The organism is Limimaricola cinnabarinus (assembly GCF_047631075.1).
Classification (GTDB): domain Bacteria; phylum Pseudomonadota; class Alphaproteobacteria; order Rhodobacterales; family Rhodobacteraceae; genus Limimaricola; species Limimaricola cinnabarinus.
This window is the reverse complement of record NZ_JBLHYX010000004.1, coordinates 56428-112602: the sequence shown is the minus strand read 5'-3', so window position 1 is coordinate 112602 and position 56175 is coordinate 56428. Positions and strand designations below refer to the sequence as shown.

51 protein-coding genes (2 of these 51 cut by a window edge) are annotated in these 56175 nt (G+C 67.8%); 28 read left to right on the top strand and 23 right to left on the bottom strand.

Annotated features, from left to right (window positions below; genetic code table 11):
- Nucleotides 1-1039 carry the 3' portion of a pyridoxal phosphate-dependent aminotransferase gene (locus ACJASC_RS05040; RefSeq protein ID WP_415144070.1) on the top strand. The gene continues 122 nt to the left of window position 1, outside the view, so only the last 1039 of its 1161 coding nucleotides appear in the window; the start codon falls outside the window, past its left edge; its stop codon occupies nt 1037-1039.
- Nucleotides 1036-2271 carry an N-acetylmuramoyl-L-alanine amidase gene (locus ACJASC_RS05035; protein ID WP_415144068.1) on the top strand — a complete coding sequence of 412 codons (1236 nt, stop codon included), beginning with the start codon at nt 1036-1038 and terminating at the stop codon, nt 2269-2271. Before ACJASC_RS05040 ends, ACJASC_RS05035 begins: the two co-directional genes overlap by 4 nt.
- 72 nt (nt 2272-2343) lie before the next feature.
- Here the strand turns inward: ACJASC_RS05035 and ACJASC_RS05030 are convergent, their stop codons facing one another.
- Nucleotides 2344-3021: a class I SAM-dependent methyltransferase gene (locus tag ACJASC_RS05030; RefSeq protein ID WP_045320221.1), complete on the bottom strand. Its 678-nt coding sequence runs from the start codon at nt 3019-3021 to the stop codon at nt 2344-2346.
- A 157-nt stretch (nt 3022-3178) separates the two neighbouring features.
- Here ACJASC_RS05030 and ACJASC_RS05025 point away from each other — a divergent pair, with 157 nt between their 5' ends.
- Both ACJASC_RS05025 and prfB read left to right on the top strand, forming a co-directional pair.
- Nucleotides 3179-5701: a penicillin-binding protein 1A gene (locus ACJASC_RS05025; RefSeq protein ID WP_021694968.1), complete on the top strand. Its 2523-nt coding sequence runs from the start codon at nt 3179-3181 to the stop codon at nt 5699-5701.
- An 87-nt stretch (nt 5702-5788) separates the two neighbouring features.
- Nucleotides 5789-6913: a peptide chain release factor 2 gene (prfB, locus tag ACJASC_RS05020; protein ID WP_021694967.1), complete on the top strand. Its 1125-nt coding sequence runs from the start codon at nt 5789-5791 to the stop codon at nt 6911-6913.
- A 302-nt stretch (nt 6914-7215) separates the two neighbouring features.
- Here prfB and ACJASC_RS05015 read toward each other — a convergent pair whose 3' ends face one another.
- The 4 genes from ACJASC_RS05015 to bcp all read right to left on the bottom strand — a co-directional run bounded on the left by ACJASC_RS05015 (nt 7216) and on the right by bcp (nt 10565).
- Complete coding sequence (locus ACJASC_RS05015) at nt 7216-7725, bottom strand: bactofilin family protein (protein WP_415144065.1); 510 nt, start codon at nt 7723-7725, stop codon at nt 7216-7218.
- Entirely contained in the window at nt 7715-9043 is a 1329-nt protein-coding gene (locus tag ACJASC_RS05010; RefSeq protein ID WP_415144063.1) for a DUF5930 domain-containing protein, read from the bottom strand. Before ACJASC_RS05010 ends, ACJASC_RS05015 begins: the two co-directional genes overlap by 11 nt.
- Nucleotides 9044-9255: 212 nt before the next feature.
- A complete protein-coding gene (locus ACJASC_RS05005) occupies nt 9256-10083 on the bottom strand; it encodes a ferritin-like domain-containing protein (RefSeq protein ID WP_415144061.1) in 828 nt (275 codons plus the stop codon).
- Nucleotides 10080-10565, bottom strand: coding sequence for a thioredoxin-dependent thiol peroxidase (gene bcp, locus ACJASC_RS05000; protein WP_021694962.1), 486 nt, complete (start codon nt 10563-10565; stop codon nt 10080-10082). Before bcp ends, ACJASC_RS05005 begins: the two co-directional genes overlap by 4 nt.
- 94 nt (nt 10566-10659) lie before the next feature.
- Between bcp and ACJASC_RS04995 the strand changes: the two genes are divergently transcribed.
- The 7 genes from ACJASC_RS04995 (at nt 10660) to uvrA (ending at nt 22200) form a co-directional block, all read left to right on the top strand.
- The gene (locus tag ACJASC_RS04995) at nt 10660-14004 is read left to right on the top strand and encodes a YhdP family protein (protein WP_415144059.1); all 3345 of its coding nucleotides are present in this window, start codon (nt 10660-10662) and stop codon (nt 14002-14004) included.
- Between the two features lie 14 nt (nt 14005-14018).
- Nucleotides 14019-15077, top strand: coding sequence for a tRNA preQ1(34) S-adenosylmethionine ribosyltransferase-isomerase QueA (queA, locus tag ACJASC_RS04990; protein WP_415144057.1), 1059 nt, complete (start codon nt 14019-14021; stop codon nt 15075-15077).
- Nucleotides 15078-15176: 99 nt separating this feature from the next.
- On the top strand, nt 15177-16454 hold the full coding sequence (locus tag ACJASC_RS04985; protein ID WP_415144055.1) for an MFS transporter: 1278 nt from the start codon (nt 15177-15179) through the stop codon (nt 16452-16454).
- Nucleotides 16455-16562: 108 nt separating this feature from the next.
- A complete protein-coding gene (locus tag ACJASC_RS04980; protein WP_415144053.1) occupies nt 16563-17177 on the top strand; it encodes a DUF924 family protein in 615 nt (204 codons plus the stop codon).
- Nucleotides 17178-17287: 110 nt separating this feature from the next.
- Complete coding sequence (gene lpdA, locus ACJASC_RS04975; RefSeq protein WP_415144051.1) at nt 17288-18682, top strand: dihydrolipoyl dehydrogenase; 1395 nt, start codon at nt 17288-17290, stop codon at nt 18680-18682.
- A gap of 107 nt (nt 18683-18789) precedes the next feature.
- A complete protein-coding gene (locus ACJASC_RS04970; protein ID WP_415144049.1) occupies nt 18790-19143 on the top strand; it encodes a peptidoglycan-binding domain-containing protein in 354 nt (117 codons plus the stop codon).
- Between the two features lie 174 nt (nt 19144-19317).
- Nucleotides 19318-22200 (top strand): excinuclease ABC subunit UvrA, encoded by a 2883-nt coding sequence (uvrA, locus tag ACJASC_RS04965; protein ID WP_415144047.1) that lies wholly within the window; start codon nt 19318-19320, stop codon nt 22198-22200.
- Between the two features lie 67 nt (nt 22201-22267).
- Here the strand turns inward: uvrA and ACJASC_RS04960 are convergent, their stop codons facing one another.
- From ACJASC_RS04960 to ACJASC_RS04945, 4 genes are all read right to left on the bottom strand, one after another.
- Entirely contained in the window at nt 22268-22927 is a 660-nt protein-coding gene (locus ACJASC_RS04960) for a hypothetical protein (protein WP_415144045.1), read from the bottom strand.
- Nucleotides 22928-22997: 70 nt separating this feature from the next.
- Nucleotides 22998-24149, bottom strand: a complete 1152-nt coding sequence (locus ACJASC_RS04955) for a carboxylate-amine ligase (protein ID WP_415144043.1) — start codon at nt 24147-24149, stop codon at nt 22998-23000.
- A gap of 65 nt (nt 24150-24214) precedes the next feature.
- Complete coding sequence (locus tag ACJASC_RS04950) at nt 24215-24628, bottom strand: cupredoxin domain-containing protein (RefSeq protein WP_415144041.1); 414 nt, start codon at nt 24626-24628, stop codon at nt 24215-24217.
- Nucleotides 24629-24712: 84 nt separating this feature from the next.
- Complete coding sequence (locus tag ACJASC_RS04945) at nt 24713-26212, bottom strand: CoA-acylating methylmalonate-semialdehyde dehydrogenase (protein WP_415144039.1); 1500 nt, start codon at nt 26210-26212, stop codon at nt 24713-24715.
- 109 nt (nt 26213-26321) lie between these two features.
- Between ACJASC_RS04945 and ACJASC_RS04940 the strand changes: the two genes are divergently transcribed.
- From ACJASC_RS04940 to ACJASC_RS04920, 5 genes are all read left to right on the top strand, one after another.
- On the top strand, nt 26322-27233 hold the full coding sequence (locus ACJASC_RS04940) for a LysR family transcriptional regulator (RefSeq protein WP_415144037.1): 912 nt from the start codon (nt 26322-26324) through the stop codon (nt 27231-27233).
- 45 nt (nt 27234-27278) lie between these two features.
- The gene (locus ACJASC_RS04935) at nt 27279-27713 is read left to right on the top strand and encodes a CBS domain-containing protein (RefSeq protein WP_415144035.1); all 435 of its coding nucleotides are present in this window, start codon (nt 27279-27281) and stop codon (nt 27711-27713) included.
- A 100-nt stretch (nt 27714-27813) separates the two neighbouring features.
- Nucleotides 27814-28308, top strand: a complete 495-nt coding sequence (coaD, locus tag ACJASC_RS04930) for a pantetheine-phosphate adenylyltransferase (RefSeq protein WP_415144033.1) — start codon at nt 27814-27816, stop codon at nt 28306-28308.
- A gap of 61 nt (nt 28309-28369) precedes the next feature.
- Complete coding sequence (locus tag ACJASC_RS04925) at nt 28370-29755, top strand: L,D-transpeptidase family protein (RefSeq protein ID WP_415144031.1); 1386 nt, start codon at nt 28370-28372, stop codon at nt 29753-29755.
- Nucleotides 29752-30675, top strand: a complete 924-nt coding sequence (locus ACJASC_RS04920) for an extensin-like domain-containing protein (protein WP_415144029.1) — start codon at nt 29752-29754, stop codon at nt 30673-30675. The genes ACJASC_RS04925 and ACJASC_RS04920 overlap by 4 nt, the downstream gene beginning before the upstream one ends.
- A gap of 51 nt (nt 30676-30726) precedes the next feature.
- Here the strand turns inward: ACJASC_RS04920 and gap are convergent, their stop codons facing one another.
- Entirely contained in the window at nt 30727-31731 is a 1005-nt protein-coding gene (gene gap, locus ACJASC_RS04915) for a type I glyceraldehyde-3-phosphate dehydrogenase (RefSeq protein WP_021693484.1), read from the bottom strand.
- A 106-nt stretch (nt 31732-31837) separates the two neighbouring features.
- Nucleotides 31838-31981 (bottom strand): hypothetical protein, encoded by a 144-nt coding sequence (locus tag ACJASC_RS04910; protein ID WP_021693485.1) that lies wholly within the window; start codon nt 31979-31981, stop codon nt 31838-31840.
- Here ACJASC_RS04910 and ACJASC_RS04905 point away from each other — a divergent pair.
- Nucleotides 31980-32408 (top strand): DoxX family protein, encoded by a 429-nt coding sequence (locus ACJASC_RS04905; protein WP_021693486.1) that lies wholly within the window; start codon nt 31980-31982, stop codon nt 32406-32408. The two genes, ACJASC_RS04910 and ACJASC_RS04905, sit on opposite strands and share 2 nt — an antisense overlap.
- A gap of 5 nt (nt 32409-32413) precedes the next feature.
- Here ACJASC_RS04905 and ACJASC_RS04900 read toward each other — a convergent pair whose 3' ends face one another.
- Both ACJASC_RS04900 and tkt read right to left on the bottom strand, forming a co-directional pair.
- Nucleotides 32414-33229: a class I SAM-dependent methyltransferase gene (locus ACJASC_RS04900; RefSeq protein ID WP_415144026.1), complete on the bottom strand. Its 816-nt coding sequence runs from the start codon at nt 33227-33229 to the stop codon at nt 32414-32416.
- A gap of 141 nt (nt 33230-33370) precedes the next feature.
- Entirely contained in the window at nt 33371-35386 is a 2016-nt protein-coding gene (gene tkt, locus ACJASC_RS04895) for a transketolase (RefSeq protein WP_021693488.1), read from the bottom strand.
- Between the two features lie 223 nt (nt 35387-35609).
- On the opposite strand from tkt, the gene ACJASC_RS04890 reads away from it, so the two are divergent.
- Nucleotides 35610-36077: a hypothetical protein gene (locus tag ACJASC_RS04890; RefSeq protein WP_415144023.1), complete on the top strand. Its 468-nt coding sequence runs from the start codon at nt 35610-35612 to the stop codon at nt 36075-36077.
- Complete coding sequence (locus ACJASC_RS04885; RefSeq protein WP_021693490.1) at nt 36077-36484, top strand: cell division protein ZapA; 408 nt, start codon at nt 36077-36079, stop codon at nt 36482-36484. Before ACJASC_RS04890 ends, ACJASC_RS04885 begins: the two co-directional genes overlap by 1 nt.
- Nucleotides 36485-36561: 77 nt before the next feature.
- Here ACJASC_RS04885 and grxD read toward each other — a convergent pair whose 3' ends face one another.
- The 4 genes from grxD to ACJASC_RS04865 form a co-directional block, all read right to left on the bottom strand.
- The gene (gene grxD, locus ACJASC_RS04880) at nt 36562-36942 is read right to left on the bottom strand and encodes a Grx4 family monothiol glutaredoxin (protein WP_021693491.1); all 381 of its coding nucleotides are present in this window, start codon (nt 36940-36942) and stop codon (nt 36562-36564) included.
- Nucleotides 36943-36968: 26 nt separating this feature from the next.
- Nucleotides 36969-37211, bottom strand: coding sequence for a BolA/IbaG family iron-sulfur metabolism protein (locus ACJASC_RS04875; protein WP_021693492.1), 243 nt, complete (start codon nt 37209-37211; stop codon nt 36969-36971).
- A 92-nt stretch (nt 37212-37303) separates the two neighbouring features.
- Nucleotides 37304-39493, bottom strand: a complete 2190-nt coding sequence (gene purL, locus ACJASC_RS04870) for a phosphoribosylformylglycinamidine synthase subunit PurL (RefSeq protein ID WP_415144020.1) — start codon at nt 39491-39493, stop codon at nt 37304-37306.
- Between the two features lie 352 nt (nt 39494-39845).
- The gene (locus tag ACJASC_RS04865; protein WP_021693495.1) at nt 39846-40751 is read right to left on the bottom strand and encodes a LysR family transcriptional regulator; all 906 of its coding nucleotides are present in this window, start codon (nt 40749-40751) and stop codon (nt 39846-39848) included.
- A gap of 284 nt (nt 40752-41035) precedes the next feature.
- Between ACJASC_RS04865 and ACJASC_RS04860 the strand changes: the two genes are divergently transcribed.
- From ACJASC_RS04860 to ACJASC_RS04825, 8 genes are all read left to right on the top strand, one after another.
- A complete protein-coding gene (locus ACJASC_RS04860) occupies nt 41036-41848 on the top strand; it encodes a glutamate racemase (protein ID WP_415144018.1) in 813 nt (270 codons plus the stop codon).
- 42 nt (nt 41849-41890) lie between these two features.
- Nucleotides 41891-42919 (top strand): N-acetyl-gamma-glutamyl-phosphate reductase, encoded by a 1029-nt coding sequence (gene argC / locus ACJASC_RS04855; RefSeq protein ID WP_415144016.1) that lies wholly within the window; start codon nt 41891-41893, stop codon nt 42917-42919.
- Nucleotides 42919-43377, top strand: coding sequence for a cytochrome c maturation protein CcmE (gene ccmE, locus ACJASC_RS04850; protein WP_415144014.1), 459 nt, complete (start codon nt 42919-42921; stop codon nt 43375-43377). The genes argC and ccmE overlap by 1 nt, the downstream gene beginning before the upstream one ends.
- A gap of 44 nt (nt 43378-43421) precedes the next feature.
- Complete coding sequence (locus ACJASC_RS04845) at nt 43422-44033, top strand: holin-associated N-acetylmuramidase (RefSeq protein ID WP_415144012.1); 612 nt, start codon at nt 43422-43424, stop codon at nt 44031-44033.
- The gene (locus ACJASC_RS04840; RefSeq protein ID WP_415144010.1) at nt 44024-44584 is read left to right on the top strand and encodes a holin family protein; all 561 of its coding nucleotides are present in this window, start codon (nt 44024-44026) and stop codon (nt 44582-44584) included. The genes ACJASC_RS04845 and ACJASC_RS04840 overlap by 10 nt, the downstream gene beginning before the upstream one ends.
- Before the next feature lie 79 nt (nt 44585-44663).
- Complete coding sequence (locus ACJASC_RS04835; protein WP_415144008.1) at nt 44664-46637, top strand: heme lyase CcmF/NrfE family subunit; 1974 nt, start codon at nt 44664-44666, stop codon at nt 46635-46637.
- Nucleotides 46634-47077: a cytochrome c-type biogenesis protein gene (locus ACJASC_RS04830; protein WP_415144006.1), complete on the top strand. Its 444-nt coding sequence runs from the start codon at nt 46634-46636 to the stop codon at nt 47075-47077. The genes ACJASC_RS04835 and ACJASC_RS04830 overlap by 4 nt, the downstream gene beginning before the upstream one ends.
- Nucleotides 47078-47146: 69 nt before the next feature.
- Nucleotides 47147-47923, top strand: a complete 777-nt coding sequence (locus ACJASC_RS04825; protein WP_415144004.1) for an enoyl-CoA hydratase-related protein — start codon at nt 47147-47149, stop codon at nt 47921-47923.
- Between the two features lie 4 nt (nt 47924-47927).
- On the opposite strand, the gene ACJASC_RS04820 is transcribed toward ACJASC_RS04825, so the two are convergent.
- From ACJASC_RS04820 to gltX, 3 genes are all read right to left on the bottom strand, one after another.
- Nucleotides 47928-48536 carry a hypothetical protein gene (locus tag ACJASC_RS04820; RefSeq protein ID WP_415144002.1) on the bottom strand — a complete coding sequence of 203 codons (609 nt, stop codon included), beginning with the start codon at nt 48534-48536 and terminating at the stop codon, nt 47928-47930.
- Nucleotides 48537-49000: 464 nt separating this feature from the next.
- On the bottom strand, nt 49001-50296 hold the full coding sequence (locus ACJASC_RS04815) for a citrate synthase (RefSeq protein ID WP_021693506.1): 1296 nt from the start codon (nt 50294-50296) through the stop codon (nt 49001-49003).
- Between the two features lie 103 nt (nt 50297-50399).
- The gene (gltX, locus tag ACJASC_RS04810) at nt 50400-51803 is read right to left on the bottom strand and encodes a glutamate--tRNA ligase (protein WP_415144000.1); all 1404 of its coding nucleotides are present in this window, start codon (nt 51801-51803) and stop codon (nt 50400-50402) included.
- Nucleotides 51804-51854: 51 nt separating this feature from the next.
- Here gltX and ACJASC_RS04805 point away from each other — a divergent pair, with 51 nt between their 5' ends.
- Entirely contained in the window at nt 51855-53945 is a 2091-nt protein-coding gene (locus ACJASC_RS04805) for a ComEC/Rec2 family competence protein (protein ID WP_415143998.1), read from the top strand.
- A 21-nt stretch (nt 53946-53966) separates the two neighbouring features.
- Here the strand turns inward: ACJASC_RS04805 and lexA are convergent, their stop codons facing one another.
- The 3 genes from lexA to moaC form a co-directional block, all read right to left on the bottom strand.
- Nucleotides 53967-54656 (bottom strand): transcriptional repressor LexA, encoded by a 690-nt coding sequence (lexA, locus tag ACJASC_RS04800; RefSeq protein ID WP_415143996.1) that lies wholly within the window; start codon nt 54654-54656, stop codon nt 53967-53969.
- Nucleotides 54657-54726: 70 nt separating this feature from the next.
- Nucleotides 54727-55899: a molybdopterin molybdotransferase MoeA gene (locus ACJASC_RS04795; protein ID WP_415143994.1), complete on the bottom strand. Its 1173-nt coding sequence runs from the start codon at nt 55897-55899 to the stop codon at nt 54727-54729.
- A protein-coding gene (moaC, locus tag ACJASC_RS04790) for a cyclic pyranopterin monophosphate synthase MoaC (protein WP_110546376.1) crosses the window boundary here: on the bottom strand, nt 55896-56175 show its 3' portion. Its footprint extends 194 nt past the window's final position; 280 of the gene's 474 nt are visible here — the last part of the coding sequence; its start codon lies off the right edge, out of view — the gene reads right to left on this strand; its stop codon occupies nt 55896-55898. The genes ACJASC_RS04795 and moaC overlap by 4 nt, the downstream gene beginning before the upstream one ends.

Below are 56175 nucleotides of genomic sequence, written 5' to 3'. Positions count from 1 at the left end.
GGGCGCGCCGCGCGAAGCGGTCGAAAAGGTCGCGGCCGAGATGGCGGCGGGGCCGATGGGCTACACGGTCGCCCTCGGCCTGCCGGAACTGCGCGCGCGCATCGCGCGGCATTACGGCGACTGGTACGGCGTCGATCTCGATCCCGCGCGCGTGGTGGTGACCGCCGGGGCCTCGGGCGCGTTTCTTCTGAGTTTCACCCAGCTGTTCGACACCGGCGCGCGGGTGGGGCTCGGCGCGCCCTGCTACCCGTCGTACCGCCAGATCCTCAAGGCGCTCGACATGGCGCCGATCGACATGCCGACGACGCTGGCCAACCGGATGCAGCCCGTCCCTTCGGACATCGAGGCGCATGCGCTCGACGGGCTGGTGCTGGCCTCGCCCTCGAACCCGGCGGGCACGATGATCGACAGGGTCGGCCTTTCGGCCTTGGCCGAGGCCTGTGCCGCGCGTGACGCCGCGCTGATCTCGGACGAGATCTATCACGGCATCGGCGGGCGCGGCACATCGGCGCTGGAAGTCACCGACGAGACCCATGTGATCGGCTCGTTCTCCAAGTATTTCTCGATGACCGGCTGGCGCGTCGGCTGGCTGATCGTGCCGCCCGAGCATGTGCGCGGCATCGAGCGGATCGCGCAGAACATGTTCATCTGCACCTCCCACGCCTCGCAGCGGCTGGCGCTGCACGCGATGGATTGCGTGCCCGAACTGGAGGCCAACGCCGCCGTCTATGCCGCCAACCGGGCCCTGATGCTCGAGCGGCTGCCGAAGGCGGGCTTCACCCGTTTCGCGCCCCCCGACGGCGCGTTCTACGTCTATGCCGACGTGTCGGCCTTCACCCCCGACAGCCGAGCCTTCGCCGCCAAGATCCTAGACGAGGCGGGCGTCGCGGTGACACCGGGTCTCGATTTCGACCCCGCCGACGGGCATCGCTGGATCCGTTTTTCCTATGCCCGTTCCACCGCCGACATCGAGGAGGGACTGGAGCGGCTCGCGAAGTTCATGGCGGCGCGCGGCCATGCGGAGGCCGGTGCGGCATGAGGCGTGCGCGCGCCGCGCGTGGCGGCGAATGGGTCCGGCGCCTGCTCGGCGGTGCCGGGCTGGCGCTGATGCTCGCCACGTCGCCTGCGGCGCAGGAGTTCTCGGGGCTCGCACGTTTGGATCCGAGCGAAAGCCGCGTGGCCGACACGCGCCGCGGCCTAGAGATCGAGCTTGCGCTGAGCCAGCCGGTGCCGTGGCGCGTCTTCACGCTCGACGATCCGCGCCGCCTCGTGATCGATTTCGCCCAGGTGGACTGGTCTGGGGCCGAAGCGGCGGCGCTTTTGTCGGGGGAGCGGGCCACCGCGCTGCGGCTGGGGCGGGGGCGGCCCGGCTGGTCGCGTCTCGTGCTCGACCTGTCCGAGCCGCTCGGCCTGCTCAGCGCCGAGATGCGCAGCGTGGCCTCGGGTGCGGCCCGGCTGCACGCGGTGCTGGCACCGGTCACGGCCGAAGCCTTCGCCGCCGCCGCAAAACCCGCCGATCCCGCGGGTGAGACGCTCGCCGCGCCTCAGACGTCCATCACCGCCGATGGGCCGCTGGTGGTGGCGATCGATCCCGGACATGGCGGCGTCGATCCCGGCGCCCTGCGCGAGGGGCTGGTCGAGGCCGAGTTGATGCTGCGACTGGCGCGCGAAACCGCCGAGGCGATCAACCGCTCCGGCACCATGCGCGCGGTGCTGACCCGCGATGGCGACGCCTTCGTGCCCTTGTCCGAGCGCATGACCATCGCCCGCGCGGCGGGGGCTGGGCTTTTGCTGTCGCTGCATGCCGATGCGCTGGAGGAGGACAAGGCGTCCGGCGGGTCGGTCTACACGCTATCGGACGAGGCACAGGACGCGGCCTCGGGACGAATGGTTGAGCGGCACCAGAGAGGCGACCTTCTGGCAGGGCTCGACCTTAGCCGGCAGGACGACCGGGTCGCCACGGCGCTGATGGATCTGGTGCGTCTCGACACCGCGCCGCAGAGCGAACGTCTGGCTCAGGCGCTGGTGGCGTCGCTGCGCGAGGCGGGCGCGCACCTGAACTCGCGGCCACGTCGCAGCGCGCCGCTCGCGGTGCTCAACGCCGCCGATTTCCCGTCGGTCCTGGTCGAGGTGGGGTTCCTGTCCAATGTCGGCGACCGCGCCCGCCTCACCGATCCGGTGGGGCGGGGGCGGATCGTCTCCGGTCTGGTGTCTGGAATACAGAACTGGGCTGCCGAAGAGGCAGCGCGCGCCCCCCTCAGACGCCGCTGATCAACGCCCCAGAACGTAGAAGGCCCGCGCCAGTGAGGCGCGGGCCTTGCAATGTCGGACGGTGCGGGCCTGTCAGCCCTTGCGCACCGGTTTGGGGCCATCCTCGCGCGGCAGGCCGTCGAACCGGGCCAGCCAGACCGAATGCATCCCGCAATCGGGGTCCTCGGGAATGAAGGCCAGCGGCATGAAGCCGTGCATCTCCAGAAGACCCTTGTAGGTCTTGGGGCTTAGGCTTTCGTGGAAGATCGGCTTGCCAGCCACGTCGCCGATCGCCGTGCCGGCCGAGGGACCGGAAGTGAACATCAAGGCGCAGCCCGGTGCGGCATGCTCGGCAAAGGTTGGGAACATCGATTGCTGATCCGGACCGGCCAGGTGAAAGAAGCTGTCCCAAGCGAGGATCGCGTCGAATTTCTCGGACAGGCGCAGCCCGCGCATGTCGTGGTGAAAGGCGCGCGCGCGCGGCATGTTGCGCTGAAACAGTTCGAGCATCACCCGAGAAGCATCGACCCCGGTGACCTCGGCGCCGCGATCGGCGATGTACTGCGCGATCGGCTTGCCGGAGCCGCAGCCAAGATCGAGCACGCGGCGGCGTCCGCCATTGCGCGGCGCGGCGGCAAGCATCCGGTCGATCCAGCGCCGCTCCATGAGGCGTCGATCGCGCGCCTTGGCCCATTCGGGGCCAACGGCGTCATAGGTCGCGATCACGTCGTCCGGCGTGGCGCGGCGGGGGGAGGGGGTTTCGGTTGCCATCATGTACGCCCTTTTGGGTGCCAGCTGTCGAGAGCGCAATCCCCTCGCCAAAGAGTGACCCTGCTTTCGGGCGTTTTGCCGCCGATTTCAAGCCCTGCGCTTTTGACCCGGGGCGGGGCCTTGCCTATAAGCCACCAAGTCCTCCCGGAGAAATATCGTGCTGCGCTTCATAATGTCCTTCTTCGGCGGCATCTTTTCGATGCTGACCCTCGGCCTCGCCATGGGGGCGCTGACGCTCGGTGCGATCTTCTACGTCTATGGCCGCGATCTGCCGAGCTACGAGACGCTGGCGCAGTATACGCCGCCGACGATCAGCCGCGTCTATGACGGCGAAGGCAACATCCTCGACGAATTCGCCTCCGAGCGGCGGCTCTTCACCCCGGCCGAAGAGATCCCCGACCTCGTGAAGCATGCCTTCGTCTCGGCCGAGGACCAGAATTTCTATCTGCATTCGGGCTTCGACCTTAAGGGCATCGCCGCCGCCGGCGTCGAGGCGGTGCGGTCGCGCGGCGAGGACATCCGCGGCGCCTCGACCATCACGCAGCAGGTGATGAAGAACTTCCTGCTCGACGGCTCGCGCACGCTCGAGCGCAAGATCAAGGAACTGATCCTCGCCGTGCGCATCGAGGGCGCGATGGACAAGGAACGGATCCTGGAGCTCTATCTCAACGAGATCTTTCTCGGGCAGAACTCCTATGGCGTCACCGCCGCCGCGCAGACCTATTTCAACAAGCCGCTGGCCCGGCTCGAACCGGGCGAGGCCGCCTATCTCGCGGCGCTGGCGCAGCGCCCCGGCAACCTGCATCCGGTGCGCCAGTATTCCGACGCGGTGAACCGCCGCAACTACGTGCTGCGCCGCATGTGGGAAGACGGCTATATCGACGAGGCCGCCTATCAGCGCGACCGCGCCCGCACCCTCGACACGGTGCAGTCTGGCGACATGGAGAGCTTCCGTGCCGCCCTGCCGCCGCGCGACTACTTCACCGACGAGGTGCGCCGCCAGCTCTCGGCCGAGTTCGGCGAGGACGAATTCTTCGGCGGTGGCCTGTCGATTCGCGCCACGCTCGACAAGGAGCTGCAGATCGAGGCGGCGCATGCGCTGCAACGCGCGCTGGAGCAGTACGACCGCGGCCTCGGTCGCTGGCGCGGCACCGGCAAGACCATTCCCGTCGAGACGCTGGACGACGAGGTCGCGTGGCGCACGGCGCTGTCGGAGGTCGACGTGCCGCGCGACGTGACCCTCGAAAGCCCGTGGTACCCGGCGGTGGTCATGGAGGTGGGCGAGGCCGAGATGCGCCTCGGGATCGAGGGGGTGGCCGATGACGGCTCCGAGCCGCACGTCGTGCCACGCGACGACATCTCGTGGATGCGCGGCAGCTTTGCCGACAACTTCGCGCGCGGCGACGTGGTGCTGGTGCGCCGCATGATCACCGATGACGGCGGTGACTTCATCCGCTGGACCCTGCGCCAGACGCCACAGGTACAGGGCGGTTTCATGGCGATGGACGTGAACACCGGCCGCGTGCTGGCGATGCAGGGCGGCTTCTCCTATCAGGATTCGGTGTTCAACCGCGCCACTCAGGCGCAGCGCCAGCCCGGTTCCTCCTTCAAGCCCTTCGTCTATGCCACCGCGCTCGACAGCGGCTACACGCCCGCCACGATCATCGTCGACGCCCCGATCGAGATCAACACGCCGCAGGGCATGTGGCGGCCGCAGAACGCCTCCAACAAGTTCTACGGCCCGACCCCGCTCAGGACCGGTATCGAACAGTCGCGCAACATCATGACCATCCGTCTCGCGCAGGAGGTCGGCATGGACACCATCGCCGACTATGCCGAGAAGTTCGGCGTCTATGACGATCTGGGCCCGTACCTTTCGAACGCGCTCGGCGCGCAGGAGACGACGCTGTTCAAGATGGTCGCGGCCTATGCGATGTTCGCCAATGGCGGCGAACGGGTCGAGCCGACACTGGTCGATCGGGTACAGGACCGCTACGGCAACACCGTCTATCGCCATGATCAACGCAACTGCGTCGATTGCGGCCTCGCGGCGCTGCCCACGGGCGAAGCCCCGACGATCCAGTCGAACCGCGAGCGGATCATGAACGCTGTCACCGCCTATCAGCTCACCTCGATGATGGAGGGCGTGGTCAAGCGCGGCACCGCGCGCGGCGTCAACCTGCCCGTGCCGATCGCCGGCAAGACCGGCACCACCAACGACGCCAAGGACGTGTGGTTCGTGGGCTTTTCGTCGAACATCGTCGCGGGATGCTACATCGGCTACGACAACCCGCGCTCCCTGGGCTCGGGTGCTTCGGGCGGCGGCATCTGCGGCCCGGTGTTCCAGAGCTTCATGACCCGCGCGATCGAGCGTTTCGGCGGCACCGATTTCCCGGTGCCCGACGAATGCCAGTTCATCAAGATCGACCGCTTTTCAGGCGCGCGGCTGCCTGATGGCGCCTCGGGCGACAATGTGATCTCCGAATGCTTCCGCATCGGCGAGGAGCCGCTCTTCGGCGTCACCTTCGACGGCGGCTTCAAGATGTCGGGCGACCTGCCGCTCTATGACGAGGCGGGCGGCAACAAGCCCGCCAAGAAGGTCAGGACCTCGACCGGCAACACCGCGACGGTCGGCCCCAAGGCGAGCTTCGGCACGCTCTCCTCGGGCGGCCTCTACTAGGCCGTTTCGCGCCTCACTTGCCCGGGCAGGTGGGGCGCGGTATCACGCGCTTCAATTTCACGCCCATCGCCTGACAGGGGACCGATCATGCGCGCAGAGACGCAAGCCAACATCGCCGCCATCGAAAAGTCGCTCGGACTGCTGGCCAAGCGCATGGACCGCGAGACCGCCGCGCACCGGCTCGAGGAATTCGACGCCCGTGTCGAAGACCCGACGCTTTGGGACGACCCCGCCGCCGCCCAGAAGCTGATGCGCGAGCGTCAGGATCTGCTCGACAAGATCGGCACCTACGATCAGATCAGCCAGGGCCTGCGCGACAATGTCGAACTGATCGAGATGGGCGAGACGGAGGGCGACGACGAGATCGTCTCCGAGGCCGAGGCCGCGCTCAAGGCGCTGCGCCAGACCGCCGGGGCCAAGGAACTCGAGGCGCTGCTCGACGGCGAGGCCGATGGCAACGACACCTTCCTCGAAATCAACGCCGGCGCCGGCGGCACCGAGGCCTGCGACTGGGCCGCGATGCTGCAGCGCATGTTCGTGCGCTGGGCCGAGAAGAAGGGCTATGAGGTCGAGATGCAGTCCGAGGAGGCCGGGGCTGAGGCGGGCACCAAGTCGGTTGCCTACAAGATCAGCGGCCCCAACGCCTATGGCTGGCTCAAGTCGGAATCGGGCGTGCACCGCCTCGTGCGGATCTCGCCCTTCGGCAAGGGCACGCGCGAGACCTCCTTCGCCTCGGTCTGGGTCTATCCGGTGGTCGACGACAACATCGACATCGAGGTGAACCCCTCGGACATCCGGGTCGACACCTACCGTTCCTCGGGCGCGGGTGGCCAGCACGTGAACACCACCGACTCGGCGGTGCGGATCACCCACATGCCGACCGGCATCGTCGTGACCTCCTCCGAGAAGTCGCAGCACCAGAACCGCGACATCGCCATGAAGGCGCTGAAGTCGCGGCTCTATCAGATGGAGCTCGACCGTCGCAACGCCGCGATCAACGAGGCGCACGAGGCCAAGGGCGATGCAGGCTGGGGCAACCAGATCCGGTCCTACGTGCTGCAGCCCTACCAGATGGTGAAGGATCTGCGCACCGGCTACGAGACCTCCGACACCCAAGGCGTGCTCGACGGCGATCTCGACGGCTTCATGGCCGCGACGCTGGCGGGGCAGGTCTCGGGCAAGAGCCGCGCCGAAGCGACCGCCGAGGACTGATCCGCGCGCCCTGGCTCGCCTCGGCCTTCATGCCGGGGTGGGGCCTCGCGGGCCGGAGGCAGCCACATGGCCCGGATCGGCACCCTGAGGTGCCACAGCCTGCAGACCATCCGCACGTCGCGCAAACCGCCGGCCCCTAGCAGCGGCGCCTCTCGTCGATCCGGCGCGTCGTCGGCAGGCGGTGGGCAATCGCCCGCGCTGCGCTCCGCACCTTTTGCTCGATCGCAGCCCCATCTTCGGAAAACACGAAGGGCGCCCCGGTCTCCCGAAGCGCCCCGATCCGTGCAATCCCGTGGCCGGTCTCAGTCGTGGCCGCCCTCGGCCAGCGACGGCTTGGGCAGGGGCTTGGGCGCGCCGGTGGTGTTCAGCGGGTCTTCCTGACGCTGCACCGAACCCTCGAAATGCGCACCGCTCTCGATCGCGATGGTCTTGTGGATGATGTCGCCTTCGACGCGCGCGGTCGAGGTGAGGCGCACCTTGAGGCCGCGCACCCGGCCGACGATGCGGCCGTTGATGACGACGTCGTCGGCCACCAGCTCACCGCGCACGGTGGCGCCTTCGCCGACGGTCAGAAGATGGGCGCGGATGTCGCCCTCGATCTGACCTTCGACCTGGATGTCGCCGGTGGTCTTGACGTTGCCCTTGATGTGCAGGTCGGCCGACAGCACCGAGGCCGGCGGCTTGGCCTTGGGGGCGGCAGGGCGGTAGTCCTGCGATCCTTGCGGCTGCGCGGGCTTGGTGGTTGCGTCCATGGTGGGCGTCCCTTCGGCTGTCCTGGGTCCGGGCTCGTTGATCTTGCTCTTAGAAAACATCTTGTCCAGCTCGTATGTAGGTCATGGGATTGACGGGAGTCCCACCGACGCGCACCTCGTAGTGGAGATGGGGTCCGGTCGATCGTCCGGAGTTGCCCATATCACCGATCCGTTCGCCGCGCGATACCCTTTGGCCGACCTTGACGCCGATCTTGTTGAGATGTGCGTAACGGGTCTCGATTCCGAACTCGTGCTGGATCTTGATGAGGCGACCATAGCCCGAGGCCCAGCCCGCGCTTACCACCACGCCGTCGGCGGTGGAGTAGACCGGGGTGCCGATCGGGGCGGCGAAATCGGTGCCCGCATGCAGCCGACCCCAGCGCTGGCCGAAGCCCGAGGTGAAGCGGAACTTGTCTTTCACCGGCTGCGCGAAGGGCGCCTTGGCTGCGGCGATACGGTAGAGGTTGATCTCGTCCATCTTGCCCAAGAGCGCATTGGCGCGCTCGGCATTCGCATCGGCTCGGCCGGCATGCGCGCCCATGGTCGAGAACTGGATCGGAGTCAGGGCACCGCCGCCGATGCCGCTATAGCCCTTGCGGACCTTCTTGAGCATTGCGTCGGGATCCATGCCGGCGGCGCGGAACATATCGCCCAGCGGCTCGACCGAGACGGTCATCGCCTCTTCGAGCGAGCGGAAGATCTCGTCGTTGCGTTCGGTCATGAGGCGCAGCTCAAGCTGCATCTCGCTGGCCTGCTCGAAGGCGAGCTCGGCATCCTGGGCGATGCGGTCGCGCTCCTCGGCGGTGTCCGCCAGAGCGCCCGAAAGGATGTCCAGCGTGCCTTCGACCGAAGCGGCGTCGGCGCCGCCGGGCAGAGCGCCGTTTCCGACCATCGCCACGGTCATCTCCTCGGCTGCGTCGCGCGCGGTCTCGCGCTCGATCATGGTGCGGCGCAGCGCGGCCTGCACCACCTCGAGGCCGGTCTCCATCTCGCGGCGGCGATCCTCCGAGGCGAGAAGTTCGCTCTGCATAGTCGAGATCTGCGCAAGCGCAGTCGAGAAGCGTTCCTGCGCGGCGGCGGCCTCGGCGGCGCGCAGGTCACGCTCGGAGGAGAGCGCGTTGAGCCGCTCCTCGTAGATCATCTGATCGCGCTGCGCCTGCGCACGGAAGTTGCCGGAGCCGATCGAATCCATCAGCAGGATCGCGGTGGCGGTGATGGTCCAGCCGACCACCAGCGTCACGCCAGTCCAGGCGATCGCCTGTGTCGAGGGGTGGAGCCGGATGAACCGGGTCTCGGTGTCCGAGCGCAGAAACAGCCGCCGTTCGGGAAACCGGCGCTCGAGCGCCGCGTGAAGCTTCTGTGCCAGTTTGGTCCGCACCCGTCTGTCCCCGTGTTGTCCCGGTCACAGCCTCTCTTTTTCGAGAGCGCCGCGAGAGAGGTGTTACCGAGGCCGTCCTCGCGTCGCAACTGCTTTGGCCGGGAGGAGGCGGTGAGGGGGCAAAAGCGCCCCGAAAGTGGCGAGATACCGCCGAACCCGTCGCCTTTCCGCCGGGTGTTGCTGTGTTGCAACGTAATGTTGCGCTGATACACTCAGCCGCCGCGCCGCGCCGTTTCCTCGGCCAGAGGCCAATAGAAATCGGGGGGAATCCCTGCCTCAGCGCGCTTTTCCTCGTTGAAGGGCGGCTTGAGTCCGCCGTGGAAATGGCGGCGCACGAGATCGCGGAACACCGGCGCGGGGTCGAGGTCGTGCCGCCCGCACAGGAAATGGAACCACTTGGACCCGTAGGAGACGTGGTGCACCTCCTCGGCATAGATGATCTCCAGCGCCGCGACGGTGTCGGCGTCGTCCGCCTTGCGGAAGATCTCGATCATGCCGGGTGTCACGTCGAGGCCGCGCGCCTCAAGCACCATCGGCACCACGGCGAGCCGCGCCAGAAGGTCGCCCGCCGTATCCTCGGCGGCGCGCCACATGCCCTCATGCGCGGGCAGGGCTCCGTAATGGCTGCCCAGCGCCTCGAGTCGGTCGCACAGCAGGTTGAAATGTTTGGATTCCTCGTCGGCGGCCTGCACCCAGTCGTCGAAATATCCCACCGGTAGCGGCACGGAGGCGAACCGCGCCACTGCGTCCCAATGCAGATCCACCGCGTTCAGTTCGATATGCGCCACGGCATGGATCAGCGCGATGCGCCCATGCTCCGATCCGGGGCGGCGCTTCGGCATCTCGCGCGGGGCCAATAGCTCGGGGCGGGCCGGGCGCGCGGGCCGATCCGGCGGCACGGCGCTGCCGATCTCCAGCGGCATCCCGGCGGCGCGGCTGTCGCGCCAGAGCTTCGCGGCGGCGTGGCTCCGGGCGGTCTTCTCGCGCCCGTCGGCGGTGGTGAGCACCTCGACCGCCAGCTCTGTGAGAGAGCGGCTCACAGCGCACGCACCGCGTCGAGGACCTCTCCCGCGTGGCCCGCGACCTTCACCTTGGGCCAGACCTTCGCGATCTTGCCGCCCGCATCGATCAGGAAGGTGGTGCGCTCGATCCCCATGAAGGTCTTGCCGTACATCTTCTTCTCGACCCAGACGCCGTAGCGTTCGCAGACATCGCTTTCGGCATCCGACAGCAGCGCCACCTTGAGCGCGTATTTGTCGCGAAATTTCTCGTGCTTGCCGACCGTGTCCTTGGACACGCCGAGCACCCGCGCGCCCAGAAGCTCGAACTCGGGCCCCAGTTCGGTGAAGCCCTGCGCCTGCCGGGTGCAGCCCGAGGTGTCGTCGCGCGGATAGAAATAGAGCACCACCGGCGCGCCGAGATGGGCCGAAAGTTGCACCTCCTCGCCGCCGTCGCGGGGCAGGGAAAACTCGGGCGCGGGCTGGCCCGGCTGGGGCCGGGGGGCCGACATCGTGTCGCTCATGGCGCATCCTCGCTTGCGTGATCGGGCGGCGGTGGCCCTCGGGGGCTCAGGCATCTACGCTGTGGGGGATGAAATCAAGAGGCCATGGCCTGTCTTGACGCAGCAAGGGATCAGGTCACGACCGGCACCGATCCGCCGCCCGCGCGGGCGGCGGCTGGCGGCGCTGTTGCGGCGCGGGCTGGGGCTCGTGCTGACGCTGGTGACGCTGCCGGTCGCCTTCGCGCTGGCGCTGCCCCTGCTGCTGGTGGGCCAGACCGTCACCGCCCCGAGTTGGATCACCGAACGGGTCGAGGCACAGGCCGACAGCCTCCTTGCCGGGGGATCGGTGGAGTTCGGCAGCATCGCCCTGACGCTCGGCACCGACCTGCATCCGCGGGTGGCGCTGCGTGACACGGTGCTGCGCGACGCGGGCGGCGAGGTGCTGGCCCAAGTGCCCGAGATCGACACGTTGGTCAGCCCGCGCGGCCTCGTGCTGCGCCGGACCGTGCTGGCACAGGAGGTGATGCTGCGCGGGGCGGAGATCGTTCTGGCGCGCGACGAGGCGGGGCGCGTGGCCGTGCGGTTCGAACCTGCGGGCCCGCCGTCACCTCCGGCGACCATGCCCGAGAGCGCGTCGCGCCCTTTGACCTCGACGACGGCCGGCGGCCTCGCGGGGCTGCTCGCACGGATCGACCATCTGCTCGACCGGCCGGCCCTCGATGGGCTGGAGCGGATCGAGGCCGAGGGGCTTCGGATCGAGTATTTCGACGCCCGCGCCGGACGGCGCTGGAGCGCCGATGACGGGCGGATAGGCCTCGATCTGCGGGCGGGCACGAAGCTGTCGGGACGGTTGCGGCTTCGCTCGGAGGCGGGGCAGGAAACCGGTCTCTGGGTCGGTTACGATCGCCCCGACGCCGCGCCGCAGGCCGAGGTCACCCTGCGGGTCGAAAAGGTGGCGAGCCGCGATCTCGCCAGTCAGCACCCGGCGCTGAGCTTCCTGTCGGTGCTCGACGCGCCGCTTTCGGCGAGCTTGCGGGGCCGCATCGGTGCCGATGGTGCGCCCGGGGCATTGGGTGCCGCGCTGCGGATCGGGCCGGGGGCGCTGTCGCCGGGCCGGGACGAAGGGGCCGAGGCGCTGCGATTCGACGGGGCCGAACTGGCGCTGCGCTTCGATCCCGCGCGCGACCGCATCGAGTTCGAACGCATCTCGGCGCGCGGCGATCTGGGCCGGATCGAGGGGTCGGGCACGGCCTGGCTGCGCGAGATCGAGGCGGGGTGGCCCGGCGCGCTGGTGGCGCAGCTGCGCCTCGACGAGGCGGCGCTGGCGGCGGGGGCGGGCTTGTCCGGGCCGGTGGCGCTGCGCGAGGGTCATGTCGATCTGCGACTGCACACCGCGCCTTTCGCTCTCGACATCGGCAGCCTCGGCGCGACCGATGCCCAAAGCGGCGCACGGATCGAAGCGCAGGGCCGGATTGCCCATACCGGCGAGGGGTGGGAAGCCGCGATCGCGGCGAGCAGTGCCCGGCTGCCGCGCGACCGCCTGCTGGCCTATTGGCCCCCTGCCTTCAAGCCGGGGACCCGTGGCTGGATCGACAGCCATGTGCTGGAGGGCGATCTGCGAGATCTCAGCGCCACGCTGCGCCGTGCGCCGGGGCAAAAGCCGCAGGTCGCCCTGACCCACGGCTTCGAGGCGGTCTCGCTGCGCCCGCTCGATGGGCTGCCGCCGATCACCGGGGCGTCGGGCTATGCGAGCCTCGGCGGGGATCGGTTCTCGGTGACGATGACCCGCGGGGCTGCGCAGGCTGCGCAGGGCGGGCGCGTCGATCTGTCGGGGACGAGCTTCACCATCCCGCAGCTCGGGCCCAAGAACCCGCAGGCCGACATCGCCATCGAGGCCGAGGGCCCGGTGACGGCGATGCTGTCGCTGATCGACCAGCCGCCGTTCCGCTTTCTGCAAAAGGCCGGAAAACCGGTGGATCTCATCGAGGGGCGGGGCCGGGTCCACGCGCATGTGGCGCTGCCGCTCGGTGCGCCGGTGACGCCCGATGACGTGGACTGGTCGGTGGCGGGCACGCTGCGCGACGCCACGAGCAGCGCCATCGTACCGGACCGCCAAGTCGCGGCGCAGGAGCTTTCAGTGGCGATCGACGCGCAGGCGCTGGAGGTCGCGGGTCCGGTGCGCATCGATGGCCTGCCCGCTGATGTGCGCTTTCGACAGCCTTTGGGCCCCGGCGCGGCGGAGGCGCGTCTCGACGGCACGGTCGAGCTGTCGCTGCGCTTTCTCGACACGTTCGGCATCGCACTGCCCGATGGCACGCTGAACGGCGAGGGGCGCGGCACGGTCGCGATCACGCTGCCCAAGGGCGCGCCGCCTCGCGTAAGCCTCGGCACCGACCTGTCGGGGCTGGGCCTGTCGATCCCGGCGCTGGGCTGGACCCTCGCGCGCGGCACCACGGGACGGCTCGAGATCGAGGGTGCGCTTGGCCGGACGCCGCGCATCGACCGGATCGCTCTGGATGCGGGCGGGCTGTCGGCGCGCGGCACGCTGGCCCTGCGGCCCGGCGGCGGGCTGGAACGGGCCAGCTTCTCGCGGCTGCGCCTGTCGGACTGGCTCGACGTCAGGGCCGACCTCGTCGGGCGGGGGCCGGGCGAAACCGTGGAGGTCGAGATCGTGGGCGGCGCGCTCGACCTGCGACGCGCCGGTTTCGGCCAGGGCGGAGGCGGCGAAGGCGGGCCGATCAGCCTCGCCCTGGACCGGTTGCGCGTGACCGACGCGGTCTCGCTCACAGGGCTCAGGGGCGAGTTCTCCACCCGGGGCGGATTTTCGGGCCGCTTCGACGCCGCCGTCAATGGCGGCGCGCCGGTCTCGGGGCTGGTCGTGCCCGACCGGGACGGCACGGCGGTGCGGATCACCGGGCCCGATGCGGGGGCGGTGCTGCGCTCGGCTGGGCTTTACGGCACCGCCACGGGGGGCTCGCTCGACCTGACGCTGCTGCCCGAGGCGCGGCCGGGGCATTATGCCGGAAGCCTCGACGTGACGGGCCTCAGGGTGCGCGACGCCCCGGCCGTGGCCCAGCTTGTCGACGCGATCTCTGTGGTGGGGCTGCTCCAGCAGCTCGACGGCAAGGGGCTTGCCTTCGACCGGGTGCTGGCGGAGTTCAACCTTACCCCCGACACGCTCGAGATCACGCAATCGAGCGCCACCGGGCCGGGACTTGGCATTTCGCTCGACGGGCGCTACAGCCTCGCGACCAGACGCATGGCCTTCGCGGGCGTCGTCTCGCCCTTCTATCTCGTCAATTCGCTGGGATCGTTCCTGACCCGTCCCGGCGAGGGGTTGATCGGCTTCAACTATACGCTCGGCGGCACGCCCGAAGACCCCGATGTCTCGGTCAACCCGCTTTCCGCGCTCACCCCCGGCCTGTTCCGCGAGATCTTTCGCAGGCCGCCACCGAACTGACCTGAGGCCCGCCGATGAAGCTCTCGGATTTCGATTTCGACCTGCCCGACGAGCTGATCGCGACCCGCCCCGCGCGGCCGCGCTCCTCGGCCCGGCTCTTGCTGGCGCAAGGCGGGGAGATCGCCGACCGGGTGGTGACCAATCTCGTGGAGATCCTGCGCCCCGGCGACCGGCTGGTGCTCAACGACACCAAGGTGATCCCGGCGCGTCTCACCGGCATCCGCACCCGACCGGGGGCTTCGGGCGAGGGTACGGCGAGGATCGAGGTGACGCTTCTGGGCCCGCGCCCCGACGGCAGCTGGTCGGCGCTGATCAAACCCCTGCGCAAGCTGCGCGAGGGCGAGGTGATCGAGTTTTCGGACCGGCTCTCGGCCGAGCTGGTGTCGCGTGAGGAAGGGCAGGGCGTGCTGCGCTTCGATCTGGAGGGCGACGCCTTCGACCGGGCGCTGCAAATGGTCGGCGCGATGCCGCTGCCACCCTATATCGCCGCCAGGCGCGCCGCTGACGAGAGCGACCGCGAGGATTACCAGACCGTCTGGGCCGCGCGCCCCGGCGCCGTCGCGGCGCCGACCGCGTCGCTGCATTTTGATGAGCCGCTGATGGCGGCGCTGGCCGCGCGCGGCGTCGATGTCACCCATGTGACTCTGCATGTGGGCGCGGGCACCTTCCTGCCGGTCAAGGTCGACGACATCCGCGACCACAAGATGCACGCGGAATGGGGCGAGGTGAGCGCGGGTGCCGCCGCCGAGATCGCCGCCACCCGCGCGGCGGGCGGGCGGGTGATCCCGGTAGGCACCACCGCGCTTCGGCTGATCGAGAGCGCGGCACGCGATGGCGAGATCGCGCCATGGTCGGGCGAGACCGATATCTTCATCACGCCGGGATTCGCGTTCCGCGTGGCCGACGGGCTGATGACCAACTTCCACCTGCCCAAATCGACGCTGATGATGCTGGTGTCGGCGCTGATGGGCGTGGAGGAGATCCGCCGCATCTACGAGCATGCCATTGCGAATCGCTACCGTTTCTTTTCCTACGGCGACGCGTCGCTGCTGCTGCCCCGCGCCGATAGCTGAGGCCGCTTCGCTTTCGTCCGACGTTCCGTCGCATTGTTGAGAGACTCGCGCTGTAGCGTCGGGTTAGCCGGGCCATGAGCCGGCAGAAAGGAACACGCCATGATTCAGGTTCTCGGGAGCTCCTGGGCGCTCTTCATCGGCATGTTCATGCTGATGATCGGCAACGGCCTGCAAGGTACGCTGCTCGGCCTGCGCGGCGAGATCGAAGGATTCTCGACGATCGAGATGTCGGTGATCATGTCGGCCTATTTCGCGGGCTTCCTCTTCGCCTCGCGCTATGCGCCCCGGATGATCCGCCGGGTCGGCCATGTGCGGGTCTTCGCCGCGCTCGGCTCGACCATCTCGGCGGTACTGATTCTCTATCCGACGCTGGCCGAGCCATGGGCCTGGACGCTGGGCCGGGTGGCCATCGGGTTCTGCTTCTGCGGCGTCTACATCACCGCCGAAAGCTGGCTCAACGACGCCGCCTCGAACGAGAACCGCGGCAAGGCGCTATCGCTCTACATGATCGTGCAGATGGCGGGCATCGTCACCGCGCAGTATCTGGTGACGCTGGGCGACGTGTCGGGCTTCATCCTCTTCATCATCCCCTCGGTGCTGGTGTCGATGGCCTTCGCGCCGATCCTGCTCTCGGTAAGTCCGGCGCCGGTGTTCAACACCACCAAGCCGCTGCCGATCCGGCGGCTGATCGATGCCTCGCCTCTGGCCTGTATGGGGATGTTCCTGCTGGGCGGGGTCTTCGCGGCGCAATTCGGCATGTCGGCGGTCTACGGCGCGCGCGCCGGGTTGTCGGTGGCGCAGATCTCGCTGCTGGTCTCGGTGACCTATGTGGGCGCGCTGGTGCTGCAGTTCCCGATCGGCTGGCTGTCGGACCGGATCGACCGGCGCTGGCTGATCCTCGGCCTCTCGGGTCTGGGCGGCGCGGCGGCGCTGACGGCGTTCCTGCTGCCCGGATATATCGGGCTGATCCTCGTGTCCTCGGCGCTGGTGGGGGGCACATCGAACCCGCTCTACGCGCTGCTCATCGCCTATGCCAACGACTATCTCGACCGCGAAGACATGGCCGCGGCTTCGGGCGGATTGCTGTTCATCAACGGCGTCGGCGCCATCGCCGGTCCGATCGTGGTGGGCTGGATGCTCGACAATGTCGGCGCGCATGGCTTTTGGGGCTTCATCGCGGTGCTGATGCTGGGGCTCGCCTCCTATGCGGGCTGGCGGATGCTGCGTCGCCCGGATCGCGGCGTCGAAGTGGGCGATACGGTGAGCTACGTCCCGGTCTCCGCGACCGGCACCGCCGTGGCCGCCGAGGTCGCGCAGGAGGTCTATATCGAGCACGAGATCGAACAGCTCGAGGAGGCGCGCGACGACGCCGCCTGAGGCGGGAAGGGGCCGGGAACGTGCGGTTTCGGGCCGCCGGGCACCTTCGTGCTTGACCCGCACGGGGGTTGGGGCAGGTTTGGGGAACCACCGAGAAGGAGGACCACCATGACCGCCACCCCCGTCACCGCCCAGGCCGAGGCACCGACCGAGGCCGAGAGGGTGCTGACCTTCTGGCTCGAGGAGGTCGAGCCGAAGCAATGGTACACCGCCGACGACGATCTCGATGCCACAACCCGCAGCCGCTTCGCCGGGCTGTGGGACAAGGCGGCCGAGGGCGCTTTGGGCCATTGGCTGACCGAACCCAACGGCGCGCTGGCCTATATCATCGTTACCGACCAGTTCGCGCGCAACCTGTGGCGCGACGATCCGCGCGCCTTCCAGCTCGACGACAGCGCGCGCTCGGTCGCCAAGCTGGCGATCGACAATGGCTGGGACCGCGAGATCGTGCCGCCGGGTCGGCAGTTCTTCTACCTGCCATTGATGCATTCCGAGAACCTCGTCGATCAGGACCGCGCCGTGCGGCTGTTCCACGAGCGGATGCCGGAGGCCGAAAGCAGCCTGCTGCATGCGCGTGCCCATCGCGAAGTCATCCGCGACTTCGGCCGGTTTCCGTTCCGCAACAAGGCGCTGGGCCGCGAAACCAGCGAGGCCGAGGCGGAGTGGCTGGAACAGGGCGGCTATGGCGCCGTGGTCGAGCGGCTCAAATCGGACGCGAAGTGACCTAGAGGCATCCTTCGCAACCCCGTCATGCATGGGGGGCGTCTGGTAGCCCGGCGAAAACTGGTTTAGCGTCAAACCAATTTTGCCGGACCCCCGAGGAGGAACACCGAATGGCCGCCAAGAACTTCGACGTGATCGTGATCGGCTCGGGCCCGGGCGGCTATGTCGCCGCGATCCGCGCCGCCCAGCTGGGCAAGAAGGTCGTGATCGTCGAACGCGAGAATTTGGGCGGGATCTGCCTCAACTGGGGCTGCATCCCCACCAAGGCGATGCTGCGCTCCTCGGAGGTGTTTCACCTGATGCACCGTGCCAAGGAGTTCGGGCTGAAGGCCGAGAGCATCGGCTACGATCTCGACGCGGTGGTCAAGCGCTCGCGCGGGGTGGCCAAACAGCTCAGCTCGGGCATCGGTCACCTGATGAAGAAGAACAAGATCGAGGTGGTGATGGGCGAAGCCACCATCCCCGCCAAGGGCAAGGTCTCGGTCAAGACCGAGAAGGGCACCGAGGAGCTGACCGCCAAGAGCATCGTCCTCGCCACCGGGGCGCGCGCCCGCAACCTGCCGGGTCTCGAGGCCGATGGCGATCTGGTCTGGTCCTACCGTCACGCGCTGGTGCCGCCGCGCATGCCGAAGAAGCTTCTCGTCATCGGCTCGGGCGCGATCGGCATCGAATTCGCCAGCTTCTACAATACGCTGGGCGCCGAAACGACGGTGGTCGAGGTGATGGACCGGATCCTGCCGGTCGAGGACGCCGAGATCTCGGCCTTCGCCAAGAAGCAGTTCGTCAAGCAAGGCATGACGATCATGGAAAAGGCGATCGTCAAGAAGCTCGATCGCGGCCAGGGCAAGGTCACGGCGCATATCGAGACCAAGGGCAAGGTCGAGACGCACGAGTTCGACACGGTGATCTCCGCCGTCGGCATCGTCGGCAACACCGAAGGGCTGGGCCTCGAGGAGTTAGGCGTCAAGATCGACCGCACCCATGTCATCACCGACGAATATTGCCGCACCGGGGTCGAGGGGCTCTATGCCATCGGCGACATCGCGGGCGCGCCGTGGCTGGCGCACAAGGCGTCGCATGAAGGCGTCATGGTGGCCGAGCTGATCGCGGGTGGGCATCCGCACCCGGTCAAGCCCGAGAGCATCGCGGGCTGCACCTACTGCCAGCCGCAGGTGGCGAGCGTCGGCTATTCCGAGGCCAAGGCCAAGGAGATGGGCTTTGACGTGAAGGTCGGGCGTTTTCCGTTCATCGGCAACGGCAAGGCGATCGCGCTGGGCGAGGCCGAGGGCATGGTCAAGACCGTGTTCGACGCCAAGACCGGCGAGCTTCTGGGCGCGCACATGGTCGGGGCCGAAGTGACCGAGCTGATCCAAGGCTACATCGTGGGCCGCACGCTCGAGACCACGGAAAAGGAGCTGATGGAGACGGTGTTCCCGCATCCGACGCTGTCGGAAATGATGCATGAGAGCGTGCTCGACGCCTATGGCCGCGCGATCCACTTCTGATCTCCGTCGCACCGCAGGATCATGGAACGCCTCCGACCTGACCGGTCGGGGGCGTTTTGTGTTAAGATGAAACCCCCGGGGCTGTTTTTCCCGGAAAAGGGGGGTTTATGCGTTTACCATTGTTTTACTTTGCCGCGGGCATGGTGGCTTTCGTCGCGCCTGCGCATTCCATGGAGGCCGACCGCGAGTCGGTCTTTGAAATTCAGGTTCTGCTACAGCATCTCGGCTACGAGCCGGGTCAGATGGACGGCCTCGCAGGTCCACGGCTGGCGCGCGCTATTCGCACCTTCGAGGCGGATCACGGGCTGCCGATCACGGGACAGGCCGACATGGCCCTGAACGAACGGCTGCACGGCCTTGTCGCCGCGCGGCCCGCCCGTGCGCTTCTCGAGACGAACGCGCGGCAGGGCCATGGCTTCTGGCAAAGGCATAGCTGGCCCGCCCGGATGGGCGGTCTCTAAAGGGCGCGCACGCCGCGTACCCGTGCCGCGACCCGGCATCCGCCGCGATCATCATGGGGCGGGTTGCGGCATTTCGCGCAGCCCCGCCATGTGTTACCCTTTCGTTCTCATTTCGCGGTTGGAGATCGGACCGTGAGGCCCTATCTTCCGGGCTGGACACTGGTGGGGACCTGCATGCCGGAACTGAAGCAGATCGAGGTGCGCGGCGCGCGCGAGCACAATCTCAAGAACGTCGACGTGGACATTCCGCGCGACCAACTGGTGGTGATCACCGGGCTTTCGGGCTCGGGCAAATCCTCTCTCGCCTTCGACACGATCTATGCCGAAGGCCAGCGCCGCTATGTCGAGAGCCTCTCGGCCTATGCGCGGCAGTTCCTCGACATGATGGAAAAGCCCGATGTCGATCACATCTCGGGCCTCTCGCCCGCGATCTCGATCGAGCAGAAGACGACCTCGAAGAACCCGCGCTCGACTGTTGGCACCGTGACCGAGATCTACGACTACATGCGCCTGCTCTTCGCGCGGGTCGGCACGCCCTATTCCCCCGCCACCGGCCAGCCGATCGAGGCGCAGCAGGTGCAGGACATGGTCGATCGGGTCATGGCGATGGAGGAGGGCACGCGCGGCTACCTGCTCGCGCCGATCGTGCGCGACCGCAAGGGCGAGTACCGCAAGGAGTTCGTGGAGCTGCGCAAGCAGGGCTTCCAGCGGGTCAAGGTGAATGGAGAGTTCCACGAGCTTGAAAACCCGCCGACGCTCGACAAGAAGTTCCGCCACGACATCGACGTCGTGGTCGACCGGGTGGTGGTGCGCGAAGGGCTCGAGACGCGTCTTGCCGACAGCTTCCGCACCGCGCTCGATTTGGCCGATGGCATCGCGATCCTTGAGACGGCCCCCGCCGAGGGCGAGCCGGAGCGGATCACCTTCTCGGAGAAGTTCGCCTGTCCCGTCTCGGGCTTCACCATCCCCGAGATCGAGCCGCGGCTGTTTTCGTTCAACGCGCCCTTCGGGGCCTGTCCCTCCTGTGACGGTCTTGGCGTCGAGCTGTTCTTCGACGAACGCCTCGTGGTGCCCGACGTCACGCTCAAGGTCGCGGACGGCGCCATTGCACCGTGGCGCAAGGGCAAGACGCCCTATTTCCTGCAGACCATCGAGGCCATCTCCAAGCATTACGGCGTGCCCAAGACGGCGCGCTGGAAGGACCTGCCCGAAAAGGTGCAGCAGGTGTTCCTGCGCGGCTCGGGCAAGGAGGAAATCGATTTCCGCTATGATGACGGCGGCCGCGTCTACAAGGTGTCGCGCCCCTTCGAAGGCGTGATCCCCAACCTCGAGCGCCGCTACCGCGAGACCGACAGCGCTTGGGTCCGCGAAGAGATGGAGCAGTACCAGAACAACCGCGCCTGCGGCACCTGCCATGGCTACCGCCTGCGCGAAGAGGCTCTGGCGGTCAAGATCGGCTCGGCCAAGGACGGCGCGCCGGGCCATCGGCATGTCGGCCAAGTGGTGCAGATGTCGATCCGCGAGGCGCATGAGTGGTGCGAGACCGTGCCCGCCGCGCTCTCCAAGCAGAACAACGAGATCGCCCGCGCCATCCTCAAGGAGATCCGCGAGCGGCTCGGCTTTCTCAACAATGTCGGCCTCGATTACCTGACGCTGTCGCGCAACGCCGGCACGCTCTCGGGCGGCGAAAGCCAGCGGATCCGTCTGGCGAGCCAGATCGGCTCGGGCCTGACCGGCGTGCTCTACGTCCTCGACGAGCCGTCGATCGGCCTGCATCAGCGTGACAACGACCGGCTGCTGACCACGCTCAAGAACCTGCGCGATCAGGGCAACACGGTGATCGTGGTCGAGCATGACGAGGAGGCGATCCGCGAGGCGGATTACGTTTTCGACATGGGGCCGGGCGCGGGCGTGCATGGCGGCGCCATCGTGGCCGAAGGCACGCCGCAGGAGATCATGGCCAACCCGGACTCGGTCACCGGCCAATACCTCGTCGGTACCCGTGAGATCGCGGTGCCGGCCGAACGGCGCGCCGGCAACGGCAAAAAGCTGACGGTGGTCAAGGCCACCGGCAACAACCTGCAGGAGGTCACGGTCGACTACCCTCTGGGCAAGTTCGTTGCCGTCACCGGCGTGTCGGGCGGCGGCAAGTCGACCCTGACCATCGAGACGCTCTACAAGAACGCCGCGATGAAGCTCAATGGCGCGCGGCAAGCACCCGCGCCTTGCGAAACCATCAAGGGCTTCGAGCATCTCGACAAGGTCATCGACATCGACCAGCGCCCGATCGGCCGCACCCCGCGTTCGAACCCCGCGACCTATACCGGCGCCTTCACTCCGATCCGCGACTGGTTCGCGGGCCTGCCGGAGTCCAAGGCGCGCGGTTACAAGCCGGGGCGGTTCTCGTTCAACGTCAAGGGCGGCCGCTGCGAGGCGTGCCAGGGCGACGGCGTCATCAAGATCGAGATGCACTTCCTGCCGGACGTCTATGTCACCTGCGAAACCTGCAAGGGCGCGCGCTACAACCGCGAAACGCTGGAGGTGAAGTTCAAGGGCAAGAGTATCGCCGATGTGCTCGACATGACGGTCGAGGACGCGCAGGAGTTCTTCAAAGCGGTGCCCTCGATCCGCGAGAAGATGGACGCGCTGTGCCGCGTTGGTCTGAACTATATCAAGGTCGGCCAGCAGGCGACGACGCTTTCGGGCGGCGAGGCGCAGCGGGTGAAGCTTTCCAAGGAACTGGCCCGCCGCTCGACGGGCCGCACGCTCTATATCCTCGACGAGCCGACCACCGGCCTGCATTTCGAGGATGTGCGCAAACTTCTTGAGGTGCTGCACGAACTGGTCGAAAGCGGCAACACCGTCGTCGTGATCGAGCACAATCTCGACGTGGTGAAGACCGCCGATTGGATCATCGACATCGGTCCCGAGGGCGGCGATGGCGGTGGTACCGTGGTGGCCACGGGCACGCCCGAAGAGGTGGGCGAGGTCGAGGCGAGCCATACGGGCCGCTATCTCAAGCCGATGCTGAAACCGCGCAAGATCGCGGCCGAATAGGACCGTGCCAAAACAAAAAGGCCGCCCCTCGGGGCGGCCTTTTCTCGATGTGGTCCGGTCAGGGGGCTCAGTACCCGGTCGGGCCACCGAAAAGGGTCGATCCGTTGCTGGCATCGGCTTCGAGCGAGACAGGCTGAACCTCGCTGGACGTCTCGATCCTGTCAGCCTCGGCCAGAACCGGATCGGTGGACACACGGTCAGTCTCGACCTGAACCGTCTTCGGTCCGGTTGTTGTCACCGTCGTATCGGCGATCTCGACCGAGTTGGTGGAGGTGACGCGGCGCGAGGCGAGGGCCGTCGCTGCTTCGGCGGCAAGCGACGAGGTCACGACCCGCGCACCGTCCTGTATCGTGGTCACCGGTGGTGTCGCGGGCGCCTCGTCGAGGCTGGCGTAACCGATGTTCTCGGGGCGCAGGCGCGGGCGCAGGTTCACCTGTTCGGGGGCAAAACGGACCGGTGCCGGTCGGGCGGCCTGCGCTGCGGCCGCGCCGCCACCAGCGGCGACGGCGACCGTGGTGGCGACGCCCAGCGGGACGCCCGCCTTGCGCGCGGCCTTGCGCAGCTCCTTTTCAACCTTGCGCACCTGCTTGGCGTTCGCGGCGACTGCACCGTTGAGAAGCTGCGCCACGGCGGCGTTGCCGCGCACCTTGAACTTGGGCTTGGCGTCGACGGCCATGGGGGCGAATGCGAGGGTCAGCGCGGTGCCGAGGCCAAGGATGGTCTTCATGGTGCTGCACTCCAGTAACGGATTTGACCAGACAACACCGCAAACCTATGGGCCGTTCCCCGCGCTGCGATCACGACGGCGAAACTCCGCGCTCCACCCCTTCCAGAAATTCGGCCGACACGCCGCGCAGCATCTTGCGAAGCGCCTCGCGCGGTTCGGCCCCCGCGCTGATCGCAGCATCATAGGCGCGGCGCTGCCGCGTCGCCGAAGACCCCTGCTGTGCGATCCGGCGGGTGCCGCGCAGCTCATCGAGACAGCCTAGCGCCCGCGCGTCGGGCTCCATCATCTCCTCGAGTTCGCCCAGGAGTTCCTGCATGGGGCGCAACTGGTTCCGGCCAAGGTCGAGAAGCGTGCCCTCGGTGCCGTAGCGCTGCGCGCGCCAGCGGTTCTCCTCGATCAGGAACCGCTCATAGACGCGCCAACGCTTGTTCTCGGTCTTGAGCCGATGCAGCATCCGCATCACGCATTGCACGAAGGCCGCGACCGACAGCGCCTCTTCCATGCGCGGCATCACGTCGGCGATCCGGGTCTCCAGCGTCGGCCATGCCTCCGAGGGGCGCAGATCCCACCAGATCTTCGAGGCGTCTTCGATGATCCCGGCGCTGACCAGCGCATCGACCATCTTGCGATATTCGGCCCAGCTTTCGATGCGGGGCGGCAGGCCCGAACGCGGGCACTGGTCGAAGATGTTGAGCCGCCAGGACGACAGCCGCGTGTCTTCGCCGCGCCAGTAGGGCGACGAGGCCGAGAGCGCCAGTACGAAGGGCAGAAAGTAGCTCGCCTGCGCCATCAGGTCGGCGCGCAGCTCGTGATCCTCGCCAAGCCCCACATGCACATGCATGCCACAGGTCATCAGCCGGCGCGCGATGCCGCCGATATCCTCGGCGATCTTGTCGTAGCGGGCGGCATGGCCTGTGCCCTGGCTCTCAGGGTCGCCCCACGGGTGGCACGACACGGCGACGAGCGCGAGGCCGTGATCATCAGCCACCTCGGCCAGACCGCCGCGCAGATGCGCAAGATCGGCGCGCGCCTCGGCGATGTCGGCGGCGACCGATGTGCCGATCTCGATCTGGCAGTCGCGGAACTCGGGGCTAACCTGATCGCCGAGCCGTTTCTTGGCGGCGGCGAGCATTTCGTCCGGCACGGCGGCGAGGTCCATCGTTTCGGCATCGACGACGAGATATTCCTCCTCGATTCCGAGGGAAAAGGCGGGATCTGACATGGGCGCGGCCCTCCGGCTTGTTGCCGGGGCCAACGCGGCGCGTCGCGTTACGGGTCCGAGACGCGTCAGGCGACGGTGATCGTGCCGCGCATTTTCGGATGGAGCGTGCAGAGATAGGGGTAGGTGCCGGGCGTGGCAAAGGACATGCGCACCGATTGGCCGCGGCCGAGGCGCCCGCTATCGAACAGCCCGGTTTCGGAGGTGGCGGTGTGGGGCGCCAGATCGGCGTTGGTGAAGATTACCATGTCGCCCGCCGCGATCGTCAGGGCGGCGGGCAGAAAGGCGAACCCTTTGATCTCGACCTCGTGGAGCCTGCCCATGGCGGGCCGTGGGGGCGGCGCGCCGCGCGGCGTGGCGGGTGGGGCAATGGACGTAGTGGCGGCGGCAGCGAGGCCACCCGCCCGCGCCGCGAGAACCCAAAGCGGCAGGGCGGCGGTGGCGGCCAGCCCGCGAAGGAGAAAGCGTCGGCGCGTCGGCATGATGCGGCCTCCTCGCGCGAAATACGCGATGGGGGCAGCGTCGCGCGGACGCCGCCCCCTGTCGAGCCACATTGCCGTGACGGGTCAGTCCATCGGCTTGAAGTTGAACTCGCCGCCATCCTTGATGCCCGACGGCCAGCGCGCGGTGACCGTCTTGGTCTTGGTGTAGAACTTGAAGCTGTCGGTGCCGTGCTGGTTCAGATCGCCGAAGGCCGATTTCTTCCAACCGCCGAAGCTGTGATAGGCCAGCGGCACCGGGATCGGCACGTTAATGCCGACCATGCCCACGTTCACGCGGTTGGCGAAGTCGCGCGCCGCGTCGCCATCGCGGGTGAAGATCGCGGTGCCGTTGCCCATCTCGTGATCCATGGCGAGCTTGAGCGCCTCCTCGTAGGAGCCCGCGCGCACGGTCGACAGGACCGGGCCGAAGATCTCCTTGCTATAGATCTCCATGTCCGGCGTCACGCGGTCGAACAGATGCGCGCCGACGAAAAACCCGTTCTCGTAGCCCTGCAGGCCGAAATCACGCCCGTCGACGACCAGTTCCGCGCCCGCATCCACGCCCGACTGCACCAGCTTGAGGATGTTCTCCTTGGCGGCGGCGGTGATGACCGGGCCGAAATCCACGTCGTCGCCCGAGGTGTAGGGCCCGACCTTGAGGCTTTCGATCCGGGGCTTGAGCGCCGCGATCAGTCGATCGGCGGTCTCGTCGCCCACCGGAACCGCGACCGAGATCGCCATGCAGCGTTCGCCGGCGGCACCGTAGCCCGCGCCGACCAACGCGTCGGCGGCCTTTTCCATGTCCGCGTCGGGCATGATGATCATGTGGTTCTTGGCACCGCCAAAGCACTGCACGCGCTTGCCATGGGCGCAGCCCTTGCCATAGATATATTCCGCGATCGGGGTGGAGCCGACGAAGCCGACCGAGGCGATGCCCTCATGCTCGAGGATCGCGTCCACCGCGTCCTTGTCGCCGTTGACGACCTGCAGGATGCCCTTGGGCAGTCCGGCCTCTTCCATCAGCTCGGCGAGCATCATCGGTACCGAGGGCGCGCGCTCCGACGGCTTGAGGATGAAGGCGTTGCCGCAGGCGATGGCGGGGGCGAACATCCACATCGGGATCATGGCCGGGAAGTTGAACGGCGTGATGCCCGCCGAAACGCCGAGAGGCTGGCGCATCGAATACATGTCGATGCCGGGGCCCGCGCCATCAGTGTATTCGCCCTTGAGCAGATGCGGCGCGCCGATGCAGAACTCGACCACCTCGAGGCCGCGCTGCACGTCGCCCTTGGCGTCGGGGATGGTCTTGCCATGCTCGCGCGACAGCGCTTCGGCCAGCTTGTCCATGTCGCGGTTCAGCAGACGCACGAACTCCATCATCACCCGGGCGCGGCGCTGCGGGTTGGTCGCGGCCCAGCCGGGCTGGGCCTTCTGCGCGGTCTCGACGGCGAGGTCGATCTCCTCGCGCGAAGCCAGCGGCGCGCGCGACTGCACCTCGCCGGTGGCGGGGTTGAAGACGTCGGCGTAACGGCCCGAGCGGCCCTCGGCATGTGCGCCGCCGATGTAATGGGTCAGGTTCTGCATGTCCGGTCCTCCGAAAACGATAACTGTCAAAAGCAGGTATAGCCTTGCGGAAATGCCTGTAGAAGCGGCAGGATGCCAAAACGGTTTTGCATTTTTGCAAGATGAAGGGATGTGCGTGGAGAACTGGGACGACATTCGTGTCTTTCTCGCCGTGGCGCGGGCCGAAAGCCTCTCGGCGGCGGCACCCGGCCTCAGGATGGACCCCGCGACGCTCGGGCGGCGCATCGCGCGGCTTGAGGAACGTTTGGGCGCGGCGCTTTTCGTCAAGAGCCCGCAGGGATACGCGCTGACCGGGCGGGGCGAACGGCTTCAGGTGCATGCGGCGCGCGCCGAGGCGGCGCTGGCGCTGGCGGGAGAGGCGGGGCCGCAGGAGCGCGGCCTCGCGGGACAGATCCGCATCGGTGCGCCGGATGGTTGCGCCAACTTCATCCTGCCGCAGGTCTGCGCGGCGATCCAAGGGCAGAACCCGGACCTCGAAGTGCAGATCCTGGCGCTGCCCCGCGTGGTGAACCTCTCCAAGCGCGAGGCCGACATAGCCATCACCGTAAGCCCGCCGGAAACCGGGCGGCTCACCGTGCAGAAGATCACCGACTACCGGCTGAGCCTCGCGCAACGCCGTGACGCGCCCGCGCCGCAAAGCCTCGCGGCGCTCGGGGACAGGCCTCTCGTCGGCTACATCCCCGACATGATCTTCGACCGCGAACTCGATTATCTCGGGGATCTGGGCGCGCGGGGCGTGCCACTGGCCTCGAACTCGGTGTCGGTTCAGCTGCAGATGCTACGCCATGCGGGGATCGGCATTGTGCATGACTTCGCGCTGCCCTTCGCGCCGGAACTGGTCCGTGTCCTCACCCGAGAGCTGTCGCTCACCCGCGCCTTCTGGCTCGTGCGCCACGCCGCCGACCGCCGCTCGGCGCGGCTGTCGCGCTTTGCCGCGGCGCTGATGGCCGCGATGCGTGCGGAGGTCGCGCGTCTCGAAGCGGAATGCTTGACAGGGGGGAGCGCGGAGCGCGACGGTTGACTCACGGCCCCCGCAGATCGGGGGCGCCAGCAGAGGAGGGCGTCCATGCTCGTGCAACAGATCCTGAAATCCAAGGCCAATGATACCGTCGCCACCGTGACGCCCGACACCACGGTGGCCGAGGCCGCGCGGCAGCTGTCGAACAAGCGCATCGGCGCCCTCGTGGTCTCTCAGGACGGCAAGCGCGCGCAGGGCATCATCTCGGAGCGCGACATCGTGCGCGAGATCGGTCGGCGCGGGCCGGACTGCCTCGAGGAGAAGGTCGCGGCGATGATGACCGCCGATCCGGTCACCTGCCACCGCGAGGAGGTTGCCGATCACGTGCTCGCACGGATGACCGAAGGCCGGTTCCGCCATATCCCCGTGGTCGATGGCGAGGAGATGATCGGGCTGATCTCGATCGGCGACGTGGTCAAGGCACGGCTGTCAGAGCTGTCGATGGAGAAGGATGCGCTTGAAGGGATGATCATGGGCCACTGAGCCCGGCGGTCATGCCGAGCCGTGCCCGTGCGGCGCGGGGTCTTGCATCTCGCGCCGCCGTGATGTCGTGTGGCGCGCGAACATGCGGCGAGGAGACGTCATGCGCATCGGGCTCTACCCCGGAACCTTTGATCCGGTCACACTCGGCCACACCGACATCATCCGCCGCGCCTGCACGTTGGTCGACCGGCTGGTGATCGGCGTGGCGATCAACCGCGACAAGGGGCCGCTGTTTTCGCTCGATGAACGGGTGGCGATGATCGAGGCCGAGACCGCGCCGATCGCCGCCGCCTGCGGCTCCCAGATCGTGGTGCATCCCTTCGAGAACCTGCTGATCGACGCGGCGCGCGACGTGGGCGCGCAGATGATCATCCGCGGCCTGCGCGCGGTGGCGGATTTCGAATACGAATACCAGATGGTCGGCATGAACCGGATGCTCGACAAGTCGGTCGAGACGGTCTTTCTCATGGCCGAGGCGCGCCACCAGGCCATCGCCTCCAAGCTGGTCAAGGAGATCGCGCGGCTGGGCGGCGACGTGTCGTCCTTCGTGCCCTCCGGCGTCGAGGACGCGTTGAAGATCCGGCTCGAACTTTGAGGCGCGGACCTCCGGGCGGGCTTGGGGCGTTGGCCTTCGAACCCGTTTCGAGGAGCGCCCGATGAGCCGAACCCTGACCCGCCTTTCCCTGTCCGTCTTCGCCCTCGCGGCCGGTGGCGCGCTCGCGCAGCAATCGCAGGAAAGCGGCGCGGACATCGCGGCCGACACTCGCGAGATCCTGCAAAGCCCGCCCTCCGACGCCTCAGGCGGCGCATCGCCCGCAGACACCTCCGGCGGGGCCGCGTCTTCGGACACCTCCGGCGGGACCACTTCCCCCGACAGCGCGAGCGAGGCGCCGTCCTCCCCGGCAGCACAGTCTGAACCGGCCCCCGCCGCATCCCCCGAACCGCTCCCCGAGCCGACTCCGCGCGGGTCCTCGGCCCAGCCCGAAACGCTGCGGCTTCTCGAAAACAGCGGCGCGCGACCGGTCGAGGCTCAGCAGGGTGTGCCGGACCAGTCAGGCGGCGGCTTCGGCCCCTCGGTCGAGGTTCCGACCGTAGTTCCTGCGCCCGACGAGGCCGCGATGCAGGCCGATCCGGCCAAGGGCCTCCCCAGCCCCGAGGCGATCGAGGCCGCGACTTATGAAGGCGGCACGCTCCTCGACGGCCAATCGGCCCTCACCGTCAAGGTGCAGGTGCTGCTCGACCGCGCGCATGTCTCGCCCGGCATCATCGACGGTTGGAAGGGCGGGATGAGCGAGAGCGCCATCGCCGCCTTCGAGACGCGCGAGGGCTTTGCCGCCGATGGGCAGCTTGATCAGCAGGTGTGGGACGCGCTCACCGCCAATCTCTCCGTGCCGATGCTGCAAAGCTACACGATCACCGAGAACGACATGTCGGGGCTGAGCGCGCCGCTGCCAGACGACTATGCCGAACTCGCCGAGCTCGACCAACTCGGCTACACTAGCGTCACCGAAAAGCTGGCCGAGCGTTTCCACATGTCCGAGGACTTCCTCAAGGCGCTCAACGCGCAGGCGGCATGGCAGACGGGGACCACCATCACCGTCACCGATCCCGGCCCCCGGCTTGAGACGAAAGTGGCGCGCATCGAAGTGCGCAAGGACACGAGCCGCCTTGCGGGCTTCGACGCCGATGGCCGGATGATTCTGAACTACCCCGTCACCATCGGATCGTCGCAGACGCCGTCGCCCTCCGGCACGGTCGAGGTGGTCGCCGTGGCGCTGGACCCGACCTACACCTACAACCCTGACATCAACTTCCAGCAGGGCGACAATGACGAGGTGCTGATCCTGCCGCCCGGCCCCAACGGCCCTGTAGGATCTGTCTGGATCGACCTTAGCAAGCCGACCTATGGGCTGCACGGCACCTCCAAGCCGGATTCGCTGTTCAACGCGGCGAGCCATGGCTGCGTACGCATGACCAACTGGGATGCGGAGGAGCTGGCGCATCTGGTGTCGAGCGGCGTGACCGTCGAGTTCGTGGAATGAGGGCGCTGATCCTCGCGCCGGTGCTGGCCTTCCTCGCCGTGCCGATGACGGCGCAGGAGACGACACCGACGCAGGTGCCGACGCCGCCCGCGCGACCGGCGGACCTCGCCCCCGTCACCGATGCGGCGGACGGACAGGGGAGCGACACTCTGGAGGGTGCGCCCCAGACCGTGCCGACGCCGGAAGCGAGGCCTGAGACGTCTGCTTCGGAGGACGACGTGGGAGTGGACGCGGAGCGGGAACGGGAGGAATTCACCGAGACCGAGACCGAGACCGAGACCGAGACCGAGACCGAGACCGAGATCCCGGAGGCTGGGCTGGCCCGCGACGAGGTGCCGCCGATGCCCGAACGTCTGGCCGCGACCGAGGCCGCGCGTACGGCCTGCATGGCGGAGCTGGACGCGCTGGGAGCGGTCTATGAAACCGGGGCCGCGGTCGACGATCCCGATGTCGCCGATTGCGGCATCGTCCATCCGGTGACGCTCAGCGAAGTTCTGCCCGGTGTGGCCCTGACCCCGCCGGCGCCGATGCGCTGTGAGACGGCGCTGGCGCTGGCGCGCTGGACCCGCGATTTCGGCCAGCCCGCCGCCGAGAGGCTCGGGCGCGGCGCGTTGACCGAAATCCGGCAAGGCACGGTCTATAATTGTCGTGGCCGCAGTTCGGATTCCGACACCATGTCCGAACATGCCTTCGGCAACGCGGTGGATATCATGGCCTTCGGCTTTGCCGATGGCGCGGATGTCGCGGTCGAACCGCGCGAGCGCGAGGGCACCATGGCCGAGGCGTTTCAGGACGCCGTGCGCGCCAGCGCCTGTCTGGAGTTCACCACCGTGCTCGGGCCGGGATCGGACGCGGCCCATGCCGATCACCTGCATCTCGACGTGAAATCGCGGCGCGGCGGGTTCCGACTTTGCCAATGAATAAAGGCCGCCCCCAAGGGCGGCCTTTCGCATCGGGGCAAGGGCGGGCGATCAGCCGAGCTTGCCCATCGCAACGGCGGTATCGGCCATGCGGTTCGAGAAGCCCCACTCGTTGTCGTACCACGTCAGGATGCGGCACATCGTGCCGTCCATGACCTTGGTCTGATCGGTGTGGAACACCGAGGAATGCGGGTCGTGGTTGAAGTCCGAGCTGACCAGCTGGTCGTCGGTGAAGCCGAGGATGCCCTTGAGCGGGCCTTCGCCGGCAGCCTTGCGGATCAGGTCGTTGATCTCCTCGACGCTGGTTTCGCGCGACGCGACGAAGGTCAGGTCCACGACCGAGACGTTCGGGGTGGGGACGCGGATCGCGACGCCGTCGAGCTTGCCGTTGAGCTCGGGCAGGGCGAGGCCCACCGCCTTGGCGGCACCGGTCGAGGTCGGGATCATCGAGAGCGCCGCAGCGCGGGCGCGGTAGAGATCCTTGTGCATCGTGTCCAGCGTCGGCTGGTCGCCGGTATAGCTGTGGATCGTCGTCATGAAGCCCTTGTCGATGCCGATGGCGTCGTTGAGGACCTTGGCCACCGGCGCGAGGCAGTTGGTGGTGCACGACGCGTTCGAGATCACCTTGTCCTCGGGCACCAGCGTCTCGTGGTTGACGCCGTAGACGATGGTCTTCTCGGCGCCCGAGCAGGGCGCGGAGACGAGCACGCGCTTGGAGCCGTTCTCGAGATGCATCGCGGCCTTTTCGTGGCTCACGAAGATGCCGGTGCATTCGAGCGCGACGTCGACGTCCGACCAGGGCAGCTCCTTGGGGTCGCGGATCGCGGTGACGCGGATCGGGCCGCGGCCGACGTCGATCGTGTCCTCGGTGGTCTTCACCTCGTGCGGGAAACGGCCATGCACGCTGTCATAGCGCAGCAGGTGGGCGTTGGTCTCGACAGGGCCGAGGTCGTTGATGGCCACGACCTCGATATCGGTGCGGCCGGATTCGATGATGCCGCGCAGGACGTTGCGTCCGATGCGGCCGAAGCCGTTGATTGCTACCTTGACAGCCATGGGGGTCTCCTCGGGAATTGCCGGGCTTGGGTTCGGCGCCAAGATCGGCATTTGTGGCCCGGCGTCAACCAAAGATCGCCGCCAAGGCCGGGCGTGAGCGCTGCCGTTAGCGCCAAACGGCGAGCCAGCGCAACAGATCGAGCCCCGCGCGGCCAAGAGTGAGCGAAACCTGACCCTCGAACCAGTAGTGATCGGCGACAAGGGCGGCTAGAATGGCCGCGAACAGGGCGAGGGCGAAGGAGGTGCTCATGCAGGCCAGCCTAGACCGCAAGATCCCCGATGCGCAGGCGGTAACGGTGTCGCGACTGCGCGCCGACGACTGGCTGTTGCTGCTTGGTCGCCTCCTGATCGCCGCGCTGTTTGTCGGCGGCGCGCTGCAAAAGGCCTTCGACCCCCAGCAGGTGATCGGTCTGCTGAGCGGGTGGCACCTGCCGGGCCTGCTCGTCTGGCCCGCGCTGGCCTACAATGCCGCCGCCGGTCTGGCGCTGGCCTTCGGCGTGGCGGTGCGGCCGCTGGCGCTGTCGCTGGCGCTTTATTGCGTCGTCACCTCCGCGTTCCATTTCTTGCCGGGGGACCCGTGGCAGATGACGATCTTCGTCAAGAACTGGGCCATCGCGGGCGGCTGCCTCGCACTGGCCGTCGCGGGGGCGGGGCGGATCGCGGTGCGGCTCGACTAGGCGCTCTATCGGGCGGTTTCGGGCTTGCGCGCCGTGAACACATGCGCCTTGAGGTCGAGCACCGGCGGCGTGCCGAGGCGTGCCTCCAGCTCCTCGCGCATCGCGGAGACGACGGTGTCGGGGGCGATGCCGCGCTCGGCCAGCTCGGCGATGATCGGGTTGCCCTGGACGAGACCGCGCGCGAACCCCTCAGGGTCGGTGACCTCGCGGCGCAGGCAGAGCTCCGCGTGTCCCGCGACAAGACCCGCCTGCGACAAGTCCGACAGCGCCTGCGCCGGATCGCCATAGGAAAAAGGGTACGTGTAAAAGCCGGGCGGATCTTCGGGAAACACCTGCTCCGAGACCGCTTGGGCGACCTGCGCGAAGGCATTGTCGCGCATCAAAGCCCAGCTGTTGAACAACAGATGCCCACCGGGCCGCAGCACCCGCGCGGCCTCGCGAAAGGCGTCTACCTTGTCGGGAAAGAACATCACCCCGAACTGGCAGACCACAAGATCGAAGCTCGCCCCGGGAAAGGGCAGGGACATGGCGTCTGCCTGCGCGACGTCGACCGCTTCGTCCGCGGCAAATTTGGTCCGCGCCACATCGAGCATCGCCGGGCTGAGGTCGGTGACGACGAGGCGGGCCGAGGCGGGAAGGGCATCGCGCAGGCGGCGGCTCAGGATGCCGGTGCCGGCGGCGCTCTCCAATACCGAGGCGGGCGCCAGCGCGGCGGCGCGGCGGGCAAGGTCGCTTGCGGCATCCGCGAAGATCCATGGCCCGAGGCCCTCGTCGTAATGACGGGGAATGTCGCCGGTGAAGAAGCGGGGGGCCTCGGCCATGATCGTACTCCCTGACGAGAGGGTCCCGCCGGGCCGCAGCATAACACGAAATCGCGCCGATCGCCGAAGCGCGATCTGCCAAGGCCGCATGCAAAAGGGGCGGCCCGAAGACCGCCCCCTTGTTCTCGAAACGACGCCCGCTCAGAGCAGCGATTTCACCTTCGCGGCCACGGCCTCGGCGGTGATGCCGAACTTCTCGTAGAGCGTCTCGGCCGGAGCGGATGCGCCGAACCCCTCCATGCCGACGAAGCCCGCCTTGGGCTCGCGGCCGCGCTCGCCCAAAAGCAGCCGGTCCCAGCTCTGGCGCACGCCGGCCTCGACTGCCACGCGGACCGGGCCCGCGGGCAGCACGCGCTTGCGGTAGCTCTCGTCCTGCGCGGCGAAAAGCTCCATGCAAGGCACGGAGACGACGCGGGTGCCGATGCCCTCGGCCTCGAGGATGTCGCGCGCCTTGATCGCGATCTCGACCTCGGAGCCCGAGGCCATGAGGATCGCGCGGCGCTTCTCGCCCGCTTCGCGCAGCACGTAGGCGCCCTGCTCGGTGAGGTTCTTCGACTTGTGCTCGTCGCGGACCGGCATCAGGTTCTGGCGGCTCAGCGCCAGCACCGAGGGGCGGTCGGAGGTCGACAGCGCGATCTCCCACGCCTCGGCGGTCTCGACGGTGTCGGCGGGACGGAACACGTAGGTGTTCGGCGTCGCACGCAGCATCGACAGGTGTTCGACCGGCTGGTGGGTCGGGCCGTCCTCGCCCAGACCGATGCTGTCATGCGTCATCACGTAGACCACCGGCTGATGCATCAGCGCCGAGAGGCGCATCGCGCCGCGCGCATAGTCGGTGAAGGCCATGAAGGTGCCGCCGTATGGGCGCAGACCGCCATGCAGCGCGATGCCGTTCATCGCCGCGGCCATGCCATGCTCGCGGATGCCGTAATGGATATAGCGGCCCGAGCGGTTCTCCGGCGAGAACACCTCCATGTCGCCCGAACGGGTGTTGTTCGAGCCCGTCAGGTCGGCCGAACCGCCCACGGTCTCGGTCATCACGCCGTTGACGACGTTGAGCACCATCTCGGAGGATTTGCGCGAGGCGACCGATTTGGCGTTCTCCACGGTCTCCTTCTTGAAGGCGCGGATCTTGGCGGCCAGCGCCTTGGGCGCTTCGCCGGCGAAGGCGCGCTCGAATTCCATGCGCTTGCGCTCGGAGAGCGCGTCGAAACGCTCGCGCCACTCGTCATGCGCCTTGGCGCCGCGCGCGCCCATCGCCTCCCACTGCGCTTTGACGTCGCCGGGGATCTCGAAGGCGCCGTGCTCCCAGCCATAGGCGGCCTTGGTGTCGGCGATCAGCTTCTCATCGGTCAGCGCGCCGTGGCCCTTGGCGGTGTCCTGCGCCGAGGAGCCGAGCGCGATATGCGTCTTGCAGGCGATCATCGAGGGGCGCGGGTCGGCCTTGGCGGCCTCGATGGCCGCGTCGATTGCCTCGGGGTCGTGCCCGTCGATCGACTGCACGTGCCAGCCCGAGGCCTCGAAGCGCTTGGCCTGATCGGTGATGTCGGCGATCGACACCTTGCCGTCGATGGTGATGCCGTTGTCGTCGAAGAACACGACGAGCTTGGAGAGCTTCTGCATGCCCGCAAGCGCGATCGCCTCCTGGCTCACGCCCTCCATGAGGCAGCCGTCACCGGCCATCACCCAAGTGTAGTGATCGATGATCTTGGGGCCGTATTTCGCGCGCAGCATCTCTTCGGCGATGGCAAAGCCCACCGAGTTGGCGATGCCCTGGCCGAGCGGGCCGGTGGTGGTCTCGACGGCGTCGAGATACTCGCTCTCGGGATGACCGGCGGTCTTGGAGCCCCACTGGCGGAAGTTCTTGATCTCTTCGAGCGGCACTTCCTCATAGCCGGTCAGATGCAGCACCGAATAGAGTAGCATCGAGCCGTGGCCCACCGAAAGGATGAAGCGGTCGCGGTCGGCCCAGGTCGGCGCCTTGGGGTCGAATTTCATATGCTTGTCGAACAGCACGGTCGCGACGTCGGCCATGCCCATCGGCATGCCGGAGTGGCCCGAATTGGCGGCGGCAACGGCGTCGAGGGTCAGGGTGCGGATGGCCGCAGCCTTCCTCCAGTGCTCGGGATGCTTGTCGCGCAGGGCGGCGATGTCCATGGGTAACCTCCGGTTTGCATCGGGGGCGCGGCCGCGGCCCCTCGTTGCGCATGGTATTGACAGGGGCCGCGGGCGAGTTCAAGCGGACGGGCGGAGCCATGTGTCTGGCGCGGCGCGGTTTGCGGGTCGCGGAGGCGTGGTCTAGGTTTTCCGAAGCCCGGCGCGATTCGGACGGCCCCCCGGCCGACCGAGGCGGCGACGGGGCAGGGCAGGCAGGGGCGCGATGACCGACATCACCGAATTGGAGAGCCGCCTTTCCGCGGCGCTGGACCGGATCGGCCAAGGGCTCGACCTGATCGAGAACGCCGGGCCGCGCGGCGATGACGGCGCGCTCGGAGCCGAGCTCGACGCGCAGCAGCAGGCGAATGTCGAGCTCGAGGATCGGCTCAAGGCCCTGCGAGAGGAGCAGGACAACCGGCTCGCCGCCTTCGAGGCGCGAATCGAAGCGCAGAACGCCCAGATGGCCGAGCTCGACGGGCAGCTTCAGGCGCTGCGCCATTCCAATGCCGAACTGCGTGAGGTCGCGGGTGAGCTGCGCGAGGCGATGGAGGCCGAGCTGGCCGATCCCGAGCTGATCGACCGCGCCATGGCCGCCGAGCTGGAGGCGTTGCGCGCCGAGCGCGACGCCGAGGTGGCCGAGCTCGGCGCGGTGCTGTCCGAACTGAAACCGCTGGTCGAGGAGCGCGAGTGATGCCGCAGGTCGAGGTTACCATCGGCGGGCGCGCCTTTACCGTCGCCTGCCAGTCGGGCGAGGAGCCCTATCTCACCGCCGCCGCCAAGCTGCTTGACGAGGAGGCCTCCGGGCTGGCGAGCCAGGCCGGGCGCATGCCCGAGAGCAAGATGCTGCTGATGGCCGGGCTGATGCTGGCCGACCGCGCGGCGGGGCTCGAGGATCGGCTGCGGCAGGCCGAGAGCTATGTCGGGCAGGTCGAACGGCGGCTGAGCCAGACGGAGGCCACGCTGAACAAGATGCGCACCGAGCCGCATAAGGTCGAGGTCGAGGTGCCGGTGATCCCGCACGGGCTGATCGAGATGCTTGCCGAGATGACGGCGCGGGCCGAGGCGCTGGCCGAGAGGGTCGAGAAGGCGGGCGTCTGAGCGCACGACGCCCCCTTCGGCACATGCAAAAGGCCGCGCCCGAAGGCACGGCCTTTGTCGTCGCAAGGGTCCGCGGATCAGCCCTTGTTGGCTTCGCGGATCTTGTCGGCGGCGTCCTTGTCGAAGGTCACGCCGTTCTTTTCGAGAAGCTGGTCCAGCTCGCCCGAGAGCGTCATCTCGGTGATGATGTCGCAGCCGCCGACAAATTCGCCCTTCACATAGAGCTGCGGGATCGTCGGCCACTCGGAGTAGTCCTTGATGCCCTGACGGATGTCGTTGTCCTCAAGCACGTTCACGTCGCGAAACTCGAGGCCCATGAAGTTGAGCACGCCGGCGACGCGGCTCGAAAAGCCGCATTGCGGCATGGTCTTGGTGCCCTTCATGAAGAGCACGACGTCGTTCGAGGTAACGAGCTCCTCGATGCGGGCGTTGGCGTCGGTGGTGTCCTGCGCGGTCATGGTCGGTGTCCTTTGCGGGGGAATGGTCAGTCGGGCGCCTTGGTGGTCAGCGCCAGCGCGTGCAGATCACCCGAGGGGCCGTCCATACGGCCCTTGAGTGCTGCATAGACGGCGCGCTGCTGCTGCACCCGGTTCTGGCCGCGAAAGCTCTCGTCGATCACTTCGGCGGCGTAATGGTTGCCGTCTCCGGCAAGGTCGGTGATGACGATCTTCGCCTCTGGAAAGGTCTCGCGGAGCAGATCCTCGATTTCCTGTGCGCTCATCGCCATGTCGGTCGTCCTCGCCTTTGTGTTTCGCATCAGATGTAGGCGGCGACCCGGCGGCACGCAAGGCCGCCGCCGGGGCAGGGGGCGCTGCCGCCTCAGACCGCCAGCTCGGCCTCGGCCGCGGGGATGTGCAGCGCGCTCTCGAAGGCGGTGCGGTAGAGCTTCGACAGCTCGGCCAGCGGCGCGGTGGCGCCACCGAAGCTGACTTTCGTTCCGCCAAAGCGGCCGATCCGCGCCAGCGGCAGGCCGGCGGAGCCGGCGGCAGCCTCCAGCATGGCGGCGCTCTGCTCATCGGCGGCGATCAGGTAGCGGCCCTGATCCTCGCCAAAGAGCGCGGCGGTGCCGGTGACGCCGATCTCGACACCCAGCCCCGCTCCCTCGGCCATCTCGAAGGCGGCGAGTGCGAGGCCACCATCCGAAAGGTCGGTGCAGGCGCGGATCGCCGCGTGATTGTCGCGCACGAAGAGGCCATGCGCCATTTCGGTCGCCAGATCGACATGCGGGGCGTCGCCCTCGTCGCGGCCCAGCATTTCCCACAGCAGCGCCGAGCGGCCCAGATGCCCCTCGGTGGTGCCCAGCACCAGCGCCACGTCGCCCTCGCGAGGCTCGGTGCCGATGGCGCGGTCGGAGGTTTCGATCAGCCCGACGCCGCCGATGGTGGGGGTGGGCAGGATGCCGGTGCCGTCGGTCTCGTTGTAGAGCGAGACGTTGCCCGACACGATCGGGAAGTCGAGCGCTTCGCAGGCTTCGCCAATGCCCTTGATGGCGCCGACGAGCTGACCCATGATCTCGGGCTTTTCGGGGTTGCCGAAGTTCAGGTTGTCGGTCGCGGCGAGCGGCTTGGCCCCCGTGGCGATCAGGTTGCGCCACGCTTCGGCCACCGCCTGCTTGCCACCCTCATAGGGGTTGGCAAAGACGTAGCGCGGCGTCACGTCCGAGGTGAAGGCCAGCGTCTTGTCGGTGCCGTGCACCCGCACCAGTCCCGATCCCGCACCCGGGGCGCGCGCCGTGTCGCCCATCACCATGTGATCGTACTGCTCCCAGACCCAGGCCTTGTGGGCGTGGTTGGTCGAGCCGATCAGCGCGCGCAGCCCCTCGATCGCGTCGATCTCATCGACCGGACCCAGTGCCGTCGGGGCCGGGGTCTCGACCCAAGGGCGGTCGTATTCCGGCGCAGTGCCCGACAGCGCCTTGAGCGGCAGGTCGGCCTTCACCTCGTCGCCATGCACGATCAGGAACCGGTCCTCGGGGATCGTCTCGCCGACGATGGCGAAGTCGAGGTCCCACTTGTCGAAGATCGCGCGGGCCTGCGTCTCCTTTTCGGGGCGTAGCACCATGAGCATCCGCTCCTGGCTCTCCGAGAGCATCATTTCATAGGCGGTCATCGCCTTCTCGCGGCAGGGCACGCGGTCGAGGTCGAGCCGGATGCCAAGATTGCCCTTGTCGCCCATCTCCACCGCCGAACAGGTAAGACCGGCGGCGCCCATGTCCTGAATCGAGATCACTGCGCCCGAGGCCATCAGTTCCAAGCAGGCTTCCATCAACCGCTTTTCGGTGAAGGGATCGCCGACCTGCACGGTGGGACGCTTGTCCTCGATCGTGTCGTCGAACTCGGCCGAGGCCATAGTCGCGCCGCCGACGCCGTCGCGTCCCGTTTTCGCGCCAAGATAAACCACCGGCATGCCGACGCCGCTCGCGGCCGAATAGAAGATCGCATCCGCATCGGCGAGACCGGCGGCAAAGGCGTTGACGAGGCAGTTGCCGTTGTAGCTGGGGTGGAACCGCACCTCGCCGCCGACATTCGGCACACCGAAGCAGTTGCCATAGCCGCCGACGCCCGAGACGACGCCCGATACGAGGCTGCGGGTCTTGGGGTGGTCGAGGCTGCCGAAGCTCAGCGCGTTCATCGCCGCGATAGGCCGCGCGCCCATGGTGAACACGTCGCGCAGGATGCCGCCCACGCCGGTCGCCGCCCCCTGATAGGGTTCGATGTAGCTCGGGTGGTTGTGGCTCTCCATCTTGAAGACCACGGCCTGACCATCCCCGATATCGACCACGCCCGCATTCTCGCCGGGGCCGCAGATCACTTGCGGTCCTTCGGTCGGCAGAGTGCGCAGCCATTTCTTCGAGGATTTGTAGGAGCAGTGCTCGTTCCACATCGCCGAAAAGATGCCAAGCTCGGTAAAGCTCGGCGCACGGCCGATGATCTCGAGGATGCGCGCGTATTCGTCAGGCTTGAGCCCGTGCGCGGCGATGAGGTCGTCGGTGATCTGGGGGTCGGACATGCGGGCGCTCTCCTGCTGGTCGCGCGCGTCATACAAGCGGGGCGCCGCAGGGGAAAGCGGGTTTCGACCGTTTCGTCGAGGGCAGGGGGCCCGGCCACCAAGGCGACTTCGGCTTTCACCGACGCCTTGCAGAGGGCCGTGAGCGCGAGAGCGATTCGGTGTCGGGCCAAAAAAAAGCCGGGCACAATGGCCCGGCAAGTCCAACAGGGAGGTATGAAGCGATGCGCCGCAAAGCACCATCGGCTTCAATTGCCGAGATATATAGCAGGAAGTGAACGATCAAGTTCAAATGCCCCGACTTGCAGTCAAGGCCGCCATGCGTCATGCGCATGGCTGTTTTTAGGCAACCTGCCTAATCCGCGACCTGTTCGCGGAGCTTGCGCCTATGCGCCTGCACCTCTTCCTGAACGAAATCGCGGAACGCGGCGACGCGCTTGGATTGGCGCAGTTCCTCGGGATAGGCGAGAAACACGGGGACCTCGCCGGATTCATGATCGGGCAGCACCCGCACCAGTCCTGGGAAATGCTCGTTGAGATAGTTGGGCAGCACGCCGACGCCGAGGTTGTTGAGCACCGCCTGCAGCACGCCGAAATAGTTGTTGACGGTAAGCAGGGACGGAATGTTGTGGGCCAGAAGCTGCTGTACCATCGTGGCCCCCGCCGCGACCTGAGCCGAACTCGGGTTCTGGCAGATCAGGCGATGGTTCTCGAAATCCTCGACCCGGTCGATGGCCCCTCTCTTGTCGAGATAGTCCTGCGTCGCATAGAGCCGCATCCGCACGTTCATCAGCCGCTTGCGGATCAGGTCGGCCTGGCTCGGCTCCTTCATGCGGATCGCGACATCGGCCTCGCGCATCGGCAGGTCGAGCACGCGCTCCTCGAGGATCAGGTCGATCTTGAGATCGGGATAGCGCTCGTAGAGCTTGGGCAGGCGCGGCGCGAGCCACAGCGTTCCGAAGCCGATCGGTGTGGTGATCTTGATCTCGCCGAACACCTCCTCCTCGCTGTCGCGGATGCGCGCCGAGGCGGCCTCGAGCCGCTTGTTCATGGCGCGGGTCGCGTCGAACAGCAATTCGCCCTGCTCGGTGAGGATCAGCCCGCGCGCGTGGCGGTGGAACAGCGTGGTGTTGAGCTGCTCCTCCAGCGACCGGATCTGCCGACTTACCGCCGACTGGCTCAGATGCAGCGAATCGCCCGCGTGGGTGAGGCTGCCCGCATCCGCCACCGCATGAAAAATTCGCAGCTTGTCCCAGTCCATCGTCTGCCCGTCCTGACTTGTCCGTTGCGTCGCGCCATCTATGGCGGGAGGTGGTCCTTGCAAAGCGCCTGCACGATATTTCGCGACATGACGAGTCCGACCGCGCGCAGCATAACGGCAAAATATGAAAATTGCCGAAATTCTCACCGGTTCGCGCATCGAAACGCGGCGTCGCGCCGCTCGGCGCATCCCGGTCGCAGGCGGCACGCCAAAGCACCGATGGATTTCCCCCGCAAAGCCTCGTATGTCTCGGGCCCTACAAGGCAAATGAGCAAGGTGGCGCGATGGCGGTCGGGATCTTCGATAGCGGGTTGGGCGGGCTCACGGTGCTGGGCGCGATCGAAAAGCGCCTGCCGCAGGTGCCGCTCGTCTATTTCGGCGACAACGCCCACGCGCCCTACGGCGTGCGAACCGCCGACGACATCTATGATCTGACCACGCAGGCGACCGAGCGGCTGTTCGATGCGGGCTGCGATCTGGTGATCCTCGCCTGCAACACCGCCTCGGCCGCAGCACTTCGCCGGATGCAGGAGGGCTGGGTGCCCAAGGGCAAGCGGGTCCTGGGCGTCTTCGTGCCGCTGATCGAGGCGCTGACGGAGCGGCATTGGGGCGACAACTCCCCGCCGCGCGAGGTCGGCGTGAGGCACGTGGCGCTCTTTGCCACCCCCGCCACCGTGCGCAGCCGTGCGTTCCAGCGCGAGCTGGCCTTCCGCGCCATCGGCGTCGATGTCGAGGCGCAGGCCTGCGGCGGCGTGGTCGACGCGATCGAGGAGGGCGACCTGATCCTCGCCGAGGCGCTGGTGCGCAGCCATGTCGATGCGCTCAAGCGCAAGATGCCCGAACCCGACGCTGCGATCCTCGGCTGCACGCATTACCCGCTGATGGAAGAGATATTCCAGGACGCGCTGGGCGACAATGTGCGTGTCTTCAGCCAGGCCAGCCTCGTGGCCGAGAGCCTCGCGGATTACCTTGACCGTCGCCCCGAGATGGTCGGCCCCGGTACCGAGAGCTTGTTCCTGACCACCGGCAACCCGAGAAACGTGTCGAACCGCGCCACGCAGTTCCTGCGCCGCAAGATCGAGTTCATCCCGGCCTGAGCGCCGCGTCCGTCCCATTCCCTCTCCGGCAAGGAGCCCCACATGACCCATTCCGCCGCCATCCTCGGAGCCTCGGGCTATACCGGCGCCGAGCTTGTCCGCCTGATCGCCACCCATCCCGGCATCGAGGTCTCGGCACTGTCGGGCGACCGCAAGGCCGGCATGGCGATGGGCGAGGTGTTCCCGCATCTGGGCCATCTCGAACTGCCCCGGCTTTGTACCATCGACGAGATCGACTTCTCGGCCATCGACATCGCCTTTTGCGCGCTGCCGCATGCGATGAGCCAGTCGGTGATCGCGGATCTGCCGAAGGATCTGAAGATCGTCGACCTCTCGGCTGATTTCCGGCTCCGGAACGATGGCGAATACGAGAAATGGTACGGAAAGCCGCATGCCGCGATGGATCTGCAAGCCGAAGCGGTCTACGGCCTGACCGAGTTCTATCGCGACGAAATCGCGGGCGCGCGGCTCGTTGCGGGCACCGGCTGCAACGCCGCCACCGTGCAATTCGCGCTGCGCCCGCTGATCGAGAAGGGGCTGATCGACCTCGACGACATCGTCTGCGATCTCAAGAACGGTGTCTCGGGGGCCGGTCGCTCGCTCAAGGAGAACATGCTCTTTGCCGAGCGGAGCGAGGATGTTCTGGCCTATTCGGCAGGCGGCACGCATCGGCATCTGGGCGAGTTCGATCAGGAGTTCTCCCGGATTGCAGGGCGCGACGTGCGCATCCTCTTCACCCCGCATCTCGTGCCGGTGAACCGTGGCATCCTCGCCTCGTGCTACGTCAAGGGTGATCCGCAAGCCATTCATGCAGCTTTGCAATCGCGCTACGAGGCCGAGCCGTTCCTGCGCGTGCTGCCCTTCGGCAAGCTGCCGGGGATGAGCCATGTGCAGGGGTCGAACTTCTGCCATATGGGGGTTGCGGGCGACCGGGTCTCGGGCCGCACGCTCGTCGTCTCGACGCTCGACAATTTATGCAAGGGCTCTTCGGGTCAGGCGCTGCAGAACGCCAACCTGATGCTCGGCCTGCCCGAGACGGAGGGGCTGATGCTGGCCCCGGTGTTTCCCTGATGCGCGGCCTCAAGAAGACCCGGAGGATCCAGATCCTCGTGCTCGCCGGCGTGGCGCAGGTGCTGGCCACCGGCATCATCGGCTATGCGATGCGCGATGGCATCAATTTCTTCCGCTCGCCCGCGCAGCTCGTGGCCGAGCCGCCCGCGCCCACCGAGGTGTTCCGCCTCGGCGGTCTGGTCGAGGAGGGCACGCTCCTTCGCGGGCAGGGCGAGACGGTGACATTCTCGGTCACTGACGGCGCGGCCTCGGTCCCGGTGAGCTATACCGGCATCCTGCCCGACCTCTTTGAAGAGGGACAGGGCATGGTGGGGCAGGGCCGCTGGACCGGTGAGCGGTTCGAGGCGATCGAGATCCTCGCCAAGCACGATGAGAGCTACATGCCGAAAGAGGTGATCGACGCGCTGCAGGAACAGGGCGTCTACAAGGCACCGAACGCAGTGCCCGCGTCGAATTAACCGTCTCTCGGCATTCTTTCCCCCGGGGTTACGGAGGGTGAGACATGAAGAGCGTGGAAGAGATCGCGGCCGAGATCGTCATGCGCGAGGGCGGCTATGTCGACGACCCGGACGATCCGGGCGGGGCGACGAACATGGGCGTCACCATCGGCACGCTGCGGCGGCTGGGCTATGATCTCGATGGCGATGGCCGGATCACCACGGCCGATCTCAGGCGCCTGAGCCGGGCGCAGGCCACCGATATATTCATCGAGCATTACTACAAGCGGCCGCGCATCGACGCGCTGCCCGAAAGGCTGCGGGCCTCGGCCTTCGACATGTATGTCAATTCCGGCGCCAACGCGGTCAAGATCCTGCAGCACCTGCTGGTGGCGATGCGCATTCCCGTCGCGATCGACGGCATCATCGGACCCCAGACCGTCGCGGCGGCCGCGCGGGCACAGGCGGCGGCGCCCGATCATCTGGCGGACGCCTACGGCATCGCCCGGCGCAACTATTACTACAACCTCGCGGATCGCCGACCGGCGAGCCGCAAATACGCGCGCAGGCGCGACGGCGGCAAGGGCGGATGGATCACCCGCGCCGAGAGCTTCATCTCACCGAAATACCGGCTCACCGAGGCACAGCATCGCAAAAGGGTGGCGGCATGGGGCTGATCGGGGGGATCGTGGCCACGCTGTTCGGCGCGCGCCGCAACGTCGTGGTCGAGACGGTCGAGGCGTTCCGCGAGAACGCCGAGGCAGGGGCCGAACGCGCCTCGGGGCATCGCGCGGATGTGCTGGCGCAATTCGCCGCCGAGATGGCGCATGAAAGGCGCGGCGGCTGGGACCGCTTCGTCGACGGGCTGAACCGGCTGCCGCGTCCCGCAATGGCCTTCGGCACGATCGGTCTCATCGGCGCGGCGATGGCCGATCCGGTCTGGTTCATGGCGCGGATGGAGGGGCTGGCCCTGGTGCCCGAGCCGCTGTGGTGGCTGATGGGCGCGATCGTCAGCTTCTATTTCGGGGCGCGGATGCAGGCGCATGGCCAGAGCTTTGAACGCGACATGGCCGAGGCGCTGGTTCGGATTCGCGCTTTGCGGCCCGCCGCGCCGCCCGCTCCCGGCCCCGAACCCATCGCCGCGCCTCTGCCACGGTCGCTGCCGCGACCGTCGGGCACTGGCGACGTCAACGCGGCGCTTGAGGATTGGCGGCGCACGCAGGCGTGACCACCTTCCGGCGCGGGAGCGACGATCCGTCCCGCGCCTGAGATAGCGCGGGGCGGGCGGATCGGTTACAACCTTGTCCATGTTGATCGAACTTGGACATTTCGCCCTGATTCTGGCTTTTGCGACCGCCATCGTGCAGATGGTGGTGCCGCTCATCGGCGCACAAAAGGGCTGGCGCGGCTGGATGGGCGTGGCCGAGCCCGCCGCCACCGCGCAATTCGCGCTGACCGCCTTCGCCTTCGGGGCGCTGACGGTGGCCTTCGTCACCTCGGATTTTTCGGTGGCGCTGGTGGTGGCCAACTCTCATTCGCTGAAACCGATGCTCTACAAAGTGAGCGGCGTCTGGGGCAATCACGAGGGCTCGCTGCTTTTATGGCTGCTGATCCTGTCGGGCTTCGGCGCCAGCGCCGCATGGTTCGGCGGCAACCTGCCCGAGCGGCTGCGCGCTCGCGTGCTGGCGGTGCAGGCCTCGATCGGCGTCGCCTTCTATGCCTTCCTGCTCTTCACCTCGAACCCGTTCCTGCGTATGGCGGTGCCGCCCTTCGACGGCCAAGACCTGAACCCGCTGCTGCAGGACCCCGGCCTCGCCTTCCATCCGCCGTTTCTCTATCTCGGTTATGTCGGCCTCTCGATGTCCTTTTCCTTCGCGGTCGCCGCGCTGATCGAGGGGCGGGTGGATGCGGCATGGGCGCGTTGGGTCCGGCCATGGACGCTGGCGGCGTGGCTGTTTCTCACCGTCGGCATCGCGCTGGGCTCTTGGTGGGCCTATTACGAGCTGGGCTGGGGTGGCTTCTGGTTCTGGGACCCGGTCGAGAATGCGAGCTTCATGCCATGGCTTCTGGCGGCGGCGCTGCTGCACTCGGCCATTGTCACTGAAAAGCGCGAGGCGCTCAAAAGCTGGACCGTGCTGCTGGCGATTCTCGCCTTCAGCTTCTCGCTCCTCGGCACCTTCATCGTGCGCTCCGGCGTGCTCACTTCGGTTCACGCCTTTGCCAATGACCCCGAGCGCGGCATCTTCATCCTGATGATCCTCGCCGTCTTCACCGGCGGCGCGCTGACGCTCTATGCCGCCCGCGCGCATGCGATGGAGGCCAAGGGTGTGTTCGGTCTGGTGAGCCGCGAAAGCGCGCTCGTGGCCAACAACGTGCTGCTCGCCGTGGCGGCGATGGTGGTCTTCGTCGGCACGCTGTGGCCGCTTGTCGCCGAGATGGCCTTCGGGCGCGTGCTCTCGGTCGGACCGCCCTTCTTCGACGCGGCCTTCACGCCATTCTTCGTGGCGCTGGCGCTGCTGCTGCCATTCGGCACGTTGCTGGCGTGGAAGCGCGCGACCGGGGTCCGGGTGCTGCGTCAGCTCTGGCCCGCCGCGGCGCTCGCAGGCGCGCTCCTGCTGCTCGGCTATGCCTTGGGCTCGGGGCGATCGGCGCTGGGGCCGCTCGGCTTGGCACTCGGGGGCTGGGTCATAGGCGGTGCCGGGATCGATCTGTGGTCGCGCAGCGGGCGTGGCACCACGCGCGCCCGTCTGGCCCGCCTGCGCCGCCTCCCGCGCGCCGATTCGGGCCGGGGCCTCGCGCATGGCGGTCTCGGTGTCACCATCATCGGCATCGCCGGGCTGCTGGCGTGGCAGCAGGAGGACATCCGCGTCGCCGAGATCGGCGACAGCTGGAGCCTCGGGCGCTACGAGATCACGCTCGACGCGGTGCGCGAGACCCGCGGGCCGAACTATGTCACCACCATGGGCGACATGACCCTGCGCGCAAGCGGGGCCGAGATCGCGACGCTGCATCCCGAAAAGCGGTTCTACCCGGTGGCGGGCATGCCGACGACCGAGGCCGGGATCGATGGCGGCATCTGGCGCGACCTCTACGTCGTGATCGGCGATCCGCAGGAGGGCGGCGGCTGGGCCGTGCGCAGCCATGTCAAACCGATGGCGGCATGGATCTGGGGCGGCTCGATCCTGATGGCGCTGGGCGGCGTGGTGTCGCTGTCGGACCGACGGATGCGCGTGGCGGCGGGGGCCCGGCGCGCGAGCCCGGCGCCGGTGGCGGCGGAATGAGACGCCTCGCGCTCCTTCTCGCCCTCGTGGCCGCACCCGCCTTCGCGGTGGAGCCCGACGAGGTGCTCGACGATCCCGCGCTCGAGGCGCGCGCGCGTGACATCAGCGCGGGGCTGCGCTGCCCGGTTTGCCGCAACGAGAGCATCGACGAAAGCAACGCCGGCGTCAGCCGCGATCTGCGCCTCATGGTGCGCGAGCGGCTGGTGGCGGGCGACAGCGACGCAGAAGCCGTGCAGGCCGTGGTCGACCGCTACGGCGAATACGTGCTGCTCAAACCCGACGCCTCTGGCGCGAACCTGATCCTGTGGCTTGCGGCCCCCGGCCTGCTCATCCTCGCGGGCGGCGTCGCCTTCGTGTCGATCCGGCGGCGCGCCTCCGGCCCCGAGGATCGCCTCACCGAGGACGAAGAGGCGCGGCTCAGGGACATCCTGAAGCCCTGACGCTCGGTCGCGCTTGGTTCGTGGGCGCGTCGCTGTAGGCTCGTCGGTGAACCGAGGGGGAGAGCTTTGATGGACTACCAGACGATCGGTCTCGCGGTGGATGCGGGCGTGGCGCGGCTCACGCTCGACCGTCCGGCGGTGATGAACGCGCTCAACACCCAGATGCGGGCCGAGATCACCCATGCGCTGCGCAACCTCGACGCTTCGGCGCGGGTGCTGGTGCTGACCGGCGCGGGACGGGCCTTCTGCTCGGGTCAGGATCTGGGCGATACAGGCAACGCCAACGCCACCGATCTCGAACGCGTGCTGCGCGACGAATACGTGCCGATGCTGCTGGCGCTGCGGGACCTCCCGGTGCCGAGCATTGCGGCGGTGAACGGCGCGGCGGCGGGGGCGGGGGCCAACCTGGCGCTGGCCTGCGACGTGGTGATCGCCTCGGAGGCCGCGCATTTCACCCAGGCCTTCACCCGGATCGGCCTCATCCCCGATGCGGGCGGGACATGGACGTTGCCCCGGCAGGTGGGATCGGCCCGTGCGATGGGGGCGATGCTCTTTGCCGACCGGATTCCCGCGCGTCAGGCGGCCGAATGGGGCATGATCTACGAAGCCGCGCCCGAGGCCGATTTCGAAGAGCGCTGTCAGGCACGGGCGGCGCAGCTGGCGCAGGGGCCGACCGAAACCTACCGCCAGCTGCGCGAGGCGATGCGCGCCAGCCCCGAGAACGGGTTCGAGGCGCAGCTCGCCCTCGAGGCGCGCCTGCAGGGCGTCTGCGGGCGCAGCCGTGATTTCAAGGAGGGGGTCGTGGCCTTCATCGAAAAGCGCGCCCCCCGGTTCGAGGGGCGCTGACGCCTCAGGCGGCGTTGGACCGGTGGCCTGTCAGCCGCGACATCAGCGGCAGGATCTCGTCGAGCACGCCGCCAAAGACCGAGCCGTCCGCCGAGGTCCCTGCCGTCCGGCCCGAGGCGGGACGTGCAGGGAAACGGCCCTCGATGATGAAACTCTCGCAGCGGATATGGTTGGCGGCCGTCGGCACGAGCTGCAGCGAAAAGGCGCAATTGGCGAGATCGTCGAGCGTCAGCGTCATCCGGTCATGGGCCAGCGTCAGTCGGGTCTCGCGCGGGGCGGCTACCCCGATCGCGGTCGCACGGCCCAGACGCGCGCCGCAATCATGACCGCGACCGCCACGGCCCACCCCGTACACCTTGCCTGCGCCGAAGCTCTGCTTTCGCAGATGCGTTCCGGCGAGGCTCAGCTGTCCTAAAAGGTCGTGATCGGCGAAATCGAACGCCAGCGCCGCGATCCCGAGGCCCTGACCCTCGCCTTCTGCCATCTCCAACCCGAGCGACAGCGCACCGTCCGCCGTCTCGTGCAGCACCAGTCGGATACGGACTTCATCGCCGAAAATGGCATGAACGCTCTCGGGGGTGGGGGTCGATTGCACTGCGATATGGGCGGGCATGGGGGGATCCTTCCGCTGGGATGAAACTGGCACTGGTCGAACTCAACGTAATCTGTATCTCCCCGAATTGCGGCATCTCCGTGGCAGGGCGATCTCCCTTCCGGAAAATGCCCTTTTTCTCCAATGGCTTAGCCCAAAGGATAGGTCTCCAAAGTATAGGCTTCCTATCCTTAATATTCTGTCACTTTCGTTTCTTCAGGAAATCGGAAGCTCTTTCGAGACATCGGTTTCCCGGGGCATGCCTCTCAGACGGGTCTTTGGCGAAACAATACTGCTTCTTCGGTAGGGATTGATGCGGATCGGTCCGGCTCCTGACTTTACTGTCGTGCCAAGCGGCAATCATGGCGAAATTGCGGCGAGCACATCACTGCGAATCCCGCGCGATCCGGCAAGAGAGGCCCTAGACGCGAACGGGCCCGGCGTTGCCGCCGGGCCTGTCCCTTGTCCTGTCGGCCGTGGCCGGATCAGCGCGTTTCGATATCTACGTAGTTGCGCGCGGCGGCACCAAGATAAAGCTGGCGCGGGCGGCCGATCTTGAGCTGCGGATCGGCGAGCTGCTCCTTCCACTGCGAGACCCAGCCGACGGTCCGCGCGAGCGCGAAGATCGGCGTGAACATCGAGGTGGGGAAGCCCATCGCATCAAGGATGATGCCGGAATAGAAGTCGACGTTCGGGTAGAGCTTCTTTTCGGCGAAGTAGGGATCCTCCAGCGCCACGCGCTCAAGCTCCTTGGCGACCTGCAGCGTCGGGTTGTTCTCGATGCCCAAAAGCTCGAGCACCTCGTCGGCGCTTTCCTTCATCACCTTCGCGCGCGGGTCGAAGTTCTTGTAGACCCTGTGGCCGAAGCCCATCAGGCGGAACGGATCGTTCTTGTCCTTGGCGCGCTCGATGAATTCGGGGATCCGGTCCGGCGTGCCGATCTCGCGCAGCATCTCGAGGCAGGCCTGGTTGGCGCCGCCATGGGCGGGGCCCCAGAGGCAGGCGATGCCGGCGGCGATGCAGGCAAACGGGTTGGCGCCCGAGGAGGAGGCCAGACGCACGGTCGAGGTCGAGGCGTTCTGCTCGTGATCGGCGTGCAGGGTGAAGATCCGGTCCATCGCGCGGGCGAGGATCGGGTTCACCTCGTATTCCTCGGCCGGGACCGAGAAGCACATGCGCAGGAAGTTCGACGCATAGTCGAGATCGTTGCGCGGATACACGAAGGGCTGGCCGATCGAATATTTGTAGGCCATCGCCGCGATGGTTGGCATCTTGGCGATCAGGCGGATCGAGGCGACCTCGCGCTGATGCTCGTCATTGATGTCGGTGCTGTCGTGGTAGAAGGCGGACATCGCGCCGACCACGCCGACCATGGTGGCCATCGGATGCGCGTCGCGGCGGAAGCCACGGAAGAAGTTGTGCATCTGCTCGTGGATCATCGTGTGACGCGTCACCAGCGTCTCGAACTCCTCGAGCTGCGCCGCCGAGGGCAGCTCGCCGTAGAGCAGCAGGTAGCACACCTCGAGGTAATGCGACTGCTTGGCGAGCTGGTCGATCGGGTAGCCCCGATGCAGCAGCACGCCCGCTTCGCCATCGATATAGGTGATGGTGCTGTCGCAGGCCGCGGTCGAGGTAAAGCCCGGATCATAGGTGAAGACGCCCGCCTGCGCATAGAGCTTGCGGATGTCGATGACCTCGGGCCCGTCGGTGGGGGCGTACATCGCCAGATCGTAGCTATTGCCGTCGATCGTCAGCTTCGCGGTCTTGGTCGTTTCGGCCATTCAGGTCCCCTTCGTTTTCCCGCCGCCGCACAGGTCGCGGCGTGGCGCTCTGATCTCTCGATGCCGCGGTGCAACATAGCGGCGGGAAACAGGCGGGCCAGTGTCAGGCTGCCGCGTCCCCGATCCGCGCCACGCTTTCGTCGCGGCCGAGCACCAACATCATGTCGAATACGCTGGGGCTGACCATGCGCCCCGCCAACGCGGCGCGCAAAGGCCCCGCTATTTTCCCCAGACCGAGCCCATGAGTCTCGGCAAGAGCGGTCACGACCCCCTCCAGCGCGTCACGCTCCCAGCTAGCAGTTTGCAGCTGCGGCGTCAATTCTGCCAGTATACCACGGGATACATCATCGAGGCTCTTGGCCAATTTTTCATCCGGCGCGATCGGCCTTTCGGTCAAGACGAAATGCGCCTTTTCAAGGAGTTCGGGGAAGATCTTGGCCCGGTCCTTGAGATGCGGCATCGCCGCGCGTAGCCCGTCGCGCTGCGCGTCTGTCAGTGGCAGCTGTCCGGTCGCGTCGAGAAAAGCCTCGAGTTCATGCAGCAGCGCGGCATCGTCCGAGGCGGCGATGTGCTGGCGGCACAGGTTCTCGAGCTTCTTGGTGTCGAAGCGGGCGGGCGACTTGCCGATCCCCTTCAGATCGAACCATTCGCGCGCCTCGGCATCCGAAAAAAACTCGGCGTCGCCATGGCTCCAGCCGAGCCGCGTGAGGTAGTTGCGCATCCCCGCCGCCGGGTAGCCCATCTGCTGGTATTCGGCAGCACCCGTCGCGCCGTGGCGCTTCGAAAGCTTCTTGCCGTCGGGTCCGAAGATCAACGGCACATGCGCGAAGACCGGCAGATCCCATCCCATGGCGCGATAGATCATCGCCTGCCGGAAGGCGTTGGTCATGTGGTCGTCGCCCCGGATCACATGGGTCACGCCCATGTCATGATCGTCAACCACCACGGCGAGCATGTAGACCGGCGAGCCGTCCGAGCGCAAAAGCACCATGTCGTCGAGTTGGTCGTTGCCGATGGTGATCTCGCCCTGCACCTCGTCATGGATCGTGCTCGCGCCCTCGCGCGGGGCCTTGATGCGGATCACGAAGGGCGCGTCGGGGTGATCGGCCTCGGACACGTCGCGCCAGGGCGAGCGATAGAGCGTCGAGCCGCCCGCCGCGCGCGCCTTCTCGCGAAAGGCCTCGATCTCCTCCTGGGTGGCAAAGCACTTGTAGGCCGTGCCATCGGCCAGCATCCGGCGCGCCACCTCTGCGTGACGCTCGGCGCCCTCGGCCTGGCTGATCGGCTCGCCGTCCCAGTCGAGACCGAGCCATGTCAGCCCGTCGAGGATCGCTTGGGTGTTCTCGGAGGTGGAGCGGGCGCGGTCGGTGTCCTCGATCCGCAACAGGAACTTGCCGCCGCGGCCACGGGCATAGAGCCAGTTGAACAGCGCGGTGCGTGCGCCGCCGATATGCAGCGCGCCGGTGGGCGAGGGGGCGAAGCGGGTGACGACCGGGGTCTGGGACATTTGGGGGAGATTTAACCTTTCGCTAACCATGCTGCGCGCAGCCTTGCTTGCATGGGGGATACTCAGGTCGGGGCGCGGAAACAAGCGTGGCGCAAGGGGGCGGCCCCGACGCCTCTGGCCTTTCTGGAGGCCGCGCTGGCGCGGCAGCGCGGGCAGCTGGCCTGCTGGGCGCCGGTCTGTCTCGGCGTCGGGATCGCCTGGTGGTTCGCCCAAGGCACGGAGCCGGGAGCACCGGCCTATGGGATCGCAACGGGGGCGGCGTCGCTTTGCCTCGCACTGCGGGTGGGCTTGCGGCGCCATGCCATCTGCGCGCTGGCGGCGGGTGGGCTTCTCGTCTGCCTCGGCGTGCTGCTGGCGGGCGCGCGGGCGCACAGCCTGTCCGCGCCGGTGCTCGGGTTTCGCTATTACGGCCCGATCGAGGGGCGGATCGTCGATATCGACCGCGCCCAGAGCGACGTGCTGCGGATCACGCTCGACCGGGTGCGGCTCGACGATGTAAGGCGCACGCCGGAGCGGGTGCGCGTGTCGCTGCATGGCGAAGTGGTGGCGCCGCTTGCCCCCGGGGCGCGGGTGATGACAACCGGTCACCTGTCGCCGCCGCCGGGTCCGGCGGAGCCGGGGGGCTTCGATTTTCGCCGCCATGCGTGGTTCATCCGGCTCGGGGCGGTCGGCTACACGCGGGTGCCGCTGCTGCTGGCGTCGAGCGAAGGGGCCGATGGCGCGTGGCTCGCCCGCGTCCGGGTCCGGCTCAGCGCGGCGATCCGGGCGCGGGTCGGCGGCGAGGCGGGCGGTTTCGCGGCGGCGGTGGCGACGGGCGACCGCTCGGGGCTCGGGCGCGAGGCCAATGACGCGATGCGCGAATCCAACCTGTACCACCTCGTCTCGATCTCGGGCATGCACATGGCGATGCTGGCGGGCTTCGTGTTCTGGCTGGTGCGCGCGGGCATCGCCGCCGTGCCGCCGCTGGCGCTACGGTTGAACGCGCGCAAGATCGCCGCCGCCGCGGCGCTTCCCGCCGCCGCCTTCTACCTCGCGCTCGCGGGGCGCGACGTGGCGACCGAACGCGCCTTCGTCATGGTCGCCGTCTCCTTGGGCGCGGTGCTGGCCGATCGACGCGCACTGAGCCTGCGGGGCCTCGCCATTGCGGCGATGATCGTGCTGGGGCTTCGGCCCGAGACGCTGCTCAACCCCGGCTTCCAGATGTCGTTCGCCGCCGTGCTGGCGCTGGTCGCGGTGATGGGGCGCCTGCCGCGCGGCTGGCACCGGCCAAGCGGCCTCGCGCGGTTCTGGATGCCGGTGGCGCTCTTGTTGCTCACCTCCCTTGTCGCGGGCTCGGCCACAGCGCCTTTTGCCGCCGCACATTTCAACCGGGTCGCGCATTACGGGCTGCTTGCCAACCTGCTCGCGACGCCCGCCATGGGTGGGCTGGTGATGCCCGGCGCGGTGATCCTCGCCGTGACCGGCCCGCTCGGCCTCGATCAGCCCGCCGCGTGGATGATCGATTACGGCTCGCGCTGGATCCTGTGGGTGAGCGAGCGGATCGCGGCGCTCGACGGGGCCAGTTCGGCGGTGATCGCGCCGCCGGGCGCGGTGGTGGCGCTGGTGGCCGCGGGGGGGCTGTGGCTGGTGCTGTGGCGGGGACGGGGCCGTGTCGCCGCCTTGCTGCCGCTCGCGCTTGCCGTGGGATTGTGGAGCCGGGCCGAAAGGCCGGACCTGCTGGTGAGCGATAGCGGCGCGCTGGTCGGGCTGATGACGCCGCAAGGGCGGGCCCTGTCCAAGCCCACGGGCGACGGCTTTGCCGCCATGGTCTGGCTCGAGAATGACGGCGACGGGCGGGCGCAGGCCGAGGCGCACGATCCCGTGGCACTGCCGCGCCGGGACAGGGTGCTGCGGCTACGGCTCGGGGCGACCGAGATCGTGCAGGTCACGGGCAAGACCGCGCTCGCGGCGCTCGACGGTTGCGACGGCGCCGACATCCTGATCGCCAATCAATCCGATCCCGCGCCGCGCCCCTGCCTGCGGTTCGACGCTCGCCGCCTGCGCGACACCGGCGCGTTGGCGTTATGGCGCGCGCCCGAAGGCCTGCGGATCGAGACGGTGGCCGATCGCGCGGGCCGCCGCCTCTGGACCAGAGGCCGCTAGGCGGCCCCGGTCGGGGAAGGATCAGTAGCTGCGGATCAGCCCGACGAGACGGCCCTGCACCCGGACCTGATCGTCGCTGTAGATCCGCGTCTCATAGGCCGGGTTCGCCGCTTCGAGCGCGATGCGCTTGCCATTGCGGCGGAACCGCTTGAGCGTCGCTTCCTGATCCTCGATCAACGCCACCACGATGTCGCCATTGTCGGCGGTGCCGGTCTCGCGGATCACCACGACGTCGCCGTCGTTGATCCCGGCCTGAATCATCGAATCGCCCCGCACCTCGAGCGCGTAATGGCTGCCTTGCCCGAGCATCGAGCCGGGCACCGTGATCTCGTGGCTGATCTCGCTGATCGCGGAGATCGGCACACCCGCGGCGATGCGGCCCATCACCGGTAGGTTCATCGCCATGGCCGCGATCTCGGCAGGCATGTCGGAGGGTTTGGGATCGGCGACGGGCGCGGTGGAGGCGGTGTTTTCGCTCGCGAGGCGCGTCTCCATCGCCTCCGGCAGCTTGAGGATCTCGAGCGCACGGGCGCGGTGTGCGAGGCGGCGGATGAAGCCGCGCTCCTCAAGGGCGGTGATCAACCGGTGGATGCCGGATTTCGATCGCAGGTCGAGCGCGTCCTTCATCTCGTCGAAGGAGGGCGGAACGCCGTCGGCCTTGATCCGACGATGGATGAATTCCAGCAGGTCGGACTGTTTGCGGGTCAGCATGATTGCCCCTTTTCAAGCGCAGACGGTTGGGGCTCCGTTCTACGCACGTTCCCGTTTTGTGTCAAGACGCTCAAAGCGTGATCACTTCGACCGTCTCTCCCGCATCGCGCGTAGAGTCGCCCGGGGGCTGCACGATCAGGCAATCGGCCTCGGCCAGCACCGACAGGAGCGAACTGTCCTGCTTGGAAAAGGCGGTGACGCCTTCGGGGCCGCTCATGGCGCGCAGGTAGTGCTCGCGCGGGCCGTTGGCTGTCAGCGGCGCGGCGAGCCGCGCGAGGCGGCGCGGGGCCGGGGCGGGGGGAAGGCCCGACAGCGCCCGGATCAGCGGCACCAGAAACACCTGCGCGCAGACCATAGACGAGACCGGGTTGCCCGGCAGGCCCAGAAGCAGCGCCTCCCCGAAGCGTCCCGCCATCAGCGGCTTGCCCGGACGCAGCGCGACCTTCCAGAAGGCGCGCTCCATTCCGGCCTGTTCGGCGGCGGCCCCCACAAGGTCATGATCGCCCACCGAGGCGCCGCCGATGGTCAGCACGATGTCGGCGCCGCGTGCCAGATCGAAGGCCTGCGCCAGCGCCCCCATGCTGTCGCCCGCGATCGGCAGCAGCCGTGGCACACCGCCCGCCTGCGCCACGATGCCGTGCAGCCCGTAGGCGTTCGAGGCGATGATCTGGTCGGGACGCGGATCGCCGCCCGGCGCGACCAGCTCGTCGCCCGTGGCGATGATCGCGACCTCGGGGCGGCGCGACACGGTGAGGCGGTCGGCGTTCATCGCCGCCGCAAGCGCGAGATCGGCGGGGCGCAGCAGACGCGGCGCGGCCAGCGTGTCGCCGGTGCGGAAATCGGCCCCGAGGGGGCGGATGTTGCGGTTGTCGGAAATGCCCGCGCCGAGGATGACCGTCTCGCCCTCGCGCGTCGTGTCCTCCTGGATCACCACGCGGTCCGCGCCCTCGGGCACCGGCGCGCCGGTGAAGATGCGCAGCGCCTCGCCCGGACCGACGCGGCCCGCAAAGGCGTGACCGGCGGCGGCCTCGCCGATCACCGCAAGACGCGCGGCTTTGTGGCAATCCGCGTCGCGGATCGCATAGCCATCCATGGCCGAGGCCGAGAAGGGCGGCTGGTCGCGCCGCGCCGCGACGGGCGCGCGCAGCACGCGGTTCAGCCCGGCGGTGAGGCCGACTTCCTCGACGGGAAGGGGAGTGACGAGGGCAAAGAGCCGATCGAGGGCCTGCGCGACGGAGATCACGCCTCCCAGCGCCCCGACTTGCCGCCTTCCTTGAGCGCGAGGCGGATGCCCTCGATCTCCATGCCCTTTTCGGCGGCCTTGAGCATGTCGTAGATCGTCAGCGCCGCGACGGACACGGCGGTCAGCGCTTCCATCTCGACGCCGGTGCGGCCGGTGGTGCGCACGGTCGCGGTGATCCGCACGCCGGGCAGGGCCTCGTCCGGCTCAAGTTCGATTGTCACCTTCGACAGCGGCAGCGGGTGGCACAGCGGGATCAGATCGGCGGTCCTCTTGGCC

Bases quoted from the DNA above. Each gene is read 5' to 3' on its own strand.
- ACJASC_RS05035 (WP_415144068.1), top strand. From the start codon at position 1,036: ATGAGGCGTGCGCGCGCCGCGCGTGGCGGCGAATGGGTCCGGCGCCTG.
- ACJASC_RS05030 (WP_045320221.1), bottom strand. From the start codon at position 3,021: ATGGCAACCGAAACCCCCTCCCCCCGCCGCGCCACGCCGGACGACGTG.
- prfB (WP_021694967.1), top strand. From the start codon at position 5,789: ATGCGCGCAGAGACGCAAGCCAACATCGCCGCCATCGAAAAGTCGCTC.
- ACJASC_RS05015 (WP_415144065.1), bottom strand. From the start codon at position 7,725: ATGTTTTCTAAGAGCAAGATCAACGAGCCCGGACCCAGGACAGCCGAA.
- bcp (WP_021694962.1), bottom strand. From the start codon at position 10,565: ATGAGCGACACGATGTCGGCCCCCCGGCCCCAGCCGGGCCAGCCCGCG.
- queA (WP_415144057.1), top strand. From the start codon at position 14,019: ATGAAGCTCTCGGATTTCGATTTCGACCTGCCCGACGAGCTGATCGCG.
- ACJASC_RS04985 (WP_415144055.1), top strand. From the start codon at position 15,177: ATGATTCAGGTTCTCGGGAGCTCCTGGGCGCTCTTCATCGGCATGTTC.
- ACJASC_RS04980 (WP_415144053.1), top strand. From the start codon at position 16,563: ATGACCGCCACCCCCGTCACCGCCCAGGCCGAGGCACCGACCGAGGCC.
- lpdA (WP_415144051.1), top strand. From the start codon at position 17,288: ATGGCCGCCAAGAACTTCGACGTGATCGTGATCGGCTCGGGCCCGGGC.
- ACJASC_RS04970 (WP_415144049.1), top strand. From the start codon at position 18,790: ATGCGTTTACCATTGTTTTACTTTGCCGCGGGCATGGTGGCTTTCGTC.
- uvrA (WP_415144047.1), top strand. From the start codon at position 19,318: ATGCCGGAACTGAAGCAGATCGAGGTGCGCGGCGCGCGCGAGCACAAT.
- ACJASC_RS04960 (WP_415144045.1), bottom strand. From the start codon at position 22,927: ATGAAGACCATCCTTGGCCTCGGCACCGCGCTGACCCTCGCATTCGCC.
- ACJASC_RS04955 (WP_415144043.1), bottom strand. From the start codon at position 24,149: ATGTCAGATCCCGCCTTTTCCCTCGGAATCGAGGAGGAATATCTCGTC.
- ACJASC_RS04950 (WP_415144041.1), bottom strand. From the start codon at position 24,628: ATGCCGACGCGCCGACGCTTTCTCCTTCGCGGGCTGGCCGCCACCGCC.
- ACJASC_RS04945 (WP_415144039.1), bottom strand. From the start codon at position 26,212: ATGCAGAACCTGACCCATTACATCGGCGGCGCACATGCCGAGGGCCGC.
- ACJASC_RS04940 (WP_415144037.1), top strand. From the start codon at position 26,322: ATGTGCGTGGAGAACTGGGACGACATTCGTGTCTTTCTCGCCGTGGCG.
- ACJASC_RS04935 (WP_415144035.1), top strand. From the start codon at position 27,279: ATGCTCGTGCAACAGATCCTGAAATCCAAGGCCAATGATACCGTCGCC.
- coaD (WP_415144033.1), top strand. From the start codon at position 27,814: ATGCGCATCGGGCTCTACCCCGGAACCTTTGATCCGGTCACACTCGGC.
- ACJASC_RS04925 (WP_415144031.1), top strand. From the start codon at position 28,370: ATGAGCCGAACCCTGACCCGCCTTTCCCTGTCCGTCTTCGCCCTCGCG.
- ACJASC_RS04920 (WP_415144029.1), top strand. From the start codon at position 29,752: ATGAGGGCGCTGATCCTCGCGCCGGTGCTGGCCTTCCTCGCCGTGCCG.
- gap (WP_021693484.1), bottom strand. From the start codon at position 31,731: ATGGCTGTCAAGGTAGCAATCAACGGCTTCGGCCGCATCGGACGCAAC.
- ACJASC_RS04905 (WP_021693486.1), top strand. From the start codon at position 31,980: ATGCAGGCCAGCCTAGACCGCAAGATCCCCGATGCGCAGGCGGTAACG.
- ACJASC_RS04910 (WP_021693485.1), bottom strand. From the start codon at position 31,981: ATGAGCACCTCCTTCGCCCTCGCCCTGTTCGCGGCCATTCTAGCCGCC.
- ACJASC_RS04900 (WP_415144026.1), bottom strand. From the start codon at position 33,229: ATGGCCGAGGCCCCCCGCTTCTTCACCGGCGACATTCCCCGTCATTAC.
- tkt (WP_021693488.1), bottom strand. From the start codon at position 35,386: ATGGACATCGCCGCCCTGCGCGACAAGCATCCCGAGCACTGGAGGAAG.
- ACJASC_RS04890 (WP_415144023.1), top strand. From the start codon at position 35,610: ATGACCGACATCACCGAATTGGAGAGCCGCCTTTCCGCGGCGCTGGAC.
- ACJASC_RS04885 (WP_021693490.1), top strand. From the start codon at position 36,077: ATGCCGCAGGTCGAGGTTACCATCGGCGGGCGCGCCTTTACCGTCGCC.
- grxD (WP_021693491.1), bottom strand. From the start codon at position 36,942: ATGACCGCGCAGGACACCACCGACGCCAACGCCCGCATCGAGGAGCTC.
- ACJASC_RS04875 (WP_021693492.1), bottom strand. From the start codon at position 37,211: ATGGCGATGAGCGCACAGGAAATCGAGGATCTGCTCCGCGAGACCTTT.
- purL (WP_415144020.1), bottom strand. From the start codon at position 39,493: ATGTCCGACCCCCAGATCACCGACGACCTCATCGCCGCGCACGGGCTC.
- ACJASC_RS04865 (WP_021693495.1), bottom strand. From the start codon at position 40,751: ATGGACTGGGACAAGCTGCGAATTTTTCATGCGGTGGCGGATGCGGGC.
- ACJASC_RS04860 (WP_415144018.1), top strand. From the start codon at position 41,036: ATGGCGGTCGGGATCTTCGATAGCGGGTTGGGCGGGCTCACGGTGCTG.
- argC (WP_415144016.1), top strand. From the start codon at position 41,891: ATGACCCATTCCGCCGCCATCCTCGGAGCCTCGGGCTATACCGGCGCC.
- ccmE (WP_415144014.1), top strand. From the start codon at position 42,919: ATGCGCGGCCTCAAGAAGACCCGGAGGATCCAGATCCTCGTGCTCGCC.
- ACJASC_RS04845 (WP_415144012.1), top strand. From the start codon at position 43,422: ATGAAGAGCGTGGAAGAGATCGCGGCCGAGATCGTCATGCGCGAGGGC.
- ACJASC_RS04840 (WP_415144010.1), top strand. From the start codon at position 44,024: ATGGGGCTGATCGGGGGGATCGTGGCCACGCTGTTCGGCGCGCGCCGC.
- ACJASC_RS04835 (WP_415144008.1), top strand. From the start codon at position 44,664: ATGTTGATCGAACTTGGACATTTCGCCCTGATTCTGGCTTTTGCGACC.
- ACJASC_RS04830 (WP_415144006.1), top strand. From the start codon at position 46,634: ATGAGACGCCTCGCGCTCCTTCTCGCCCTCGTGGCCGCACCCGCCTTC.
- ACJASC_RS04825 (WP_415144004.1), top strand. From the start codon at position 47,147: ATGGACTACCAGACGATCGGTCTCGCGGTGGATGCGGGCGTGGCGCGG.
- ACJASC_RS04820 (WP_415144002.1), bottom strand. From the start codon at position 48,536: ATGCCCGCCCATATCGCAGTGCAATCGACCCCCACCCCCGAGAGCGTT.
- ACJASC_RS04815 (WP_021693506.1), bottom strand. From the start codon at position 50,296: ATGGCCGAAACGACCAAGACCGCGAAGCTGACGATCGACGGCAATAGC.
- gltX (WP_415144000.1), bottom strand. From the start codon at position 51,803: ATGTCCCAGACCCCGGTCGTCACCCGCTTCGCCCCCTCGCCCACCGGC.
- ACJASC_RS04805 (WP_415143998.1), top strand. From the start codon at position 51,855: ATGGGGGATACTCAGGTCGGGGCGCGGAAACAAGCGTGGCGCAAGGGG.
- lexA (WP_415143996.1), bottom strand. From the start codon at position 54,656: ATGCTGACCCGCAAACAGTCCGACCTGCTGGAATTCATCCATCGTCGG.